We start from the raw sequence: 57,671 nt of genomic DNA on the forward strand, positions 1-57,671 counted from the left end.
ATTAGCACTTTCATTTCCATTTAAGTAACGCTCAACTGCTTGTAATTTATCTTCTACAGTATATTTAGCCATAGAAAAACTGCACCTCCAATTGTTAGATGTGTCTAACAATTGGGGTGCAGTTCAGCCATGACAATGTGGTTACGAGTTTTTTATTAATAGAAACTAAACACCCTATTTAGATTAACCAAACTCATAACGTGGGAGTGATTTCCGTTCCTGCTGGCCGCTTTGCCGCTGACGCTTCGCTTTCGCGCAGATAAAACATTTGTTGTTGCTGCCGTTACGCTTTCGCACAGAAAACATCCGCTTCGCTGCAGGGTCTCGGGCCAACATGGTGTTGGTCACGAAGGCGTCATCACAGGACGTGATGCTGTTAGCCCTCGTTCCGCTATTGCTGATCCCCAAGGAGTCGACCAGCCTCCACTCCAATCACCCAATCAATTTTTTGCAATTGTCTTTCTGCTTATATAAGCCTTAGTGCATCCACATTTAGGGCACGATGCTTAAATTATTTTTCAATACCAAAACATAGCATTTACTTGCTCTTTATTTTAAAGCGTATTATAATGAAATTGTAAGTGGGACATAATTTTAAATAGTGGGACGAAAAATAACCCACCGCTATTGAAAAGGGAGTAGATTAATATGTTATCTGTACCTGAGGCACAGCAAAGGCTACTTCCAGAAATGTATCCGCTTCTACAATCGAGATATCGTATTTTGCAAACAGTTCAGCTTATGCAGCCAATTGGGCGTCGTACACTTGCTGATTCACTTAAAATGACTGAACGAGAAATTCGTAAAGAAACGGATATTTTACGTGAGCAAGGGTTATTAGATTCTCAAAAGTCGGGTATGGTATGTACAGACGAAGGTGAACTAGTTATTGATAAGCTTCGAGCACTAGTCTACGAATGGTCTGGCCTTACACAGCTAGCTAAATTACTGAAAAACCATTTTGGCTTACAGCATGTAATTGTTGTTCCAGGTGATTTCAATGAAGACGATACGATATTAACATTGCTTGGAAAAGAGGCAGCACAACAATTTATGTCAACAAGTTTTGACGGTCAAATTGTCGCTGTTACTGGTGGCAAGTCGGTTGCATCACTGGCGCAATTTTTACATCCAGCTGATGCAAACAACATCACATTTGTTGCTGCTCGTGGAGGTATTGGGCATGAAATGCAAATGCAAGCCAATACACTTGTCTCAACATTTGCCATGCAGATGGATGCACAGTATCGCACATTATTTTTACCGGAGCATTTAAGTGAGCAGGCCTATCAAGCAATGTTAACAGAGCCAATGGTAACTGAAATGATGAGTTATTATGATCGTGCAGATTGTGTTATTCATGGTATTGGCTCAGCAGAAGAAATGGCTGTTCGTCGTAATTCATCGCCTGAGGATTTACGAATACTCGAAGAAAAGGGTGCAGTAAGTGAAGCATTTGGTTATTATTTCAATGCAGAAGGCGAAATTGTACATCGAATTCGAACAATCGGTATTCAGTTTGAGCAAGTGCAAAGAAGTAAGCAAGTCATTGCAGTAGCTGCTGGTAAACAAAAAGTGAAGGCAATGCTATCGTACTTTAAGGTAGCACCAAAGCAAACCATTTTTATAACGGATGAGGTAGCCGCAAAAGCTATCGCTGAAGGTTTACCTTCTTTATAAATTACTATGTCACTCAAATTTCAACGAGTGCTACAACACTCTATGAATGAGAATAAAGCCAATTGTGGATATTATAAATGTCCGAGGCAAAATTAATTATTTAAACAATATTGGAGGAATTGACAATGGCATTAAAATTAGCTATTAATGGATTTGGACGTATTGGACGATTAGTATTTCGTGAAGCTATGAAGCACGATGAATTTGAAGTGGTTGCAGTAAATGACCTGACAGATGCAGGTCAGCTTGCACACTTATTAACTTATGATTCAGTACATGGTATCTACGATGCTGATGTTCATGCAGACGGCGATTCTTTCGTAGTAAATGGAAAAAACATTAAAGTTTATGCTGAAAAAGATCCTGCTAATTTACCTTGGGGTGAACTTGGTGTTGATGTAGTACTTGAATGTACAGGTAGATTCCGCTCAATGGAAGAAGTAGGTAAGCATATTCAAGCAGGTGCTAAAAAAGCTATTCTTTCAGCGCCAGCGAAAGGTGAAATGCCAACGTTTGTTATGGGTGTTAACCATGAGGATTACAACCCTGAAACAGATGATGTTATTTCAAATGCTTCTTGTACAACGAACTGTCTAGCGCCAGTTGCAAAAATACTTGATGAAAAATTTGGTATTGAACGCGGTATGATGACGACAATTCACTCATATACAAACGATCAACGTATCCTTGACTTCCCGCACTCTGACCCACGTCGTGCACGTGCTGGTGCAGTGTCAATGATTCCAACAACAACAGGTGCAGCAGTAGCAGTTTCTAAAGTATTACCTCAATTAAAAGGTAAATTAGATGGCTTCTCTATGCGTGTACCGACACCGAACGTTTCATGTGTCGACTTAGTAGTGGAGCTAAAAGCAGAAGTAACGAAAGAATCTATTAATGCTGTATTAAAAGAAGCTTCAGAAAATGAGCTTAAAGGTATTTTAGGATACAACGAACTACCATTAGTTTCAATTGACTACAATGGTAACCATAACTCTTCAACTGTAGATGGTCTTTCTACAATGGTATTAGAAAATAGTATGGTAAAAGTTCTTGCATGGTATGATAACGAAATTGGTTACTCTACTCGTTTAATGGACTTAGCTTTATATATCGCAGAAAAAGGATTAAACACTAAATAAGTGTCATAATTCGATAACTTAAGTAAAAAGTGTGACATAATACTGCTTTTTGCGCACAAAAAGTATAGCCTTTATAATATCTAGAAGATATAATATACAAGGGTAATGGGAGTAAGGGAAATTTACCCTTACTCCTTTTTTATACGTAATATAAGGCGGTCATGTGACTGGTTATGTAATTGCAAGACATAGAACGTGACTTTTGCTACTATAAAAGCAAGTAAAAGGGTACTTCACCATAACGTGGGTTGATTTCCGCTCCGATTAGGTGCTGGATGATATTAGCTGAATAGGCTTGTTAAATAGAATCAATCCTATGTAATGATGGACCAACTATTTTTATCTAATACAGGTAAGTGAATGATGTGACGAGCCAAGATGGGTGAATCCAGGTAATTCACGACTAAAAAACTTTGAAGGGGGTTTCTTCATGTTAAATAAGAAGACGATGAAAGATATTGATGTAAAAGGTAAGCGCGTATTTGTACGTGTTGATTTTAATGTACCGATGGCAGATGGTGCGATTACTGACGAAACACGTATTCGAGCAGCAATTCCTACAATTGACTATTTAATGGAACAAGGTGCCAAAGTAATTTTAGCTTCTCACTTAGGACGTCCAAAGGGTGAAGTAAAAGAGGATATGCGCCTAACTGCAGTCGGTGTACGTTTAGCTGAATTAATGGATAAACCTGTTACCAAATTAGATCAGTCAATTGGTCAAGAGGTAGAAGAAGCGGTTGCAAATATGCAAAATGGTGACATTATTCTTCTTGAAAATGTTCGCTTCCACGCTGGCGAAGAGAAAAATGATCCAGCATTAGCAGAGCAATTTGCAAAATTAGCAGACGTTTATGTCAATGATGCATTTGGTGCAGCACACCGTGCACACGCGTCAACTGAAGGAATTGCTAAGTATGTACCAGCAGTATCTGGTTTCCTTATGCAAAAGGAATTAGATGTGCTAGGTAAAGCATTATCTAACCCAGAGCGTCCATTTACAGCAATTATCGGTGGTGCCAAAGTTAAAGACAAAATTGGTGTGATTGAAAGCTTATTAGAAAAAGTAGACCACCTAATTATCGGTGGTGGCTTATCATTCACATTCATTAAAGCGCAAGGCTATGATATCGGAAAATCTTTATTAGAAGAGGATAAAATCGATTTAGCAAAATCCTTTATTGAAAAAGCAAAGGCAAAAGGCGTGCAATTACATATGCCAATCGATGCCGTTGTCGCAAACGAATTTTCAAAAGATGCTGAAACACAAATTGTCGATGTAGAGGCTATTCCAGCGGACTGGATGGGCTTAGATATTGGTCCGAAAACAGCTGCTAAATATGCAGAAGTTATTAAAAATTCTAAATTAATCATTTGGAATGGACCAATGGGTGTCTTTGAAATGGATAAATTCGCGAATGGTACAAAAACTGTAGCTGACGCTATGGCAACAACAGCTGGTTATACAGTTATTGGTGGCGGGGATTCTGCAGCGGCAGTAGAAAAATTTGCAGTTGCCGATAAAATGGACCATATTTCTACAGGTGGCGGTGCATCACTTGAATTAATGGAAGGGAAAGAACTTCCTGGAATTGTGGCATTAAACGATAAATAAAACATTAACTTCTTTCAGTAGGTGTCTTAACACCCGCTGAAAGAAGTTAAAGCCTCCGGCGGATGTCACGGAATCGGAAAGGAGTTCTTAGGGGATGTTAGCCTAAAATCATCGCATCCATGCGATAACGGCTAACTGACCTGCATCGTGCAGGCCTAAGCACAAAGGCGATTCTGGACGCAATTATGCCGAGGCATAATTGATTTAATGAATAAAAAACATAGGAGGCAAGAATGATGCGTAAACCAATTATTGCAGGTAACTGGAAAATGTATAAAACATTTGAAGAGGCTATACAGTTTGTTGATGCGGTACAGGACAAACTTCCTTCAAATGATAAAGTAGACGCTGTTGTTTGTGCACCAGCACTTTACCTACCTACGCTTGTGCAAGTTGCTAGTGAATCTGAGTTAGCAATTGGTGCACAAACGATGCATTATGAAAACGAAGGTGCATTCACTGGAGAAATTAGTCCAGCTCAGCTAGCAAGTGTGGAAGTAGACTATGTTATTTTAGGACACTCTGAACGACGTGAATATTATAACGAAACAGATGAAGCCATCAATAAAAAGGTTGCTGCAGCACTGGCGCATAATATTGTACCAATTATTTGCTGTGGAGAAACGCTTGAGGAACGTGAAGCGGGGACTACTGAGCAAAAGGTTGCTCATCAAATTACAGCAGCACTTGCTGGATTTGGAGCACAAGAAGTAGAACATATGGTGATCGCCTATGAACCTATTTGGGCAATCGGTACAGGTAAAACAGCTACAGCAGAAGATGCTAACCAAGTATGTGGAGCAATTCGTGCAGTAGTGAAGGAATTATATAATGCTGAAACAGCCAATGCTGTACGTATTCAATACGGCGGTAGCGTAAAACCTGAGAACATTCAGGAATTATTATCAAAAGAGCATATCGATGGCGCTTTAGTCGGTGGAGCAAGTTTACAACCAGAATCATATTTACAATTATTGGAGGCGGCAGCAAATGCCTAAAAAGCCAGTAGCATTAATTATTCTAGATGGCTTTGCATTTCGCGACGAAACTTTCGGAAATGCAGTAGCCCAAGCAAACAAACCAAACTTCGATCGTTTTTGGAATGATTTCCCACATTCAACATTAACGGCAGCTGGTGAAGCGGTGGGGTTACCTGAAGGTCAAATGGGGAACTCTGAAGTAGGACACTTAAATATCGGTGCTGGACGTATTGTTTATCAAAGCTTAACACGCTTAAACAAATCTATTCGTGAAGGAGATTTCTTTACGAATAAAGCATTTTTGGATGCCATAGCACATGCTAAGGTTCATCAATCTAAGCTTCATATTATGGGCTTACTTTCAGATGGTGGCGTACATAGCCATTATGAGCATATGTTTGCACTATTAAAGCTTGCAAAACAACAAGGCTTAGACAAAGTCTTTGTACATGGTTTCTTAGATGGCCGTGATGTTGGACCATCAACAGCTTTAGGCTATATTGAAGAAACTGAAAAACAAATGAAGGACATTGGCGTAGGTCAATTCGCTTCTATTCATGGTCGTTATTATGCAATGGATCGTGATAAACGCTGGGATCGTGTAGCCCTTACGTACAATGTACTAGTAGATGGTGTTGGTCAAACAGCTACCAGCGCAGCAAGTGGCGTAGCTGAATCATATGAGCGTGATGTAACAGATGAGTTTGTTATTCCATTTAGCGTTCAAGAGCATGGAGAAGCAGTGGCAACAATTGACGATAATGACGCTGTTATTTTCTTCAACTTCCGCCCTGACCGTGCAATTCAACTGTCTAAAGTGTTTACAAATAGTGAATTTGATGGCTTCGCTTTATCAGCTAACCAGCCAAAAAATTTAAAATTTGTATCATTCACACATTACAGTGATGAAGTAAATGCTCAAGTTGCGTATGAAAACGATAACTTGAAAAATACGATTGGTGAAGTGTTAGCTTCTAATGGCAAAACACAGCTTCGTATTGCAGAAACAGAAAAGTATCCCCATGTTACATTCTTTATGAGTGGTGGTCGTGAGGAGAAATTTGAAGGGGAAGAGCGTATTTTAATTGCATCTCCAAAAGTTGCAACATACGATTTAAAACCCGAAATGAGTGCTTATGAAGTAACAGAAGCATTACTTGCAGAGATTGCGGCCGATAAATTTGATGGCATTATTCTTAATTTTGCTAACCCTGATATGGTTGGGCATAGCGGAATGTTAGAGCCAACAATCAAGGCCATTGAAACAGTCGATGAATGTCTTGGTAAAGTAGTAGATGCACTCCTAGCAAAAGGTGGCGCAGCTATTATTACAGCTGACCATGGTAACTCTGATGAAGTTCTTACTTTAGAAGGGGCTCCAATGACAGCTCATACAACAAATCCTGTTCCAGTAATTGTGACAAAACCAAATTTAATGTTAAGAAATGGTGGCATTTTAGCCGATTTGGCGCCAACCATGTTAGAATTATTAGAGGTGTCACAACCTTCTGAAATGACAGGTCAATCATTAATTGAAAAAGAGGAGAATTAATTATGCCATTTATTACACAAATTTATGCGCGCGAAGTTTTAGACTCACGTGGGAATCCAACGGTAGAAGTTGAAGTATTTACAGAATCAGGTGCTTTTGGACGCTCAATCGTACCATCAGGTGCATCAACAGGTGAATATGAGGCAGTAGAATTACGCGACGGTGACAAATCTCGTTACCTAGGTAAAGGTGTATTAAAAGCAGTTGAAAATGTAAACACAATTATTGCTCAAGAGCTAGAAGGTAACTACTCAGTTCTTGATCAAGTAGTCATCGACAAAGCTTTAATCGAGCTAGATGGCACAGAAAACAAAGGTAAACTAGGTGCCAACGCCATTCTAGGTGTATCAATGGCAGTTGCACATGCTGCGGCAGATTTCTTAGATGTACCTCTTTATCAATATCTTGGTGGATTTAACTCAAAACAACTACCAGTACCAATGATGAACATCATAAATGGTGGCGCTCACGCTGACAACAACGTAGACATTCAAGAATTCATGGTAATGCCTGTAGGTGCAGAATCATTCCGTCATGCATTACGTATGGGTGCTGAAATCTTCCACAGCTTAAAAGCAGTACTTAAAGCTAAAGGCTATAATACAGCTGTAGGTGACGAAGGTGGTTTCGCACCAAACCTTGGTTCTAACGAAGAAGCCATTACTGTAATTTTAGAAGCAATCGAACAAGCTGGCTATAAACCAGGTGAAGAAGTAAAACTTGCAATGGACGTTGCTTCATCTGAATTATTCAATAAAGAAGATGGCAAATATCACTTAGACGGTGAAGGTGTTGTCAAAACTTCTGAAGAAATGGTTGACTGGTACGAAGAGCTTACAAATAAATACCCAATCATCTCAATTGAAGATGGCTTAGACGAAAACGACTGGGCTGGACACAAATTATTAACAGATCGTATTGGCGCTCGCGTACAATTAGTAGGTGACGATCTATTTGTAACAAATACGAAAAAATTAACAGCTGGTATCGAGCAAGGTGTTGGTAATGCAATCCTTATCAAAGTAAACCAAATCGGTACGTTAACAGAAACATTTGAAGCAATCGAAATGGCAAAACGCGCTGGTTACACAGCAGTTATCTCTCACCGTTCTGGTGAATCTGAAGATGCAACAATTGCTGATATCGCAGTTGCTACAAACGCTGGTCAAATTAAAACAGGTGCTCCATCTCGTACAGACCGCGTAGCTAAATACAACCAACTTCTTCGCATCGAAGATCAACTTGGTTCAACAGCTGAGTACCTTGGTTTAAAATCATTCTATAACTTAAAATAAGCTATTACTAAGTAGCTTTACTAGTATCGCCTCAAAGGTATTTACATACTTTTGAGGCGATTTTTTTGTTGGTGGAACGGGTTTTGAGGGGCAGCTTTTGGCAAAGTGATTGGGTAACCCGGAAACTGCTCGGAAACTAAAAATAAAATACTTATTTTTCAATACATCAACCCCACTCTTCCATAATTTACTGCCTTTATAGATTATTATTCGACAAATATTGTAAAAAGACCTTGCCAAGTTTTAATGGAATAAATGCACTTGTTGAAAACTATGCAAGTGCAATGTTTAGTCCGTTATTATATATTTAATTCAAAACATAAATTACATATAGGGGAAACTAATACTGAAAGGAGAAATACGATGAAAATTTTTGAAACAGAACGACTTAGCCTTCGCTTGCAAACAACAGATGATGCGGATTTTATCCTAGAGCTAGTGAATGATCCTTCATGGTTGCGGTTCATTGGTGATCGCGGTGTGAGAACAGTGGAGGAGGCTTGTGAATATATAGTAAATGGACCAACTCGCATGTATGAGCAATTTGGTTTTTGTCTTTATTTAGTTGAAAGAAAAGAAGATCAAACCCCCATTGGAATTTGTGGTTTAGTTAAAAGAGAGTCGCTAGAAGATGTGGATATTGGCTTCGCTTTTCTGCCTAAGTATTGGGGAAAAGGATACGCCTATGAAGCAGCCTCAGCAACAATGGCATATGGTATAGATATGCTAGGGTTAAATCGTATTGTAGCTATCACAACTCAAGATAATGACGCTTCAGCCAAGCTACTCGAAAAAGTAGGTTTGAAGTTTGAAAGATTAATCCAATTTTCCGATGATGCTGATGAACTTAGACTGTTTTCATTTAACTCCTTTTAGCAAATGTCTTTTGTAACGAAAGCAACAACACACGACTTAGTGACCAACATCGTACTGTTGCCGCTGTCGCTGCGTTAGCACTTCGCTTTCGCGCAAAAAACATTATGGGCCTTAAAGCCTCCGGACGCAATTATGCCGAGGCATAATTGATTAGTCATTTAAAATTATTAAGAAAGCAAAGGTGAGCATGTGAATATTAGAGAAGCAAATGAATTAGATTACCCAGAATTAAGAATAATTTATCTGGAATCGCGGCGTAAAAATTTCCATTGGGCTGCTTTAGAAGAATTGACTTTAGACGATTTTGATAAAGATACTATAGGAGAACATATAATTGTAGCGGAAGAGGGCCATCATATACTTGGATTTGCTTCATTATACTTGCCAGATAACTTCATTCATAATTTATTTATTCATCCAGATTTCTTAGGTAAAGGTGTAGGGGGTCACTTACTAAATGCCTCCATTAAAAAAATGAATAAACCGTTAAGATTAAAATGTGTATCCGAAAATCACAAAGCTTTGAAATTTTATGAGAAGAATGGTTGGAAGAAGGTAAATGAAGAAGGGGATAAGGAAAAATATTGGGTCATGATATATGAATAACGGATAAAGAAGGTAAGGTCATTTGAAGGAGGGAGTAGCGTGAATTTTAATATGAATGAAGCTATTGAAATTCTGGAGCGTACACCGCAAACGTTGGCGTATTTTTTGACCGGATTATCAGATGGTGGCTACAATGCAATGAAGGGGAAGGAACTTGGAATGCACATGAAGTGATAAATCATCTGATTGAGGGAGAGAAGAACAATTGGATACCACGGTTAGCATTTATCCTTAAGGAAGGTGAAGGAAAGGCATTTCCCCCCTTTAATCGATACGCTCATTTACACAAAGAGAATGAAGGTTCTATTAAACAAGCATTATTGGAATTTAAAGAGATTAGAGCTTTAAATATAAACAAGCTTCAGGCTCTTCTTAATCCTGATGTGCATCTAGAATTGAAAGGGGTACCATCCTGATTTTGGTGTGGTGAAGGTAAGGGAATTGCTTTCTACGTGGGTTGTTCATGACTTAACACATATTTCTCAAATTGTTCGAGTAATGGCAGAACGATATACAACAGATGTTGGACCGTGGAATGAATACTTAGGAATATTAAAAAAGAATTGAGGAATGTGGAATTAAGGATACGTTTTTCATTGTTTTCCTTTCCAGGCTACTCACTTTCGCACAAAAACACATCTTATTGCAGTTTCTTTTATCACTATAGATTAGAATGAAACACCAGAAAAAACACGCAAAGAGAAATAGTTGATTGGAGTGGAGACTGGGCGACTCCTTGGGGATTAGCGTCACAGATGAGACCCTGCAGCGAAGCGAAGCGGCTCATCGGACGCCCCCAGGAAAGCGCCCTGTCGGAACGGAAATCAACCCACGTTTTGCCGAAGCCATACTTTAATGAATATATGACACCTTTATTTCATTGACACAATAGTCTTCGAAAATAAGTTCTAAACATTGCATTTGCCATCAAAGATAATCTACAAAAAAAGAGACAGTCTTCAGTGATTAACACTTTAGACTGTCCCTATTAGAACAATGCACTATTATTTCTGTGCCCAATATTTGTCTAGCTCTTGGTCTAGATAGACCCAGCCCTTCCATGCGATATGAATCGTATCCATAATGAAATAAGGATCATAGTCATGGCCAGAGAAATCAACAAATGGAACACCATTATCAGTCAATATCTTGTTCATTTTTTCGTAATATTTTTCACGACGATCAGCAGGATATTCAGTGTAGTCATACCAATGACCATTTACTGGAATAGAGACGAATAGAGGCTTTGCACCAGCATCTTTTAAAATATCAATGACAAGCTGTAAGTCCTCATATTCAGGTGAAGTCGTATAATCTTCGTTTTTGCGCATTCCTTCAAACTTTTTAATATTAGCATTTACAAGACGTTTATAAAATTTATTTTCAATCATTAAATCATTGGAAACACGTTTTTCGCCATATTTTTCGGCATTTTGTAGTTGTTGCTCAAACGTTTGGTCTACAACTAGTTTGTCATTGCTTTTTAACTTACTTCCCTCTCGAGGGAATAGCGAGTAAAACAAATCTTTTTTCTCTAAAAGTGCCTTTTGGACATGGCCGGCCATCATTGCAAGTCGCCCGAGGATTGGTTTTTCCTTACCACCAGATAATTTATATTCATAAATTGTTCTTAGCAGGTCATCGCGGTTGACAGTATCAAATTCAAGCAGCCGTTTCATACCTCGATTTCGAAGATCTTCGTCAATGTCTTTATTATATGCTAAATCATAAGCGTGCAACATCGAATAGTTAGGAGAGAAATGTAATTCATTCATGCCCTTTTTCGTAAACCATTGAGGGGAAATGATGAAAACAATTTTCTTATCCTTTAAATTCTTTTCCTGTGCAGCAAAATTTAAAAAGTGCGTAATAGACTGCATTCCACCACGTCCGACCATAAATGTCGTATACGGAGCATTTGTAGCTCGAGCATAATTATAAGGGTGGAAAGGATCAAAACGATTTAATTCTGAGGAGCCATATAAAGGCATAGCATTAGGCTCCTGTAACATTCGCTCCTGGAAATACATCCCTTGGAACACTAATGGAGACATACTTGTCTTTGCCTGCTCTACATCTTCATCTGAAATCCAAGCTTTTATCCATGAATTAGGGAAGAATATCAAGGCAGCAAAAAGAGCAAAAGCAATTAATAATGATAGAAAGCCTTTCTTAATCATTGTCTTTCAGCTAATTCCGCTGCAATACGATTTGGCGTGTTCCATTCCTCACGGTTGAAATCAGTAATTGGCACTGAGATATTAAAGCGGCTTTCAATTTCCACTAATAAATTAATTGTACCGAATGAATCAAGAAGTCCTTCTTCAAATAAATCAATATCTGGATTTTCTAAAATGATATCGTCCTCGCATAATTCTACTAACATTTCTAAAACTTGTTGTTTATCCATATTATAAATCTCCTTTATTGTTTAGGCTGCGTTATTCATAAAAATATGAACAGAGCCATTAATTAAAATAATGTTCCTGAAAAAATATAGAAACCAAAGCAAATGGCATTAAACGTAATAAATACGCCGATTGCATGAGTCCATTTATTTTTTGGCCAAATCTTACGCTTTTTATTCCAACGTTCAAATTTATCGAAGGATATAATTAACAAGGCATGGTAGAGACCGTAGACAACAAAGTGCAATTCTAATCCGTGCCAAATACCCATTAAAAAGAACAGTAAAAAGAAGCCAAGATAAGAAACTGTATATTTGTTTTTAATCCATTTTTTCTTAGTCATCCAAAGTACGAAGCGCATATAAACATAATCCCTGAACCAGAATGAAAGACTCATATGCCAACGGTTCCAGAAGTCTTTAATATTGCGACTCGTGAATGGACGGTTAAAGTTAATTGGCGTTTGAACACCCATAATGCGACTGACACCAACTGCAAAAGCACTATAACCTGCAAAATCGAAAAATAGATAAAAACTATACATATACATATACGCTATTTGCCCTTGAAAAGGTGTCAAATAGTTATAAGTTTGATTTGGTAAATAAATAAGTGTGTAATTGTATATTAAATAAGCCAAAATAAATTTATATAAAAAGCCTACAAAAATACAATTAATCCCACTTAACAGCAGCTTTTGATAGTCTTGACTAGATGGCACTGTGTGCAAATCTTTATAAAAGCGTCTCCAACGATCAATAGGTCCCGAAGTTATTGTTGGGAAGAACAGTAAGAAATAAGCAAGCTCAACTACTGAAATTTTATCCTTAATTAAGCCATCACGTGTTTCTAAAATCATTTGTACCGATTTAAAGGTAATATAGGATACCCCTAAAAATCCAAATAAATTATGAAGGCCAAGCATAGGCAGAACCTTCACAAGTACAAGTGGCAAAATGGACAGCAGTACAGCAATTACGAATACGGGCGTGCTATTCTTCTGTGAGCGATATTTTTGGTAAACGACAATTAATAATAACTGAAATACTGTAAATAGTATAAGAGAAATTGAGCCATGCGGGGAGTTACCAAAAATAATAGCTAACACGACAATCGAAATAAAGATATTATAGCGTTTAGCTGATATCCCACGTAGTCCTAAAATAATGGTTGGCACTAATAAAATACCAATGATGATGAAAAAAAATATATTTCCATAAGCCGTCATACTGTTTCCATAACCGCCAATCCTTTACGATCAACTTTACCGTTAGTATTTAAAGGTAAAGTGTCAATGTATTTGAACGTTTTCGGAATCATATAAGATGGTAAATACTCCGCTAACAATGTTTTAAGCTGCTTCGTCATTTTGAAGGCAGAGTCTGTCAATGGTTCTCGTAGAACAACAAATGCACTTAGTGAAACAATTTCATCATCTTTTGAAATAGGTATAACAACACAGCTAGAAACAAGTGGGAGATTGCCAATTTGCTTTTCAATTTCCTCGATTTCTAAACGATAACCGTGTAGTTTTACTTGGAAATCTTTTCGGCCAGAAAAGAATAGATAGCCATCTTTTTCATAACCAACGTCCCCGGTTTTATAAATACGCTGATCCCCTATTGTAGGAAACGCCTTAAGTGTTAAATCAGGTGCCCCAAGATAACCTGCACTTACAGTCGGTCCAGAAATAATAATCTCGCCATCTTCTTGCAAGGATAGATTAGGCTCAGATAGAGGAGCGATTGGTAATTGGTCAAATTGCTCTAAAAGCTCCTTTGTTACTTCTACATAAGATACGGCAACGGTTGTTTCTGTAGGACCGTATAAGTTAAAAATAGAAGCTTGTGGGAAGCGCTGCATTAATTCTTTCGATACGGATACTGGTAAAACCTCTCCGCAAAATAAAAACGTATTTAAAGAAGGCATTAACGCCTGATCCCATTCTTTGTTCATTAAACATATCTTCGCAAAGGAAGGTGTAGACGTCCAAACGCGAATATCAGATGAAGCTAATGACTCAAATAACGCTTTTGGATTAGCAATTTGCTCTTGCTTAATAGCGTAAAGTGTTTGCCCACTAACGAGTGCAGGATATAAATCCATCACAGATAAATCAAAGGAATAAGGCGCTTGATTTAGAAACACACCAGACTCCTGTAATGGGAAATGTTCATGCATCCAAGCAACAAAATGTGCTAAATTATCGGCTGTAATTTGAACACCTTTTGGCTTTCCAGTAGAACCAGATGTGTAAATAATATAATGAATTTCTTGATCTTTAACCCATGTTGAAGGCTCTGTCGAAATGCTAGTAGCTTGTGCCACTAAATCACTTACTTCCACTACAGGGACTGATTGATTTAAGCTTAATTCTTCAGTTTTTAGTAGTAAACAAGCCTGAGAAGCTTCTATTATAATTTGTAACCTTTCAGACGGTGTAGAAGAATCAACCGGTACATATGGATGACCTGCCTTTACAGCTCCTAAAAAGGCAACGATTTGTAAAGGGGACATATGCCCGTAGACGACGATCGGTTGTTGTCTTTTTAAATCAAGAGCCATTAAATATTGTGCTACACAATCAGAAAGATGCCAAAGCTCACCATACGTTAAGGAATCACTATTGGTTTGATATGCAGTTTTATGTGGATGCTGTTGTGCCACTTTTTGAATAGCCTCTAAAATACTTAACATAGTTTATATCTCCTTTTCTTAAAATTCCGTATATATAAATGGTCCTGCGTTCATATCATGGAAACCATGGATGAGAAACAAGAGCACTAAAATGATGAAGTAAAATAACGTAAAGCCTATAAAACGTAAAACCTCATTATTTTTAATGGATTGCATATGTCCACCTCCGATTAAAAATGAAAAAAGATTATAACTTTGTAAATATATAAATAAATAGATATTTTTTCAAGTTTTTTCTAAAAATTAATTTTACACCCTAATAATTTTTAACACTGTTTTGACGGATTGTAGATAAAAATGTTGCTAAATTCCTTGATATTCATAAAATCATAAGATTAATTTAAGGTAAAATTAAGGTTTCGGAAAACTTAACTAAAATGAAGGAAAGAAAATGACTTTATTTCACCCATAACTTGAATTTTACTAAAATTACAATCACCTTTATTATCGCTGTTTTTCCGCTTCATTGGTACTTAAAAAATCCTTAAATTTCGATATAGGGCATTCGAAACAATCCATTTTTTCGTTACATTAAGCATAATAAATGAAAGTAAAATCAAAGTAAATCCTACGGAAAATATTGGTATAAAATGTGGTTAGATGTAAAAGGAGATAACCCAAATGGAAGCTGCAAAAATGTTAAGCAGATGATGAAAGTGGTAATCTTTCGAGGACTGTTGCAAAAACAAATTTGAAAAAAGAAAAGTGCAACCATCAAGTTAAACATCTCAACTTATGATAGCACTCTTATTTTTATCCCACTTTAACGAATACAAGAAACCTACAGCAGTGATCCATAACTACTCGTAAAAGCCCTTATTTGATTACATTTAAAACTTTTTTAGAAACATAAAATTCAGTACCGTTGTAGACATTGATAGTGTCAAAGGTATGTGTTTTTGCTGTCTTGTCTTGTTCGTATATTAAAATGTTCTTATTAACTGGGATTGTTACGGTTACATTATTTTTCTGTGCTATAAATTTAGGATTTTCTTTATCAGCTAAGTCTATTTTAGATGTATATCCTTTTTCTGTAAACGCTTTTGTTGCTGGTATATATAAATCATCTGTCAGCTTATTTAAATCGAAGCCCATAAACTTTGCCATCGCATGTGCTAAATCTGTGTTTTCTACAAGACCTGTAATTTTAGATGGTCCGAATGAGTATAAGAACACATCATCACCAGTATGCCCACCGGTTGTAAAGCCAATATTAGCACGGTTGGCAAGCATTTTTACCATTTCTTCTCCGGGGTCTTTAGCTAATTGTAATGTTGCAAGCTCGTCCGCAGATAAATCATCTAATCCATAAAGTGCAGCGACTTCTACAATATTTGATTTATCTTCTTTTAATTGGCTTAGCGCACCTTCAACTGTCATTTTAGCTTTCTTTAGAGGATCGATATAGGCAGAAACAGGTGTGTTGGAATAAGTACTTGTCGTGTTAGCATTACCCATTGTAATCCCACTATTGCCGTGGTCTGTAACAGCTATGACCATAGTATTGCCATCTTCTTTTGCAAAATCAATCGCTTCCTTAACTGCAGCATCAAACGATAAAATATCGCTAATCATGCCAATTGTGTCATTGGCATGAGCCGCCCAATCCACTTTACTGCCTTCTACAAATAAGAAGAAACCATCATCATCCTTTTTGAGCGTATCAATAGCTTTACTAGTCATCTCAGCAAGAGTTGGCTCAGATGCTTTTGTTTTGGCACGATCAAAATCGTAGGCAAGAGCACTTGGAGCAAAGCTTCCCCAAATTTTTGACGATTTACTATTTAGAAGCTCATTTCGCGTTTTCACGATGTCATAATTTTTTTCTTTAAGGACATCCACTAAATTCTCGCCATCTTTTCGAGCATTTTTAGTTGTGCCGGGTGCCAAAGACTCAAAGCCACCACCTAATACGACATCAATGTTTTGATAAACTTGCTGCTCAGCGATGTTATCATATTGGCTTCTATTATTAACATGTGCAGAAAAGCCTGCTGGTGTGGCATGCTGAATTTCCGAAGTAGAAATCAGTCCAGTCGCCTTGCCCTTTTGTTTAGCTCCTTCTAAAACATTAGCTACAGGTCTAAAAGCATCCTCTTTGGCAATTTGCTTAAGCCCTGGTGAATTAATAACAGACGGTAACACACCCACAAATTTATCATTTGATTTATGGCCAGTTGCTAACGCAGTAGCGGCAGGAGCTGAATCAGTAATGGCCGAATCGGCAGAGTATGTACGCACGCCCCCTGATAAAATTTCATCCATCGCTAAACTTTGACCTTTATACCAACGAGAAAGTGTAACGGCATTATTACTACTACCATCCATCACGAGCATAATCACATTTGTTGGCTTCTTTACTTGAGCAGCTTGTACTTGCGGTTGAGCGATACTAATCGACGATAAAGCAATTGCACTTGCTAACAACAATGAACTCCATTTTTTTGAGTGTTTCATGACTTTCCTCCTTAAGATCAATTCACAAGTAAGTGTAAAGGAAGGTTGTAAAGCTACGATGAATTAATTGTTATGATATTGTGGGGATATTGTTAAATTTGGTGTATATAACCAATGTGTGGGGGTGATTTCCGTTCCGACTGGGCACTTTCCTCCAGGCTCATCTGTGAACCTAACCCCTAAAGAGTCGCCCAGCCTTCACGAAAACTAACAACTGAATGTGAAAATAGAATCTGACTTACTATCTAATGATTGATGGAAGCATTGGTTATAAATTTTGTGAATATTTTTCACCGTCAATGGTTTCGTATAACAAAACCCCTTTATCATCAATGAACAAGTTTAGAACCTCTTCCTCTAATAATACTTCTTCTGAGCCATCGTTTATAAATATTTTTGTTAAAAAGCCGGCATTATCATAATCACTGCAATAAATCGCATCTTCAGCAGCAGCCAGGTAATAGCAGGATGTTTCTGTAACTTGTCTATTTTGTTTTGTTGCTAAATCATAGGCGTATAACATGCTATCAGTCATGCTATTATAATAAATAACATTGCCAACAGTATCTGCGTACCACATATCATGCATAAAATCATACGCATTGCTTGTAGCCTCAAAATAGTTATCTTTTGCCCATATATGATCTTCACTTAGTTTCTCGTCATTCACTAAAAAATATGCGTAGGAAATAGCATATGGTTCATCAGGATTAACATCATTCCAAGTCGTATCAACATGATACCAATCACCATTAACACTTACTAAATTCCATGCATGAAGCTGATTATCACTATAGCCATATACATATTTAGCATCAAGACCGGCCGCCAAAAATAAACGGTAGGCTAATAGTGCATAAGCTTGGCAAACACCAGTTTCTTTACTAACTAATTCATAAACAGATTGACCTTCTGAAGCATCTTCACCAGAATAAGTGGCTAGTTGTACTACAAAGTCATTTACGGCTTTAGCACGATGAAAATCATCCATGTCATTTGTAATATACTTATTTGCAAAATTCTCTACATAAGCATCTACTTTCTTTTCCTTCTTGGCATCTGTTAAATATGTAAAATCAAACTCTACCTCGTAACCATTATCTATTTCCCATGCTTCCCAATTGTAATTTTTGACGTATCCTGCTGTATAAGGATTTACGAAATTAATTATGTTATAAATATCATTTAGTTGTTTTTCAAATGCATCCCAATCTAATTTTCCTTTATAAACTATAGTAAAGTTTGTATCAAATTTTGTTATTTGCTTCTCAACTTTTTTTGAAAATTGAAGCAAAGCAGGATCTTGCTTAAATATTGTCGTTGAAAAAAGGTCTTCCGCAGCAAATTCAACTGATTGAGCTTTACTAGTAGGCTCCTTAAGGTCCACAGAAGTCTCTTCTCCGGAATCAGGTTCCTCGGGTACTAATATTTCGACGGCCTTAATAGCAGCTGAGCAAGCGCTAAGCATGCTTAAAATAATAAGTAAAAAAATCAGCAATATACTCTTTTTCATAATTCCTCCCATTATCATTACATTTTTAACTCATCACTAAAACATGAGGTTGATTCAGAGCTTTCCTAGGGACGTTCGATAAGCCGCTTGGGACAACAGATGTCTTTTATGTAAAAGCGAATCGTCGGCAACAGATGTTTTTTTGTGTGTAAGCGTAGCGGCAGCATGGTGTTTTGTCTGTGCGAAAGCGAAGCAACAGCAGCAAATGTTTTCTGTGCGAAAGCATAGTGCAACGTAGCGGCAGCAGCAAATGTTTTCTGCGCGAAAGCGTAGTGCAACTTAGCGGCAGCAGCAGGATGTTAGTTACGAAAGTGTTATCACAGGACGTGATGCTCTTAACCTTCGTTCCTCTTTCAGCAGGGTGTTTTCTGTGTCGCTAATCCCCAAGGAGTAATCTAACCTCCACGCCAATCAACTCATGCGAATGGCATTTTTTTGAAATTTTAGTGATGACTATACTTTTAACTATTATAGGATAATGTGATAGCAAGATGGTATGCTGATTTTTTAGAAAAACTAACTAACGGAGGGAGAAAGAGGATATTTATTAATCTCAGTTTGTCAAGAGAACCTTTTTTTGTTATAATATATTATGTTGTGATGTTCGAAGTTCGGGAGGTGCAGTGAATGCATACAGTAGTATTAGTTTCATTAGTTATCGTTTCAGTAGCGTTGATCGTTGTAGTATTACTTCAATCTAGTAAAAGTGCAGGCTTGTCAGGTGCCATCTCGGGTGGAGCTGAACAACTATTTGGAAAGCAAAAAGCACGCGGAATGGATTTAATCCTTCACCGTGCAACAATTGTGTTAGCAATATTATTCTTTATTTTAGCACTCGCTATTACAAAAATCTAATAGTTGAAGATATATCGCCTAACCTTTATTGGTTGGGCGTTTTCTTTTATGGTACTAATTATTTGGATGCCAATACATAGTTAGTTCAGAAGTGAATACCTGCGGAAGGCAGTGAGATACCCGCGAAAGCGGAGTGAATACCCGGGGAAGGCAGGTAAATACTCGCGGAAGCGAAGCGAATATCCGCGGAAGGCAGGTAAATACTCGCGGAAGCGGAGTGAATACCCGAGGAAGGCAGAGAAATACTCGCGAAAGCGGAGTGAATACACGCGCCGGGATAGTGAAATGCACGCGCGGGATAGTGAAATACTCGCGGAAGAGAAGCGAATACCCGGGGAAGGCAGGGAAATACCCGCGGAAGCGGAATGAATACCCGCGGAAGGTAGTGAAATATCCGCGGAAGCGAAGCGATACCCGCGGAAGGCAGAGAAATACTCGTGAAAGCGGAGTGAATACCCGCGCCGGGATAGTGAAATATTCGCGGAAGCAGAGTGAATACCCGCGCGGGACAGTGAAATACTCGCGGAAGCGAAGCGAATACCCGCGGAAGACAGTGGAATACCCGCGGAAGGTAGTGAAATACCCGCGGAAGCGAAGCGAATACCCGCGGAAGGTAGTGAAATATCCGCGGAAGCGAAGCGATACCCGCGGAAGGCAGAGAAATACTCGCGAAAGCGGAGTGAATACACGCGCCGGGATAGTGAAATATTCGCGGAAGCGGAGTGAATACACGTGCCGGGATAGTGAAATATTCGCGGAAGCAGAGTGAATACACGCGCGCGGGACAGTGAAATACTCGCGGAAGCGAAGCGAATACCCGCGGAAGGCAGAGAAATACCCGCGGAAGCGAAGTGAATACCTGCGGAAGGCAGTGAGATACCCGCGAAAGCGGAGTGAATACCCGGGGAAGGCAGGTAAATACTCGCGGAAGCGAAGCGAATACCCGCGAATCGCAAAATGACGGGTGGAAAAGGTAAAGTGGTGGATAGAATCCTTAAATTCGTGGGTAGAAGAGCCAAAATGATGGATAGAATCCCCGAATTCGTGGATAGAAGAGCCAAAATGCCGGATAGAATCTAAAATTGCCAGAAAGACCATCAAAATGCTGAAAAAAACTATCAAATTAACCGATAAAACCTCATAAAAGATGTAACAATCGCCAAAACTTTTGAGGAAGCTTCAGTATGGCTATAATGGTTATAGTATATGTATTTGGATGAAGGAGAGCTCGCAATGAAAAAATCGTTATCACAGCCTTTTTTCTTTCAGGCAGGACCTAGAGCAGTTTTGTTATTGCATGGGTTTACGGGAAGCTCGGCGGATGTGCGGATGCTTGGTAGATTTTTAGAGAAAAAAGGGTATACTACATTAGCACCTCATTATAAAGGTCACGGTGTGGAACCTGAGGAACTTATTACAACAGGTCCTGCTGATTGGTGGCAGGATGTCGTAGCCGCGTACAAACAGCTGCAGGATGCGGGCTATGAGGAGATTGCTGTTGCTGGCTTGTCATTGGGTGGTGTGATGGCTTTAAATGTTGCGCTGAATAACCCAGTGAAAGGTATTGTGACAATGTGTTCTCCTATGACGATGCGTACAACAGATGTTATGTTTCAAGGTGTTCTAAAATATGCGAGGGACTATAAAAAGTTCCAAGGTAAAGACGAGGAGCAAATTGAGGCTGAGGTTGCGTTGATTGCTGAAAAGGGCATGCCATCTCTACAGGAGTTGCGAGAGTTTATTGCTCGGACACGTCAAGAGATTGACATGATTTATGCACCAATTTTTGTCGTGCAGGCGACAAATGATGAGGTAATTGAGACAGAATCTGCCAACATTATATATAATCAAACTGAGTCACTTGAAAAACAGATCAAGTGGTATGAAAACTCAAAACATGTTATTACATTAGATCAAGAAAAAGATCAGTTACATGAAGATATTTATCGCTTTTTAGAAAGCTTAAATTGGGCACAATAAAAATATAATTAGGATTTTCTCATGAAGGAGGGAAATTATGAAAGACCAGAAAGATACACTACAAAGTCGTTTACTCGATTTTTTCGGTGAAGAAGAATATAAACCATTAACCGTTGGCGAAATCGAGGATGTATTTGGTTTTAAAGATGCTGACGAATTTAAAGAATTAGTGAAAACGTTAGTGCGTATGGAGGGGCAAGGCTTAGTTGTGCGTTCTCGCTCCAATCGTTATGGCCTGCCAGAGCGCATGAATTTACTTCGAGGTAAATTTATTGGGCATGCGAAAGGCTTTGGCTTTGTGGCACCTGATATTGAGGGGATGGATGATGTTTTCATTCCACCGCATGAAATAAATGGTGCGATTAACGGCGATATCGTTTTGATACGTGTTTTAAAGGAATCATTCGGTGATCGTCGTGAAGGTACGGTGACAAAGGTAGTAGAGCGTGGACAAACGAGCTTTGTTGGGACGTTCCAAGCAAATCGAGGCTTTGGCTTTGTTGTGTTAGATGATAAAAAACTTCCGATGGACATTTTCATTGCTAAGGGAGATACGCTAGGAGCAGTCGACGGACACAAGGTTGTCGTTGAGGTCGCTACTTGGCCAGAGGATTTAAAATCTGCAACAGGCTATATTACAAAAATTTTAGGGCACAAAAATGATCCAGGTGTGGATATTCTCTCTATTTTATATAAGCATGACATTCCACCTGAATTCCCGGAAGAAGTAGTTGCTGCTGCGCAACGAGTGCCAGATGAAATTACAGAGGCAGATTTAGAGGGCCGCCGTGATTTACGCCACGAAACGATTGTGACAATCGATGGAGCTGACGCAAAGGATTTGGATGATGCTGTAACCGTAACAAAAAATGTAGACGGTACTTATAAACTTGGCGTACATATTGCAGATGTTAGTTATTATGTAACACAAGGCTCTGTAATAGATATTGAAGCTTATGATCGTGCGACGAGTGTATATTTAACAGACCGCGTTATTCCAATGATTCCGCATCGATTATCGAACGGTATCTGTTCATTAAATCCACAGGTTGACCGTCTAGTACTGTCTTGTGAAATGATTATTGATGCAAATGGTAATGTGATTTCACATGAAATATTCCAAAGTGTCATTAAAACAACTGAGCGTATGACATATAGAGACGTTTACAAAATTTTAGAGGGGCAAGACGAAGCACTAATTGCCCGCTATGAACCACTAGTACCAATGTTTAAACATATGGCTGAGCTGTCTAACATTTTACGTACTAAACGTGAAATGCGTGGTGCAATTGACTTTGACTTTAAAGAATCTAAAGTGATTGTGGACGAAGATGGTTGGCCAGTAGATATTGAATTACGTGAACGTACAGTAGCTGAGAAATTAATTGAAGATTTCATGCTAGCTGCCAACGAAACAGTAGCAGAGCATTTCCATTGGATGAATGTATCGTTCCTTTACCGTATTCACGAAGATCCAAAGCCAGAAAAACTGCAACGCTTCTTTGAATTTGTCACGAATTTCGGTATTTTAATCAAAGGTACAGGAAACACAGTACACCCTAAAGCGTTACAGGATGTATTAAAGGCCATTGAAGGCATGCCAGAGGAACCTGTTATTTCAACAATGCTTCTACGCTCCATGCAGCAGGCAAAATATTACCCTGAAAGCTTAGGTCACTTTGGTTTATCAACAGACTTCTATACACACTTTACGTCACCAATTCGACGTTATCCGGACTTAATTGTCCATCGTTTAATTCGTACGTATTTAATTAATAAAGATACATCAAAAGAAACAGTTGCACTGTGGGGTATGGCGATGGATGAAATTGCTGACCATACGTCAGAGCGTGAACGCCGTGCTGTCGATGCAGAACGTGATACAGACGCACTGAAAAAAGCACAATATATGTCCGATAAAATTGGTGAAGAGTTTGAAGGTATCGTCTCATCCATTACAAACTTCGGGATTTTCGTGGAGCTGCCAAATACGATTGAAGGACTTGTCCATATTAGCAATATGACAGATGACTACTACCGCTTTGACGATCGTCAAATGATGATGATTGGTGAACGTACAAATCGTCAATTCCGTATTGGTGATGAAGTTACAGTACGTGTAGCAAATGTTATTATTGAGGAGTCATCGATTGACTTTGAAATCGTCGGAATGGTAACGTCTTATGGACGAACTCGAAAAGCAGCACCTACTGTTATTCACGCACGCAAAAATTATAGCGACAACAAAGATGGTCGTAATGGCCGCAAAGGTGGTCGCAACGGGGAAGAGCGAGGTGGACGTAGCAGTCGCAATGGTCGCAACGAAGAAGAACGAGGCGGACGTGGCAGTCGCAGTGGCCGCAACGAAGAAGAACGGGGCGGACGTGGCAGTCGCAGTGGTCGTAACGAAGAAGGACGAGGCGGACAAGGAGAACGACGTGAAAACGACCGTGATCCACGAGGACGCCGCAAAGATAGCTCAAGCCCAGGCCCTAAAAAAGGCGTGAAGCAAAAGCAAAAGTTCTACGAGGGCGTCGCCAAGAAAAACAAAAAGAAAAAACCAAAACGTAAATAACGTAAAAATATAGGTGAAGGCACCAATTAGCGCTTTAAAGCAATTTGAAGCGGGTGCTTTCACTTTATCAATAAGAGCAGGTTGACCCTGCTATCCTTTAAGTAGAGGGTGAATAAAATGGCAAAAGGTACTGGAAAAGTATTAGCACAAAACAAAAAAGCCGGGCACGACTACTTCATTGAAGAAACAATCGAAGCGGGCATGGTGCTCACAGGCACAGAAATTAAATCCATCCGTGCAGGAAGGGTTCAACTAAAAGAATCCTATGTACAAATCCGCAGCGGTGAAGCATGGATCAACAATATGCATGTCAGCTCATTCGAACAAGGCAACCGCTTTAACCACGACCCACTGCGCGCCCGCAAGCTACTGCTTCACAAAAAGCAAATCGGCGAGCTAGTCGGTGCTGTAAAACGTGATGGCTACACAATCGTCCCACTAAAAATGTATATCAAAGACGGCTACGCCAAGCTCTTAATCGGCGTCGGCAAAGGTAAAAAGGATTACGACAAACGTAACGATATGCGCAAAAAAGAAGCAAAACGCGACATGGAACGTGCCTTCAAAGCAAAGAATCAAGATTAATAGATTGTTTGAAAGCTCACTGTTTTTGGATGGTGAGCTTTTTGTATTTGGGCGGATAGAATTCACAGGGCGAGTTCTAAAGGACATATAATAAAGAACTTATCTGCATATATAGGAGGAAAGCATTCTTACAATAGGACGAAAATTTATGTTTATGAACATAGAGAGCATTTATTTTCGAGGAACGTAATAATGTCAGCAAAAGAAGCTAGTTTGCTACCATCAAACAAAACGATCTGCGTAATTGCTCAAAAGTCAAAACAAACAGTAAATCATACTACAGCAAGATGAATAACCCTAATAGAAAGCGATTATAATCATTGTGAGCTAGCCAATTTTTTCTATCATTGCGGGACACTTGAACTATAGCTAGTTTTGTTTTATAATAAGTATTACTGAATGCCAGATTACATGGAAGCGTACTTTTAGCTCCCACCGTACTAGAAGAAATTCTAGCTCCTTTGCTTGAACGAGGCTACGTGCTTCGATTCATATTCAAGGGGACGTTACGGATTCGACAGGGATGGTTCAAGCTTTGGTCGCGCGTCGGAGGTCTCGGCTCCGTCATCAACGGAAGTTATATAATAACTGGCAAACAACAAAACTTAGCTTTCGCAGCGTAAGCTCGTAAGCGCTCTGCCTCTCTATCGCCCATGTAGAGAACGTGGGGCCCAACTTTAGTGGGATACGGTCGATGGTGCCACCTGAGTCACCGACAAGAGATTTCCAGGTTAGCGTACAAGACGCCTGTTTGTCGGCATAATGTTACGTGAATCGTAAATAGGCAAACTACACGCGTAGAAGCTGAAGTATTGGAGTTTCTGGACGCGGGTTCGACTCCCGCCGTCTCCATAATACGATTTCATTGAGTTTCAATGAACGTCAAAACCCTTGTATATCAAGGGTTTTTTATTTTGTCTATGTCATATAGTTTCATTGAGTATCAAACGAACGTAGTCAAAAACGTAGTCAAAGCGTAGTCGCTCAACTACATTTCAATGTAGCTGGCAAACTTCTGTATAGCTTCTTCTTTCGCTTTCTTCGAAACGTGTGCATAGATGTACATTGTCGTTTGTACATCACTATGACCTAAGCGATCTTGTACTTCTTTTATGCTAGCACCCGCTTCAAATAACAATGAGCAATGAGTATGTCGTAAGCCGTGCGTTGTAATTGTACCGAGGTTGTATTTCTTCTGTACATGTAATATCCATTTACGAGTTTTCGTTGGCTGTAAATATTCATTTTGTTCATTACTAAACACAAGCTGCTTAGGTTGCATTGTATTGAAGCCTAGTATTAAATAATCCTGCTTCTGCTTTTTCTTCCACTCTTTTAGTATTGCCATTGTTTTATCGTCCATTTTAATAGTACGAGCAACACCTGTTTTTGTAGACTTTACATATAGCTGATTATCTTTTCCTCTTGAAAGGGCCTTATTAATGCGTAGCTCGTTTGTTGTGAAGATTAAGTCATTCCATGTCAGTGCCAATGCTTCACCTTTACGCATACCGCTAAACGCTAGTAAACGGAATAGGGCAAACGCTTTGTAGTTACTCTCTTGCTCTAAGCATGTAAGGAATTGAATAAGCTGTTCACGTGTATAGAAGTTTTCATCTTCATCATCATTGGTAACGCTAGCTTTCTTGGTTAGATTAGTAGGCATTTCTACAAGTGCAAAAGGGTTAGTTTGAATAAATCCACGCTTCATAGCAAAATCTAATACTTTAGCTGCGTATGATTTGACTATACGGAACTTCTTCAATTTTCCCGCCCACTCATTGATATGCTTTTGACATATGTCCACCGTGAGCTTTTCAATTTTGTACTTCCCCATTGCAGGCAAAATATGATTTTTAAAAATGCCAGTCGTTTTTACGAATGTACTTTCCTCAACCGTATTTTCATACTGAACAACCCACAAGTCGTAAACCTCTTGATATGTTTCAACACGTTCTTTTTTGTACGTACCATTTGCTACATCAAGCTTTAAACGTGCAAGTGCTAATTCAGCTTCTTTACGTGTTTTAAAGCCACGTTTCATTGTGCGCTTCTGTTTACCGGTTAATGGATCAATCCCTAAATAGGCTGGGAACTCATATCGTGTTTCACCGTTTTTCAGCTTATAGCTTTTGATTGGTGATACTTTCTTTTTCGTCATAGTATTTCCTCCTGAATCAGTTGCGGGGGCAAATGATTAAAAAGAGGATTTACCTCATGATTATTATAACGAATCACAAGATAAATCCCACTATTAATTAAAAGCTATGTTCTTGAAAGAAGCGGTCAATCTCCTTACGTGATATACGCTTAATCCCTTCAATCTCACATACTTGTAAGCCGTACTGACGATACTTTAATAGCGTGTTATACGATACACCAGCGTATTTAGCTCCTTCCTTTAATGAAAGCCACCCACTATCAACAAATTCATGCTGTGCGGCTTGTAATGCCTTTTGTACGGCTTTTATAATTATTTCTTCAATATCAGTAGTAGTTAAATTTACATTCATTTTTACATGCTCCTCTTTCATTTAATCCCCGCAATTTAATTGCTGTTATGGATTTATACGAGGTAAAAAGGGCATTGTTAAATACAATTTGATGCTTGTTTTTAAATCATAGCCTATAAGAATATCCTATTTTTTCTTTTAATTAAGTAAGATTTTAAAAATAGAGGATAGAATATGTTAAAATTATCTAAACGATACACACTTGAAATTAGGCAAGAAGTGCTCGTGTATTTCAAAATACATAAAAGAGTATTTTCGATGAAAGATGTAAAGACAGGACACGTAATTTCTCTTGGTAATGATCTAATAATTGAATCCTCCTAAAATTATCGTAAATGGGTCTGGGCGCTTACGAGTGATTGTAAACTGCGTAAAAGTATTTATGCCTTTGTCAGAGGTAAATTCGGAGGTGTTTCTACAGTAAATTACCCTGGTTATGCTGCTTGTATTTGTCCCATTGTAAGCAAGGTAAGTAAATTGTAGCTGATACAAACATTGACGCTAATCAAAAGAATTACATTAAAACAGTCCTAGCCGATAAGAGCATTTTTGCTATCTAGGAGGATTTATATTGAAAAAGCATGGTGAAGTCCGTAATACTTATGAACGTGAGTATCTCGTGAAGAACGAAACGCCTGATAAAACAGCAAAGGTGATTGAACTATCAAGATTAGAAACATACATAGTGAAGGAAATTTACTGTGGTAAATGTGAAGAATGGATGGAAACAGATAGTCGTGACATTGTAACTGATTATCTGTGTCCTAATTGTTGTATTAATTGGGAATGATATTACCCCCCACTTTAAATCAAAAAGCACTCAAAATGATAATACATATACACGCAATTATAAAATGACAACAGCTCAAAGCAGTTACTAGAACATTTATATGTTTTAGTAGCTGCTTTTAGTTTTGTCCTGATGAATTGAAAAAACTTTTAAAAATGATTTAACTCTGCTAAACAGTCCTCGTATAAGGCATATGTGGGCGGATTAGACAGTTTTATTAGTTAGTAACTATATAAGTAATTTAACTTTGCTAAATGGTTCTCGTATAAGTCATATGTGAGCGAATATAACGACTTTATATAGTGAATTTACAAAACGATTTAACTATGTAATTTAGCTTGCGTATAAGGAAATGAAGGAGATGAACCAGCATGGAAATTTACAACTAGAAAGTATTATTCAAATACGCTGTAATCTTCATTTAAATTATGTTTGATAAAAACTTTAAAAATAATTTAACTCTGCTAAATAGTCCTCGTATAAGTCATTAACGGAGGTGAAGCAGCATGGAAGTTTACAACTAGAAAAGTAATATCGACTAGATAAGAGTAACCTTTCAATGGAAATGAATTGTTATAGCTTGTCAAATCAAATTCAATCACTGAACGAATAAAAAGTAACGTTTTAATAGGAATCTTCTAAATACCCCCCAGTGCCTACTAAATCAAGTATTAGAGTGGGATTTGGCGGGAGCTACGTGATACCTATGAGAAATTTTTCGTGAAGGGTGGTGCGGATTAATTAATGAAAGAGGACATTTTCTTATTATATATATACGTAAATGTCCTCTTTGTAGGAGGAAAAGAAATGGAAGTAAATATAGAGGAATTAGCGGCTTTTATTGAATACGTATATGAAGGACTAACAGTGTATCCATTTCAAGCTTTTATTGATGATAAGGGAAGTAAGGATTCTAGTAGTGGGACGAGCTATTGGGATTCGCTTAATAAATTGAATGTTTATGAGGGATTACCTGCGTTTGTTAATCGTTGTGAGTTAGAAAAAAGAGCATTATGCTTTTATATGAACGGTTCAATGTATAAACAAGGAATTAAAAAAATTCGTTTTCACTTTGTTGATATTGATAGCGATGGAGGTTCAAAAGAAGAGCAACTTGAACGAATCATGAACGCTCCATTAAAGCCAACAGTAGTTTATGAGGGGCGGGCAGGATATAAGGTATTATATGAAGTTATTGATGCTTATTGGGATAATACAACTGAACAAGCATTAAATGATTCGACTTATGTATTTGAAAAAATTCAATTTCAACTAATTGGTTATTTTCAAGCAGACATAAGGAGGAGAAAACCTAATGATTGCTTTAGATTGCCTTATGTCAATAACTATAAAGAATGGAGTAGTAATGGAAAGGTTTATCAAGAAAAGATTTTAGAGTGGGATCGTAAGAATGTGTACACTCAACAGCAATTAGCAGACGCATTTCCACCAGGAGAAGAGCCGAAGAAAAGTAAAAAAACGAAAATGTATGATGTTTCAAGTAAGGACGTTGTAGAAGTTATCGACGCATTTACGGATAATTTGGATATGGCAGGATTAGATTATTGGAACTATGGAAATAAAATTTCCTACCAATGTCCCGTACATGGTGATAGTAAACCTTCTGCATATATCTTTTTCGAGAGATTAATATGCCATTGTTCTAACGGAGAAAATGGTGAATGTGAGATTGGACAAGGTAAGCCATTAAGCTGGTTAGCAGAACATCAAGGGTGGGAAGATTTATATGAATTAGCTTACAAGCTTGAGGCAAAGCCAGCAGAGAAATATGAAAAAATCACATTAGAGCAATTACAGGAGCATACTTTGACACCGCTTCTGCCAAAAGAAACACAGTGGGACCCAGTTGTAAAAAATGTAGTAGCTGAGATTACAGCCACGATGCAGCACCGTAAGATAATCGTTGATGAAAGCAGCCAGTTAATTTATTTGAATTTAGTGACTGCAATGAATAATATCGCTACTAATCTTAGTGTTTGGCCTTTGGAGCCTGGTGGGGGGAAAAGTACAACATTTGTGAGTTATTTGAAATATATGCTTGAGCACCATATAGAGCAAGCAGGTACGATTGTAGTTGTTGAACGAAATGAAACAGCACTAGCACTAGCTAAGGAATTAGGACAGTATCCAGTATGCTTTGAAGCAACAGAACATACAGCATTCGATGCAGATTATTGTCTATATCCCGCTGCTGCTTATGTGATGCAGAGTGCTTATACATATAAAAAGTGTAAAAAAAACCTAACCTCATATGAACATAATGTTTGTGGGAGGTGTAGCTTTAAAAAGTCCTGTGTTTTACCAAAGAAGCATGACATACAAAAGAATTTCCCTATTGTCATTATGACCCATGCACGGTTCCAAATGGAGGGGGCGCAACTAAAGAATTATGCTAAATGGATAGCAAAGGATGGTAAGGAGTATGGACGTAAAAGAGTGGTCATTGATGAAAAGCCTCCGATTATTAATGTTATCAAAATAAGTACAATAGATTTAGAGACGTTAATATATGATTTAAAGAACATGGAGTTAGAAATCGGACGTGAAAATATGATTTCTGCTATCAAGGTAATTAACGAGTTGAAAATGGTGATGCTATCTAGTGAGCGAGGTGTTCAGATGCCCCCTTTAGATGCTTCCTTCAAATTTATCTTTGAAGCGGAATGGTATAAGCATTATAACGGTTCAAATGTAGCTTTATTAAAGCATGTAGAAGCAGCTATAACACAAGAGAGCGTTGTTAATGAATATAATAAAAAGATTACTATAACCACGGCGCAAAAGGTGATTTATGACTTATCAAGTTACAATACAGTCATTTTAGACGGTACTGCTAAATATGATTTGGAGTATCAATATCTTAATAATATTCAAATGATGGACGTACCAACTTTGAAAAGTTATGATCATTTAACGCTAAATTATGATATTACAATTCCTTCTAATAAGAAGCGATTATTAGAGGATAAAGATCTTGTAATAAAGCTGGCGCAATACGCAAGTGAAAAGTCTCTAGAAGAACCTGTATTACTACTATGCTATAAATTTATGAAAGGGACATTGGAAAGTTTGCTAGCTAATGAAATCAAGGCTAAAAGAATAGCTATTAACCACTTCGGTAACATTAAGGGATCGAATAGCTACTCGCAATACTCTTGTCTAATTGTTGTAGGCATTATAAATAAAGGGGATGCTTATTATTTGAGCAAGTCAGGAGCCATTTTTTCAGAAGAAAAAGACTTAGAATTGACTACTATAAAGAAAAATAGGCGTTTCAATAGTGTCGATATTGAAAAGTATAAGCTAAGTGATCAAGTAGTTGGGAGCATTCAAGATATTTTGAGAACGAGCATTAGGAGTAATGGGAATAGTAAAAAGGCAAATGTCTATATTTTTTCAAGAGATATAGTATTACTGAAATTATTGTATGCTTATTTTAATGGAAGTAAGGTTGTGCAATGGAACCTGTTGGATAGTAATCCTGATTGGTTTGAAGGGGTATGTGAGCTATTCAGCAGTGTAGAAGTTGGCAGTAAAATAGCTAAAGCAACTATACGTAAAGTATTAAATTTAGAAGGGGAGGCGGGGAAGAAACAATTACAACGTATAATGCAGTCTGACGAATTTACTAATTTATTATCACAGTATAATGTAGTTAAACATAATACGAGAGCATTCGTAAAGTTAGAAGTAGTAGAACAAGCCAGTTCTTAAATATGTAAAAGCATGTGCATTAGGTTACTAATAAAAGCACATGCTTTTTATGATTGGAATTATAGTAGATTTCTACGATAAGTTTAGTATGTTTATCTAATAACATTCGTAGCTTACATGAATAATTCAATAGAAATGTAATGAATGCAACTAGGTTTCTTTCTCTGAAAGCCTTAAAAAGGCTGGTGCGTGGTGCGTTTCTCTACAATGCATGAGCATCATACTGCAACAAATTGAGTTAAAGTCATCTTATTGCACATCTATCTATTATCCTTCCATTGTAGCAAGGATTCGATAACTGACAATACTTTTTGTTGATCCGCTTTAGAACGGCCTTCAAGTAATGCAATAATTTGTTCGATTTCTATACTTAGCATTTTGGGGATAACATTAGGACCTTGAAAAAACTCAGCTAGTGAAATATCCAGAGCCGAACATACTTTAGCTAGACTTTCAACAGTTACATTTTTCTCTCCACGTTCTAATTGTCCGATGTAGGTATTGTGAAGGGCAGCTTTAAACGCTAATTCTTCCTGACTAAGCTTGCGTTCTTTTCTATAGTAACGGATTTTTTCTCCGATATGGTTTGTTAAATCAGACATTACATCACCTCTACTCTATAGGATTGATGAAATGAAGGGTTTAATCCATATACTAGAGATATATTTATTTATTTGTATATACTATTGATATTATTCGAGTATCAAGTTATGATAAATATATCTGGAATATATTGCTAGGGGGAATAATCGTGACAGATGAACAAAGGTTATTAATGCAACTTACAGGCTATGATGACGATATGCATTTAATGAACTGTATAGCGGAGATGGGATTGAAGATGGAAGAATTAAAAAGAGGTTATTATCAAAAACACTTCCGAAAAGATTTAAAGCGTGCATGGGGATTTAATTGTTACCATTGTGGTGAAAGAGTCCAAAGTGATAAGGACGAATCATACTATATTGTTACAGTGGTTTGGAAAGATCCAGATAAAATAGGTAAACGTTTTTGTTCTAAAGAATGTGCGGATGTGTTTTACAATGAATCGATGGAATGGTTGTTGAAGAAGCAGCAAGAATATGAAATTGAAAGAGCACAATTACGTATGGCTGGTAAATAAAATATCTAGGTAAGGAACACGCAATGTCATTTGATGTTGCGTGTTTTGAATTTTTATGAATATAATTATTATGTTTAAAATTGGTATTATTGTAATGGGGAGGTTGTTCTGTGGTCTCTAACGAAATAATTGATTCGATAATTAATTTAGTAGATGAAAGAGGCGGAGATAGTGCAACAGATGGTTTTGAATTTCAAATGTCTACTGCAATCTACCTTCTATTCGATGAAATGTTAATTAATAGTAAAAACAATACAAATGAAAGTGTTTTAATATATGAAAAAGTAGAAGATTTCATAATATTTAATGACCGCATTAACCTGTATCAAGCCAAAAGTACGAGTAGAAGTCTAACGCCTAATTTGTTGTATTCTCCTACGAGAAAGACTGAAGCAGACGATTCAGGGCTATCTATTATTGAAAAAATGAATGTAAATTATTTAAAAATAAAAGATAAGGCCTCAGATGCAACTGTACTTACCACTTTAATTGTTTGTGAGAATCAAAAGTTTTCAAAAAAACTGTCAAATAGTATTGAGGGAATAGAGGATTTAAGAGAAATTAACTTCAATGATTTAAGTGAAACGGCAAAAATAGAAATCATTGATAAAACTCAGTTTGATGAATATGATTGGACAAATATCAATGCTCGCCGAATTATTCCTAAAAGTAGGCACGAAGAAGTTACCAGAGTGTATATAGAAGATGTGGTATCAGAAATACTTGGTGAGAATAAAATAAATAGTGCTGCTTTATATACTAGCTTGACATACGAGTTGAAAAAAATACGAAGAAATAAGACAAAGTTATCCAGTAACTTTTTAAAATCAAAAATTACTCAATTTAGTGAAATAGAAAGCACTATAAAATTTAATGACTATGTTTATTTATTAAATGAACAGGATAGACGTAATATTAAAATAGCAAAAAGTTTTACTCAAATTCAAAATAATCTAATGATAAAAAATCATCCTGTTCAAAATGATTATAAGGCCGTTAAGAATATATTTATAAACAATGATTTTGAAGCATTTGATGAGGTAGTTTATACAATTGAAAACGCATCAGAATTAAAGCTAATGCGACTTAGGTTACCTGATTATGAAAGAAAAGCATTAGCCTTAATTGTAATGGTGAAAGAGGTGATAATGTGAATTTAATAATTAATAAATTTTCAATCTTATCTGCTGAAAAAGAGAAAGCATTTAGTGAAACTTTTACTTCAGGCATTAATTTAATTGTAGGAGAAAAAGATACCGGGAAAACAACATTGTCACGATCAATTTTATATACGTTTGGGTGTGATGTTAAAGACATATCAATAGTTAATAATACATCTAACATTTATGTTATAGAATTTAGTATTAATAATGAAGAGTATATTTTGGTTAGACAAAAGTTAAAGCAAGGTAGAGGAAAGAATTGTTTTAAATTAGTAGAGTACAATAGAAATGAAATTAATACATACTATGACACTAAAACCTTTAAAGAGAAGTTAAATGAAATATTAAATATAAAATTAGTAACTCTTGATAAGGGAGGGTCTGAAACTAAACTATATCCTAATCATATTTTCCTTCCTTTTTATACAGATCAGGACAATAGTTGGCAATCGTATTTAACTGATACTTTTACTGGTATTAATTTTATTCAAGATTATAAAAAAATAATTTTAGAATATTTCACTGGTGCAAGAAGTAATGAATATTATGAATTAAAGTTACAAAAAGATAATCTTCAACAAAAATTGCAAAGAACTAATGCAACAATTAGAAGTAAGGAAATGATAATTGAAGAAAACGTTAAGAATATAAAAATTTTAGAAGATATTGATATTGAGAACTTTAAAAAAAATTATGAACTTGTATTAAATATGTTCAATACAATAATAGAAAGTGAACATAATTTAAAAAATCAATTAAATCAAAAAATATTTGAAAAAAATATATTAGAGGAAATGGAGGGGACACTTAACAATTCAATTGACGAAATTGTAGAAGAAAATCTAAATAAAGAATGTCCTACATGTCACCAAAATATTATTAATAATTTTGAAGAAAATTATAGTTTGTTATTAGTGAGGCAGAATTTGATTAAGGAACGAGAAAAAATCAGATTGGAATTAAACGACGTACAAAATAATATTAATGAATTGTATAGTAAACTAGATCAAACTGTAAACATTGGTGAGGAATATAAGGAGAAATTACAAGCTGATGCTAATGTGATTTCATTAGGCGAGAGGGCGGATAGCTATGCACTTTCAAGAGTGAATATTAGATTGGAAGAAGAGTTGAAAAGAGAAAAGTCAGAAAAGATTTCTATTGAAAATCAACTTACAAATATAGAAGAAAGCCTTAGAAAATTAAATTCGGTAGATGTAACAAGTAAATATCAAAAATTAATGATATCGGCATTTAAAGATTTAAATATTCAATTCGCTTATAAAAATTACTATAAGTCTAATTTAGAATCTGTAAATATAACTCTCTCAGGTGCATCTAAAGTACAAGCTTTTATAGCCCAATACTTAACTATATATAAAATGAGTATTGAAAATGAAAATACAATTCATATCCCTATGTTTATTGATACTTTTTTAAAGGATGATTTTAATAATGTTGAAATCGATAAAACAGCTAAATTTATTTTCTCATCCTTAGAGGATACAACTCAATCATTTGTATTTATTGCTGACAATGAACAGACTTTGAAATCAATTGAAGATTATTCATGTACTCAATTGGATTTAAAAGATCCATTTAATATATTTAATAAGGAATATGGAGACGTATATCAACATTATAAGGGGTGGATTGAATAAATTAAGCAAACAGATTGAATTAGAATGTTTATTAATAAAAATATCAGGAGATAAATTTATGATAAGAGTTTATCAAGGTAAGGAGTTCAAATCTTTTTTTAAGGATTGGATGGAATCTGAAGAAAAAGAAAAAAATGATAAATTAAGGGAATTATTCTTAAATAATTTTAAAAATAAATGTGCTTTTTGTGAGACACCTTTAGATATAAATAACATGGTCATTGAACATTATAGGCCAATTGGTGGCGCATTAAATACTTATAATGGTCAATTTTCTTATAAACATTACAATTGGCTAGTGAATGAATGGTCGAATTATTTAGTTATATGCCCTGAATGTAATAGAAATAAGAGTAATAGATTCCCAATCGATGGAGATTTCTGTTCTGTCTATAGCGATAGTGTAGAATTAAACCAAGAAAAACGTTTATTAATAAATCCAACTCGAGATTTTCCGGAGAAACATTTCACTTATGATGAAGATTACATGATAATTCCAAGAACACTCAAAGGTGAAATAACTATTGCTTTATTAAATTTAAATCGTCATTCATTACTTGATCAAAGGCATAAGGAGATGTATATATTCAATGAATTATGCAACATTTTCAAAGGGAACAATGAAAATAAGGAATTACTTAAAAGTATAACTGAGCAAATTAGCCCCCAATCCCCATTCGCAGGCATCAAAAGATATTATTTATTAAAAATGATTGAAGATAATCTTATTCCTTACTTTTCTGAGTTTGATAGATTTCTTCCAAGTAGCGGTGAGATAATTGATAAAGTGGAATCAATTAAATTATTGAAATCTAATTATTTAAGGAATATAGAATACGAAAATACTTATAGTATAGAAAATGAGTTAGACTTACCGAAATATTTATCTAGACAAAGATATATTGAATCAATTGAAATACAAAATTTTAAAGGTATAAGGAATATTAAAATTGATCTTAGTCTGAGTAAAAGTAAAGATGCGCCCTGGTTAATGATATTAGGAGAAAATGGTGCAGGGAAAAGTTCAATTTTACAAGCAATATCTATTGCGCTTATGGGACATGAAAAACGTGAAGAAATAATTAAAAAAGGTGCTAATTATTTCCTTAATAACAAAGCGAGTCATGGATTTGTTAGGGTGCAACTATCAGGGATGATTGAGCCAATACAAATTGAATTAGATAGAGAAAATGATAAATTTATAGGGATTAATCATACGGATCCAAAAGTTTTAATATTAGCATATGGTTCTACGAGATTATTACCAAATGAAGATAGATTAGATGATTTTTATCCTTCTTGGGCGAGGGTGGAAAATCTTTTTGATCCTTTTCAACCATTAGTCGATGTAGAAAGTTATTTAACTTGGTTAAAGTATGGAGACTTTATAAAGGTAAAGAAAGCAATAGAAAATTTATTCTTTGAAAAGGTAGAGGTTATTAGAACAGAGGTTAATAAAGAAATAAAATTTGAATTTCCAAATTCTACAGTTAAATTAGATGATTTAAGCGATGGTTATAAAACAATTATTGCACTTGCTACTGATATTATGATGGTTATGAAAAATAGATGGAGAAGTTATGATGCTGAGGGTGTAGTGTTAATAGATGAGTTAGATGCTCATCTTCATCCAAGATGGAATATAGAAATTGTAAAAAGGTTAAGGAAGGCATTCCCTAAAATACAATTTATCGTTACAAGTCATAACCCATTAACCTTACGAGGACTATTAGATAATGAAATTGCAGTAATTACTGAAGATAACAACAGAGAAAATATTGTTATTCAGGATTTACCAGCACAAAAAGGAATGAAAGTTGAGGAAATTCTAACTTCTAAATATTTTGGATTATACGATACGCTTCCAGAATTAAATATTATTTTTCAAGAATACTATAGTTTATTAATCCATCCATTTCCTAACGATGACCAACAAAAAAGGATTAACGAATTAGAGGAAGCGTTAGCCGATTATAAAAAATTAGGGTTAACGAAGAGAGATCAATTATTTTACAAAGCAATTGATATATATTTAGCTAAAGAAAAAGAAGAAAATAGTCAGGCAAATATAGAATCTTTATATCTAGATATAGAAAATATAGTTGGATCTTTACAAAAGGTGTATGAAAAATGATTTATATAAAAAGGGTAGAATGTCCAAAAGTATTAGATTTAAGTAGCGTTGATTCAGCAGCTTCTAAAGAATATAAAGAAGTTATCAAATATTTTAAAAAAAATGATCGTGATTTTAAATTTAAGGCTTATAGTAAAGATAATGTTAAGAAAGTTCTTTTGAAAATGTTTAATAATAAATGTGCATACTGTGAGAGTAAAGTAGACCCAGTTTCATATGGTGATATAGAGCATTTTAGACCAAAGGGAGCTTATCGTGCTAAAGATGGGGATGAATTAATATATCCAGGATATTACTGGTTAGCTATGGACTGGAATAATTTACTTTTTGCTTGTGACGTTTGTAATCGAACTTTCAAAAAAAATAAATTTCCACTTGTGAATGAAGCTTTAAGAAAAAAACGACATGATCACTATGTTATAGAAGAACCGTTGCTAATAGATCCTTGTAATCAAGATGAGAGCCCTCAAGATTATATTTGTTTTACTAACGATGGATTAATACAATATATAGATGGAGAGGGGAATAAAGGTCAGACTTCAATTGAGGTATATGGCCTGTATAGACCTAATTTAACAGATGCTAGAAAAATTCTTGCAAAAGAAATAGAAGATAAAAAAACACAAGTCTTAGGATATTTAAAAACAATATCTGATTTAACAAATTCACCAAACCCAGAATTATTTAAAGATACTATTCAAATTATTTTTAGAGACTTAGAGTCAGTTTATGAAGCTTTAAAAAATTTGAATTTACCATCTTCACCATATCTAGGAATGGTGAGGGATTTGACTTCAGAGTTTATGTCAAATTATGGGGTGCATATTGAATCTTTAGTAGATACATATAAACAGTTAACGAGTAAACAAAGTATCGGTGTATAATTTAAGGAATGAATTATGTAATCTATTATAGCAATCATTAAGTGCTAACGTATTCAAAAATGTAGTCAAGCTATTGATATATCTGTATTTTGAGACGGTTGGTTCACTCGTTGTAGTTGTACCTGGCCCATATTTGTTCTAACATATAAAATCCCTTTATAGTAGCATGTACAGCTAGTTATAGTATTGTACATGCTTTTTTTCTACGGTAAATACCGTAGAGATATACGGTAAATACAATAGAAATCTACGGTAAATACCGTAGAGATATACAGTAAATACAATAGAAATCTACGGTAAATACCGTAGAGATATACAGTAAATACAATAGATTTCTACTATAAAATATAGAGTAGTTTTATGGAATGAATTGTGTAATGTACCGATATTAAAAAAAGTGACAAAGATGAAGTGTATTACTTTTTATTTGGAAAAATACTAATGCAGCAGGTCACCGCTTCTATTCAAAGGATTGTTCGGATGTTTATCTCCATGAGTATTGAGGAAAGGAGAAAGATGAGGGAGGTTTATGAAGAAGCGGAACGGGAGTTTATAGCTAAAAGGAGAAAAGTTAAATAAGGCTAATAGAAGCACGCAGTATCTAAAAAGGATGCTGCGTGTTTTATATAGGCAATTTTATAATTAGGGATTCAGGAGTTTATTGTATACCTCGTGAAGTGATTCCCTTGATAGTTAGCCTTTTATTAATGCCGGATGATATACTAAAGGAGCATGGTTTAACATAAACATTATACGTCTATGCTAAGGCTTCAGGCGGAATGGGATTTGCTGTTCAAGAGTATTTGAAAGAATTGGAATCGATGGATAACTAAGAGTTCTTTGCCCAAAAAATCAGTGATGAATAGTGCAATTTGTAAGGTGGTATTTTAATCAATTGCGAAGATAAAAAACATCCGATAGGGCAATGTACTTTTGAATATAGGTAAAAATTGATTACATAATCTTGAATCCTCTATATGCTATGGCTTGGAAATCGTATCAAAAGCCAATTTTATCTGAGCATGCGAATTTTAAATGAGCTGGAAATAAAGTCACCAAGCAATTAGATCAATAATAGAAAAAGTGAGGAACACAACATGGCTGATTTAAACTCGAAATTATTTAGTGCTGCAGACAACTTGCGAAGTAAAATGGATGCATCAGAATACAAAAACTACTTATTAGGGTTGATCTTTTACAAGTACTTATCAGATAAGTTGTTAGAACAAGTAGTTGAAATAGCTGATGAATCGCTAGAAGAAAACAACACACAAGAAAAACAAACGCAATTGTATCGGGATTTATTAGAAGATGAAGAGATAAAAAATGACTTGATAGAAACGTTAGTGGACACATTGGGATATGAAATTGCACCAGGGTATTTATTCAATGCCTTAACCGATCAAGCAAAACAAAACACGTTTCAGCTGATTGACTTGAAAAATGCCTTTATTGATTTGTCTACAAAATATAATCAATTCAATGGATTGTTTGATGATGTAGATTTGAATTCGAAAAAACTGGGATCAGATAATCAACAACGAAACATTACCATTACAGAAGTACTGAAGAAACTAAATGATATCGATGTGTTAGGACATAATGGCGATGTCATTGGGGATGCATATGAGTTCTTGATTGGTCAATTTGCCTCAGAAGCTGGTAAGAAAGCTGGAGAATTTTATACACCTCATGAAGTATCTAAAATGATGGCTCGTATTGCTGCAATTGGCCAAGAAGACAAAAAATTGTTTAGCGTATTTGACCCAACCATGGGATCAGGTTCCTTAATGTTGAATATTAGAAACTATATTAACCATCCAGAAAGTGTAAAGTATCATGGACAAGAACTAAATACAACTACCTATAATCTAGCGAAGATGAATTTAATCTTGCATGGTGTGAATAAAGAAGATATGCGTTTACGTAATGGAGATACATTGAATAAAGATTGGCCGACAGATGAGCCTTATACCTTTGATTCTGTCCTTATGAATCCACCTTATTCAGCTAATTGGTCTTCAGATGATACGTTTTTAGATGATTCTCGTTTCAATCGTTATGGGAAGTTAGCACCAAAATCAAAAGCAGACTTTGCTTTTCTTTTACATGGGTTCTATCATTTGAAAGATTCGGGGACAATGGCAATCGTCTTACCACATGGGGTACTGTTCCGTGGAGCTGCAGAAGGTGTGATTCGTAAGAAATTATTAGAAGATGGCAGTATTGATGCCGTAATTGGCATGCCAGCAAACTTATTCTTTGGAACTTCAATAACAACAACCGTCATCATCTTGAAGAAAAATCGTACTACTCGTGATGTGTTATTTATTGATGCAAGTAATGAGTTTACGAAAGGAAAGAACCAAAATAAACTATCCAAAGAACATATTGATAAGATTGTTGAAACGTATAAGAAGCGAGAACCTGTAAAGAAATATGCTCACGTTGCTACATTTGAGGAAATTAAAGAAAATGATTTCAATTTGAATATTCCTCGATACGTAGATACCTTTGAAGAAGAAGCGCCTGTTGATATGGCATCAATTGGCTCAACAATCAAAGACATTCGAAAAGAAAAAGCCCAACTAGAATCTAGCTTATATGAAATGATTTCTTCTCTCCAATTTGAAGAAGAAAATGCAGAATGGATGAGGGGTGCATTAGAGGTGTTTAATCGTGAAAAATAACCATACACCAGAAATTCGATTTCCAGGGTTTACTGGGGATTGGGAACAACGAAAGTTAGGGGATCTTGTAATTGATGTTAGTAGGCCCCTAAAGATGGTTGATGATGATATCTATCAACTTGTCACTGTAAAAAGGCGTAATGGTGGCATTGTATCTAGGGGGATTTATAAAGGCTCTGAAGTTTTAGTTAAATCACAATTCATTATAAAAACGGGTGATTATCTTATCTCTAAAAGACAAGTAGTTCATGGAGCTAATGGAATAGTACCTGAATACCTTGATGGATCAATAGTTTCTAACGAATATCTTGTTTTACACGGAACTAAGGACTTAAATATCGAATTCTTTTCTCTAATCTCAGAATTGCCAAGTATGTATAAAAATTATTTCTTAAGTTCGTATGGTATTGATATAGAGAAATTAGTATTTAATGTACCTGATTGGAAGAAGAGAAGAATATCTATTCCTTCAATTCCAGAGCAAGACCAAATTACTTCTTTTATTAAAGTCATGAATAATGCTATAGCTCTTCAGCAGCAAGAACTAATCACCCTCGAACAAACAAAACAGGGATTCTTGCAAAAAATGTTTCCAACAGAAGAAGAGTCTGTGCCAAAAGTTCGTTTCCCAGGTTTTACAGGAGATTGGGAACAGTGTAGGTTAAAAGATTTAGGTGAAATAAAGACAGGTTCAACACCATCAACAGTTGATGCTGATAACTATTCAGGAGATGGAATGATCTGGGTAACTCCGTCAGATATTGTTAATAGAGTAACAACAGTTACTGCTAAAAAGTTGTCTAAAAAAGGCCAGCTTAAGGCTAGAATCGTAGAACCAGGTACTATTCTTGTAACTTCAATTGCGAGTATAGGTAAAAATACTATGGTCGAAGAATTTGCTAGTTTTAATCAACAAATCAATTCTTTGACACCTAGTAATGAAAATGATTCATACTTTTTATTAACGCAGTCTGATTTCTGGTCTAGAAAAATGAAAAACATTGCAGCATCTGGAACAATGCAAATAGTTAATAAGAATGATTTCTCCAATATTTCTGTTTTGGTTCCAAAAAAAGAAGAGCAAATTAAAATTGGTAACTTTTTTAAACAGTTTGACAATTCTATAGCTCTTCAGCATCTTGAATTAAATGCCTTAAAAGAAACGAAAAAAGCATTCCTACAAAAGATGTTTGCCTAAGTGAATAGAAGAGAGGGAGAAACATGACAAAGATACCACATAACGATGAAGCTGAAGTAGAACGTCGACTGATTGAAGTACTAGGCGAAGGGCATAATCAGTGGAATTATCGTCCAGATTTGAAATCAGAAGAAGACCTATGGATGAACTTGCGTCAAAAAATTACTCAAAATAACTTATCAGAAATTGGAGAATATCCAATTTCCGATAAAGAATTTGACAATATTAAAACAGAATTACTATTGAAAACACAGACACCCTTTGATGCTGCTAGATGGCTCAAAGGGGAGAATGGAATTTCTTGGATTACTATTGAACGGGAAGATGTTTCCCTAGGTACAATGTCGTTGGTGTTGTATTCCAATCAAGACATTGGTGGCGGAATCTCTACTTACGAAGTCGTTCATCAGATTGCGAAACAAAAGGCAGGTGTTGATGGTCGTGATCGCCGATTTGATGTGACACTTTTAATCAATGGGTTGCCAATTGTTCAAATTGAATTGAAACAGGTTAGTGCCAAAGACGGTGTATTCCAAGCATATAACCAAATCAAGAAATACGCAGAAGAAGGGATGTTTAGAAATAATATTTTTTCCACTCTTCAGTTATTTGTCATATCTAACGAACAAACAACTCGCTATTTTGCCAATGCGATGCCGAAAGACATGCATAAGAAATTTGTCTTTAGCTGGCGGACAACGGACAATCGAAAAGTAGAAAATCTCTATGAATTTGTGAAACAGGTTTTGAATATACCAGATGCTCATCGCTTGATTGCCAATTATACAATTGTCAGTGAGGAACAGGATAATAAAGCATTAATGGTACTGCATCCGTATCAAATTCATGCAATTGAAGCTTTGTTTACGTCTGCTATGAAACATAAATCCGGATATGTTTGGCATGCGACTGGTTCAGGAAAAACGTTGACAAGTTTTGTTTCTACGAAGTTATTAGCTCGTAAACCAGGCGTAGATCGTACCATTATGCTCATTGATCGAAAAGACTTAGATAATCAGACTACGACAGAATTTACGAAATTTGCTTCCGAGTTTAATACGGGTATTTCGTCTGGTAAAGCCAAGTCTAATAGTTTGATTGTTGGAACCGAAAGTGCGAAAGAATTAAGTAATACACTACTATCTGATACCAATTCTAATACAGTGATTATCACAACTCGTCAAAAATTAGAAGCTGCCTTGCGCTATGCCCAGAAACAAGAGGAACAAAAAGGTACCCAGCGCTTTAAGAAACTAGTAGGGCAACATATTGTCTTTGTTGTGGATGAATGCCATCGAGCGTTAAGTGCGGAAGGGATGGAAGATATTAAGAAGTTTTTCCCTAATTCTACATGGTTTGGATTTACAGGTACACCTATATTTAATGAAAATAAGAAACAAGCTAAAGGTCAATTAGCTCGTACCACTCACGATCAATATGGCGAACGTTTACACACCTATACCATTAAGAATGCGTTAGATGATGGGGCTGTTTTAGGTTTCCAAGTAGAGCATGAAGATACGATTGATGAGATAACATTAATTAATCATATTTTTACTCAACTGCGTCAAAATGAAAAATACGCTCATTGTAGTGATGATGAAATTAACAAGATTATCGATCAAATGGATGGTATGGAAAAGGAAGCATATCTTGAACCATCTTCATTCGAACATGATGGACATATTCAAAAAGTCATTCATAAGATTTTCCGACCCGATAATGCCTATATTAAATTTGATTTCCAAAACGGTCGCCCTCAAAAGTCTGCCATTTTAACAACGAGTTCTATTGATATGGCGAAACGCTACTATCAGGCAATCAAGGAAATGGTCAAAGCTCCGGATTGGTTAACTAAAGAATTTGTTGGGCATCCGATTCGAAAAGGGCGTACAATTGAAGATCTGGATTTCCCACGTATTGCCATCACCTATTCAATACAAGAAAATGAAGATAATTCGAAAAAAATTCAAGATGAAATGAAAGACATTATCAAGGATTATAATGATTATTACCACACTGCTTGGTCGATAGAAGATATTGAACGATATAATGGCGATATCAACAATCGCTTAGCTCGTAAGAAAGCTGAGTTCAAAGAATTTGGAAAACAAATTGACTTAGTCATTGTTGTAGATCGTTTATTAACTGGATTCGATGCACCGACGATTCAAACATTATTTGTGGATCGTAATTTGAGTTATGCCAATTTGATACAGGCATTTTCTCGAACAAATCGTACGTATCCAGGAAAAACAAAAGGGTTGATTGTAACATTCCGAAAGCCTTCAACAATGGAACAAAATGTTAAAGATGCCACGAAGTTATACTCTGAAGCACAAGAGGAAACGAATCTTGTTTATCCGACTTATGATGAATCGAAAAAACGCTTTAAAAAGGCTCATAAAGTGTTAACAACGTTAGTTCCAAATCCAACTGACATTGACGAGCACTCATCTCTAGAAACCCGGATAGAATTCGTTAAAGCTTTCCAAGAGCTTAACAATGCCTATGAAGCTTTAGTTACGTACGATGATTACAACAATGAGATGGAGAAATCAACTGCACTTCAAGAACAGGTGAAAACCTTAGAAGAATACATTGGCGTATACAACACGGTTAAAGGTTCACTAGTAGAAGAGGGGGGCAAAGATGGACCAGAGCCAGATTTCTCAGGAATTGAATTTTATGGAGAGAATGCGATTAAGATCTATGATATTGACTCAACCTATATTGATCAACTATTAGGAACGTACTCAGCCAATAATCAGAATATCCGTGACGAGATCGAAAAAGCACTACAAAAACTGAAGAAATCAGAAGTAGTTAAAGAAGTGTACCATGCGATTTTAAACGCTATTGATGCGAAAGAAATAGAAGCAGAGGAAGATATTCTTGTAGTAAAAAGACGCTTCTTTACTAATTCACGTAACAAGGTGATTAAAGAATTTGCGAATACTTGGTTTGTGGGAGAGGATGAGTTGCATTTATCTACAATTCAATATGTGATAGGTGCAGACCCTATTCCGAATATTGGGGGCATCATCAACAGTAAGCAATTTGATCAGTATAAAGCCGTACATCCAGATGCAAAGCCGTTGAAATATGGACCAGAGATGAAGCGCCAGTGGAGAAAGACATTAGATGAAGTCATTGTACCTTTAGATGATGAATTGCGTTAGATGTGATATTTTAGACGAAATTGATGGACGACCATTAGATGATTATTGGGAGCTGCATTATGAACAAAGAAGATCAAGAAAAGTTGGATATTAGTAATAGTTCAAAGAATATACATATTGTTGGAAACTGCATTATGAACCAAGAAGGTCAAGATATTAATAATAATTCAAAGAATATAGTTATTGTTGGAAACGGATTTGATATGAGTCTTGGTCTCAAGAGTTCATATCAGGATTTTATTGAGTATATTAAGAGTAGGAAAAAGTTTGATGAAGATTACGAATTATACAAATATAATAGACTTTTTTTAAGGAAATATGAAAATTTTCGTTTGAATTGGTCTGATTTTGAAAGTTTATATGAAGAAACTGTAAGAAGAATAAATGATCGATCTCAGAAAAATGAAGAACCGCAGGATATTTTTGATATATCGTCGGTAAATGATTCTATTAAAAGATTAGAGGAAGATTTTTTTGAATATCTTTTAGAAGAATACTCAAAGTGGATTGAACAAAAGACGATTTTGGATGGTGATTACAAAAGATTTACAGAAAAAGTTAACCCTTTTTATAAAAAACTAATTAAAGATAAAAACACATTCTTTATTAATTTTAATTATACGAACATAATTAAAGACTTATGTGAAAGTGTACTTTATGACACTGATAAAATACAGCAAACTAATTCAGAAATAAGGGAAGCGAAAAAAAGAGTTTTTCATATACATGGAAGTCTAGAAAAAGAAAACATTTTATTCGGAGGTGGTTTTACTGATAGTGAGGATATTAATAAGATTCATTATTCTCAGTCTTTAAAAAATGATAAGTTGTTTAGAATTAAGGAAAATGGGATATTAAATTCAACAAGAGAAAAGATAATGTCTACTATTGATTTGAATAGTGAAGATATGAATATTGATTTATTTATTATGGGACATTCTCTTCAAGGAAGTGATTTTCCATTCTTATCAAAATTAATTCAAAAAGCAAACAAGGTATTTATATTTTATTATGAAGATGATTACATTTTTAAAATGGAAGAAATTCTGAGGAAATTTGGTTCTTCTGTTGCCGAAAAAATTGTGTTGGTTCCTTTCATAGAAATATTATTGCAGGATAGATTGATCGTATCTAATTATAAGGATTATCAGGCTATAGAGTCTTTTTTGCCAAATAAATTTCCAAGTGAAGAAATATTACCTGAATTCTCTTTAACTATAGCCCATTTTACTTTTCGCAATATAAATGAATTGAGAATAAACCCAGATAATATTGAGAATGTACTTCTTATTGCAAGTAATTTAGTACACAATAAAAATGCTTCTAGGATCTCTCAGGTTTATTTTGAAGAAACAATAGATTACGATGCCTTTATTAGCCATAGCAATTATAAGGATTTTCTAATGTTGCTGAAATGGGTGAATAAGGTTGTTTTTTCTAATACGGAAATAGATAGCGGTTTTTTTAACCAACTTTTGAAAAGTGGTATTAATTTGGATTATATTAAAATGGAAAATTGTACACTAGTGAATGGACACGTGAGTGCAGATATATCTGTATGTGAGTCATTGAGAAGGCTTGAAATAATAGACTGCTCCTTCACATCTAATCCATTAGATACAAGAAAAAATATTTTCTACATTGAATCAGTTGCGCAGAATAATATAGAAAAATTAACAATATTAAGGAATACAAATCTTGTAATTGAGAAAAGTGTCTTAGAAAAATCAACAAATTTAATAGAACTTAATATCTCAATAACCAATGAAAATGTTTACCAAGAAGAGATTCACTTAAGAGATTTAGAAATTTTAAAAATTGATCATTCCTCGGGTTTAGTTCCTAACCTAACAGTAGGGAACAAGATTGAGGAAATAATTATAATTGGGTATTCTGATGAGTTTTTTAAACTCTCATCGATTTTGAGTAGTAATGAAGAAGTAGGATTCCCTAAGCTTAGACTCTTTCATTTGAAAACCCCAGATCAAATGACTTCATGTCATGAAATCATTGTTGATGTTATTTTAGATGTTATTTCAAATGATACTAAATTTATTGTAGATAAAGATATTAAATCAATTAAACAATATTATTCGGAGTATAGAGAGCCCCATATCCAAAACTTTAATTACTTCGAAGGATTAATAGATAATAATATCTTAATAAAATTTAAAAACTTGTTTTTAGAAATATCGAATTTAACAAATCAATCAACTATTGAAGAACTTTTAGAAAAAATGAGTACTAAACTAGAGATAGAAATTCAAACTATCAAGCAGATGGGTCTAGATATAGAACAAAAAGATGTAAATGGTTCAAATCAAAATAACGAATATGATTCGTGGAGAAAATCTGTTACTAATAAAAATGATGTTATATATACAACAATTGATAGTTTGTTGTATGAATACGCAACAGGAAATGTATCTGCACATGAAGAACTTTTTAATGCTTTACAGCAACAGGATAAAGCTGAAATTATAATGGGAATTTATCGTGAAATTACGAATCAGATTAGTCAAATAAAATTAAATTCAAAAGAAGATGTACTAGAGCTGAAACATAAATTTTTTACACAGGCTTTAAATAAAGTCATTAAAGATTTTTCTGAGGAGTGGTTTGTTTCGGAAGATGAACTCAATCTATCGGCTATGCAGTATGTTGCAGGTGCTGATAACATTCCGAATATTGGTAGGGTTATTAAAAGCAAAGATTATGAGAGCTTCAAAGTTAAACATCCAGAAGCCACCTCATTTAAGTATGTCAAAGCAATGAAACAGGATTGGCAAAAAGAGTTGGATGAAAAAGTGGTGTGGTTGAATGATGAATTGAGAAGAGTTGAAAAGCAAATAAAGTTCGAGGTTAAAGACTCTAAGCGTCAAATAGTCCCAACCTACTAAATGGCTGGGGATTATTTTAAGAAAAACTCATGCTAATTTTTATCAAGCGTAGTCAAAAACGTAGTCAAAAAAAGTAACTGCCCCCGCAAGTATTGATATTATAATACTTTGAGACGGTTGATTCGACTCCCGCCGTCTCCATACTGTGTTTTTCTAGAGTTGTCTAGAGTGGTCAAAACCCTTGTATATCAAGGGTTTTTTCTTTTTTAGTTGTACTGAGTTTTCTGGGCTTTTTAGCGGAAACTGGCTAAAAATCTGGCTACTTTTGGGTCAAATTTATGAGTTTAAGTACGTCACAAATTTATTAATTGTTTCGTTTTTTGCACGCTTTGATAGGTGCGTATAAATATTGAGTGTTGTTTGCACATCTGTGTGACCTAATCGTTCTTGTACTTCTTTGACACTTGCACCCGCTTCGAAAAGCAAAGAGCAGTGGACATGTCGAAAAGAGTGGACATGTGTGTAAGGTAAGCTGTATTTATCGATAATTTTCATAAGCCATCTTCTAGGGATTGTTTGCTGCAATAAACCATTTTGTTCGTTTGTAAACATTAATTGGCTTTTGTCACTCACATTTGGAAATTTACCTTGCTGAATCTTTTTCCATTCTGATAAGATGCGGCATGTTTCATCATCGATTAAAAGCTGGCGTGAAGTATCGGTTTTCGTTGATTTAATATAGAGCTTGTTATTTTTACCTCTTGAAAGAGCTTTTGTAATGAGCAGTTCCTTTGTATCGAAATTTAAATCCGCCCAGGTTAATGCAAGTGCCTCACCTTTACGGATACCTGAAAAAGCAAGCAGATAGAAAAAAGCGGTGATTTGAGCGTTACTATATTGCTTTAAGCATTGAAGAAAGTAAACTAGCTGCTCCTTTGAATAGTAGTTGACCTCGGTATCTAATACAGTAGAAGCTTTAATTTTTGGGAGATCCACTAGCTTGAATGGATTAGAACTGATGTACTCACGCTTAATTGCAAAATCAATTACCTTAGATGCATACGTTTTAACGGTACGGAATTTTTTCAATTTTAATGAGCATTCATCAACAAAGTTTTGGCAAATCGGTACGTTTAATTTTTCGATTCGATAATGCCCAATTGCAGGTAGAATATGATTCCTGAAAATGCCAAGGGTTTTGACAAAGGTGCTTTCTTCGACAGTTCTTTCGTAGTGCTGAATCCAGACATTGAATATGTCCTCATACGTTTCAGTTTTAGGTTTCTTATATTCCCCTTTACTAACTTCGACTCTTAATTGAGCTAAAGAGAGATTAGCCTCTTTTTTTGTTAGAAAGCCACGTCTAGTAACGTGAATTTGTTTACCTGTTTCGCTATCCATTCCTAAATAAAGCTTAAACATATAGTAGGTCTTGCCATCTTTTTTTGTATATGATTTAATATTGTCTTTCATTGAAATGCCTCCTAGAACCATACAGGGAAACTAGGGGTACAGTTAATTTTGCTATTAACTGTATTGTTAGTATAGCTTATAAAAAACGTTTTCCCAATAAATAAACTTCCTTTATTTTGGTAGCATTTAGTGTTGAAATAATGATGGATAGATAAAAAGGCTATTCGAAATTATTAGTCGAATATTTGCAAATTACTATATTACAGTACACAATTGAAACAAACTGTGCATTAAGGATGTGATTATTTTGAGTACACAAAAAATAAATCTCTATGTTGATGATTTAAGAGATTGTACTATCGCAAGAAATATTGAAAAAGCGATTTATTATCTTGAAAATCATAAAGTACACATCCTCTCACTTGACCACGACTTAGGTGAAGATATAAATGGTGTATTACTTCCTACTGATTATGATTTAGTAAAATATATGTGCCAAAATGGTTTGTATGCTGACAAAATTTATCTACATACTGATAATGGTGTGGGTAGAGAAAATATGTATCAAACACTTAAAGCTTCTCAAAGGAGAGGTTTTATTAGTGGTGAAATTGAAATTTATCATTATCCGATTACTAAGAATACGTATTCTGGTTAGTTGTAAAACATTTGCACACATTCTATCGAAATTATTGAGTGCTCCATACAATCAAATAAAATATTTCATTACTTATTGCTAATACCTTCTTAAAGATAGAGAAAGGCGGAGCGTCTGATTTATGCGGATTTACAACGTTAAGCAACAAAAATGTTCCCAAATACGATTTTGGGAACGGGAATGCACTATAATTAAATAAAGGGGGATATTATTGAATTTATTAATTGAAAGAGGCAAAGTATCGTAACTTTTTTACAAATAGCGTGACTTTATTTTAAAGCCACAGTGGTTCACTTGATTGTAGAAAAATAAAACTTAGGGGCGGGTGGGATGACAAAATAAATGGAATCCGATTAGATAATTAGAACAGTGGAATTATATGGGCGAAAATAACAGAGGGCTAGTCTTCGATAATAAATATTAATTGAAGAATCGGGATAAATGGAAATCTAGAATTATACTTAGGAGGTAACTTATATGTTTAATTTAAAAATTACAGATAATATAAAATTATCACTTGAAGTATCTGAAGACTATCTAAAAAATATAATTGAAGAACCTGGGAATGTTAAGAATTACAAAATGTTAATTCTTAATTTACATAATTCGCTAGAGTTAACGTTTAAATTTATGTTGCAATCGAGAAATGATTTTATGATTTATGATATGCAGGATAGTAGTTCTTACCGCAAAGTTATTGACACTTATAAAAGTTTACATAAACAAAGAAAATTTTCTACAGGAAAAATACTGTCAGAAAAGGGATTACCTACGGTTTCATTTACTAAGGCTTATGAGATACTAGCATACCTTTATAATGTAGAAGAATTTGATGAGAAATTTATTTTTAAATTAAAGAGAATTAATACATTACGCAATGGATTGACCCATTTTGAAGCCAGAGTGGAACACACTGACATAATAGTTCTATATAATCTTTTCGAAGAATGTGTCAATTTATATAATTCTGAAATAAAAAGCGACAGAAATGCATTTTTGAACTTAATTAATGATGGTAATGATGAATTTATACCGAATCCAGATATGGCATTTGAATTTTCAAATGCCATAGAAAATATCAAAATGGAACTGTTGGATAAACCTATTATCAGAGAACTTATTAGTTTTTTGATAGTAGAAATAAACAGTGTAAATGATATAGATTTAAATGATTATGAAAAAATATGCGAATTTTTCCTTGAAAAACCCCTAAAGCTTACTCCGAAACTTGATCGAAAAGAAATTTCAAAAGAAATTGGTGCAGATTCATTCGTGTGGGAACTTTTAGAGCAACGCAAAAATCGAGAGGAAGAAAATAAAAAACTAATAGGAAGAATAAATACGCTACATAAGGAATCTGATAAAAAACGAGCTAATTCTAAAGAATTTCTTTTGGAGTTTATTTTTCTGATGTTAGAATCAGATTTCATGGATGAAAGGGTCTACTACGATAGTTTTGAGATTGATATAATGAGTGGAATAAGTTTAACAAAAAGTTGCAAGAAACTTATTCTAAAAAAATGGCATAGTAAGAATGAGATTTGTGAAGCATTTAAACTATTTCCAAATGAATACGAAGACTTATTGAAGTTCGATCCAGATCATGATCATTCTGATAACTCGTTTGATGACATATTTGATTGTAGAGTATAGTACTCTTCTAAAAGGAAAATCTATTTAATTGATGTTTTGACGATTCATGGTTATATGGAAATTTTGTTCCCTAAAGGTCTTTTAGGGACAGATACATTTGTACGTAAAATGACGGATGTAGTTACGATTCCAGAAGAAGATTGGACGAATGTTGAGATAGTAGGTTGGTTATATCAGTACTATATTTCTGAGGAAAATGAACGTGTTATTCAAGGGAAGAAAAAATACAAAAAAGAAGAAATTCCATATGCAACACAGCTATTTACACCTGAGTGGATTGTGCGATACATGGTACAAAATGCATTAGGGCGTTATTGGATAGAATCACATCCCGAACATCGAGATTTAATTAAAAACTGGGAATATTATATTGAAAATCAGAATCTAGTATCCGATTTTGAAGAAAAATTAGCACTATATACAAATAAAGTGCTAAATGTAGAAGATATTAAGTGTTTTGATCCGGCAATGGGAAGTGGACATATACTTGCTTATATGTTCGATGTACTTTACGAAATTTATAGTAAATGTGGATATATGGAACGTGAAATTCCACGTTTAATTATTGAAAAAAATTTGTATGGTCTAGATATTGATAAAAGGGCTTATCAATTAGCTTGTTTTACAGTATTTATGAAAGCTCAGCAGTACAATCATCGTTTTTTACGTAGTGTTGAAAGAGAGGAAATAGAATTAAATCTCGCTACTATAATTGAGACGAATAAAATTACAAATGATGAAATTATTTATATAGCTGGAGAAACAGAGGGTACGTATTTTAATACAGTTCAACAATTTATAGGTTTATTCAAAGATGCTCAGTCAATAGGGTCACTTGTAAAATTAGAAGCTGTAAATATAATTGAATTAAATAGTCGTATAAAGCAATTAGAGATCAAAGATGGAGATTTATTTGAATTAGAGTTTAAGGAAATTATAGTTCCTCTTTTAAAACAATTAATTAAACAATATAAAATATTGACAACATCATATAATATTTTAGTTACAAATCCTCCTTATATGGGAGGAAGATATATGCCAGAGATATTAAAAGACTATATTAATATAAACTATTCAGATTCAAAATCGGATATTTTTTCCTCATTTTTAGAGATGTGTTTCAATAAAATCAATTCAAATGGTATTTTAAGTTTTTTAACACCTTTTGTTTGGATGTATATATCAGATTATGAGAAATTGCGAAAGAGAATTTTAAGCGAATTTACAATAAACTCTTTAATAGAATTAGAATATAATGCTTTTCCAGAAGCATGTGTACCAGTGTGTACCTTTAATTTAAGAAAGAATAAAATTAAAATACTTTCACAATTTATTAAATTAGCGGAGTTCCCAGGTGCTGATATTCAGTCTGAAAAAGTACTAGAAGCAATTAATAATACCAATTGTTCTTACAAGTATGTGATTGATACGAGTCTTTTTAATCAAACTCCAGAAAGCACATTCACATATGTACTGACTAGAAGAATGAATGAATTATTTAATGAAGGTATTAGCATAGAAACTTTAAGTGATTTTACGGGTTCTCAAAATATAACAGCAAATAATAAAAAATATTTAAGGAAATGGTGGGAGGTTAATCCATTAACTTTAAATACACGATGGCGTTTTTATGCTAAGGGAGGCAAATTTAGAAGACATTATGGGAATCTTAATAATGTAGTAGATTGGTCAGCAGAAGCAAGAGCTTTTTATAAAAATAATAAAACATCGAATCTTTTAGATGAAAAATATTGGTATGTTGAAGGGATAACGTATACAGATATTACAACTACAAGGGCATCAACATTTAGATATTTACCAAAGGGCTGCGTATTTGATAAATCTGGACCTTCAATAAATAATGTCCAATATCTATATTATGTTTTAGCATTTTTTAATACAAATATTGTGAAACGGTATTTAGAAGCTTTAAATCCAACAATGCATGTACAAGTAAAAGACGTAAAGAATTTACCAATTATTATAGATGAATCTATGGTCGACGAGATTACGTTTTTACAAAAAGAAAATATAGAATTAACAAAAAAGGATTGGGATTCTAATGAATCTTCTCACGAATTTAAATTGTTTAGACCTTTGACTTTTAAAGATAATAATTTAAAGAAAACTTTTGAAGTGTTTCAGCTAAAAGTAAATGAAGATTATAATAAATTAAAATGTAATGAAGAAAAAATAAATAAGTTATTTTTAGAGATTTATGGTTTGATAAATGAACTAGATTTTCAAGTAAAAGAAGAGGATATTAGTATTACAAAATATAATTTAGAAAATCAAGTGAAAAATTTATTATCTTATGTTATTGGCTTAGGATTTGGAAGGTTTAAATTATCTGATATTGAAAATATAAATTTTGAAGTAGATAAATATAAGAAGTTTAATGATTTGATAAAAAATGTGAAATTTATAGAACTTCCTAAAAGGTCGAAATCAACTAAAATTGAAGCTTTAGATGTTTTAATTGAATTCTTAGAACTTATATTCGATGAGAATAGTCTTGAAGAAAATTTAATTTTCATTTCAGAAGTACTTGGAAAGAAAAATAATGAAACTGCTAGAGAAACCATTAGAAGATATTACTTTAGTGAGTTTAATAAACATCATCTCCAAATTTATCAAAAAACCCCAGTGTATTGGAATTTAGTTTCTGGTAAAGAAAAGGCATTCAATGGACTGATATCTATGCATAATTATGATAAAGCTATGTTTTCTCTTATCCGTACAGATTATGTACATGAAGTCCAAAATCGTATAGATGCCGAAAAAAGTGATTTATTAACTATTATCAATAGTGATTCAACTGTTAAAGAAATTACTACTGCGAAGAACGAACTAAAATCATTGGAGAAAAAGATTGATGAACTGAAAAAATATGATGAGCTATTACACCATATAGCAGATCAACAAATTGAAATCGATTTAGATGATGGTGTGAAGCATAATTATGAGCTATTTAAAGGACTAGTAGCGAAGATTTAATTATAGAAAGAGAAGCAGTTGTTATGAACTAGCTTCTCTTTTGTTTACTATAGTGAATGCAAATGCATAGAGGGGGAAAGAAAAATGTATATTTCAAAACTCAATATTTCAGGATATAAAAATGCGAAAGTAAATTCAGAAATTGAATTTAGTAAGGGCTTAAATATATTAGTTGGTGAAAATGGAGCAGGTAAGACAACAACTATTAATGCCTTAAGGTTAGTACTTAAAGAAAATGAATTTTCTTATATGAATATATGTGAAGATGATTTTTATGTTGCATTAGACAAATCATACATAGCCCCCAAAATTTCTATTGATTTAACATTTGAGGAATTGAATCAGGATGAACAAATAACTTTCCTAACTTGGTGTGATGAGAAATTTAAAGCACGGCTGCATTTAGAAGTGAATTCATCTCCAAATAGGAAGGGGTACTATAAAAAGGATATTTGGGGTGGAGCATCTAAAGCTAGTATTTTTGAAGAAGAAACGTATGAATACATTGATTGTATTTACTTGCCACCTCTAAGAGATGCAGAGGAAAAATTAATTAATGGAAGAAAATCGCGATTGGCTCAATTGTTAAAAAAGCAATATGATGATAATAAAGATACATTGGTGGAAAAAGTTTCAGCTTTTAATGAGCAAATCACAACAAATATAAATGGTGATTATAATGAAATGGAATCTGCTAAAAACAGTATAAACAGAAAGTTAGAAGAAGCTTTAGGAAATAGGCTTGGTCAGAGCATTAATTTACAATTTGCAGAAACTAACTTCAATCGAATTGTAGAAAGTATAAAAATGGTCTTCTTTCCAGGCATTAAGCAAACAAATCAAGAATTTTTTAGAGACATATCAGTAAATAGCTTAGGCTACAATAATCTACTTTATATAGCAACTGTATTTGCGGAACTTGAATTATTAAAATCTACAAATCTGATGACGGTCTTATTAATTGAAGAGCCAGAAGCACATTTACATCCACAATTACAAATTAAATTTATTAAATATTTAGAAAGTATAACGAGTGAATTAAACAATATTCAAGTTATTGTTACAACGCACTCACCAGTATTAGCGGCATCTGTAGATTTAGATCATTTAAGTCACATTACATATCTAGATGAAAAAATAGTTGCTTCATCGTTAAAAAATATTGATTTAGGTAAGAGTAAAAATTATCTCAATCGTTGGCTAGATATTACAAAATCTACTTTATTATTTTCGAAAGGAATTATTTTAGTTGAGGGTATAAGTGAAGCAATGCTTATTCCAACTTTAGCTAGAATTGTTCTAGCGGAGTATAACTCAAAAAATTATGAGGATCAATTGCCAAGTTCTTTAGAAGAAGCAGGAGTGTCAGTAATCAATATCTATGGAATTAACTTTACACATTTCATGAAACTATTTGCAAACTTTGAGGATGCAACAGGAGTTCAGAAATTACCGATTTTTTGTGCAGGTATTACAGATAATGATCCAGCAAAACAAAAGGTAGAAATTTATGATGATGATGGTGAATTAGTAATGAAGGGTGGCAACCCAGCGACGGAATTAAAAGAAGTTTATCCAACTGAACAGGTCTTAGGAGCTAATAGTGCATTGAAATTAAAAGAGGACATTAATAAAAGCGATTGGGCTAGATTATATAGTTCACCACTAAAAACTTTTGAATACGATTTATTGATGGAAGGCAATATTGTAATAATGACGGAGGTTCTTAAAGGTTTGTGGCCGTCTGAAGCAGGAAGTGTATTTAAAACATGTAAGGAAATTGTTGAACGAGATAATATTTATTCTGATATAAGTTTAAAGGCACAGGATGCAATATTTACATTTACGCATATTGATGATGAGAAGGTTGGCAAAGGGATGTATGCTCAGTCTTTGACATCTTATCTTGAGGCGGAAATATGTGGGATAAATAAATTAAATTTAGAAACAAATGAAAAGTTACATAAAATACAAAAACTTTTTAAAGTACCTACTTATATTAAGCAAGCGATCATTTGGGCATGTAAAGGGGATGAATGGTGCGAATGAATAAACGGGAAATGGAACAAGAGATTGTAAAAGTTTTAGTAAGTAATCCAAATATTTCGGACGAATTTAAAGATTTTATTTTTGAAAAAGTACCAGAAAAAACTGAAGAACAATTACAGTATATTTTATCGCCTATTAATCAGAATGTATTTTTAGAAGCTTGTGCAGGAAG

The 57,671-nt window shown here is 34.9% G+C and carries 42 protein-coding genes, 1 other RNA gene and 1 pseudogene (1 of these 44 running past the window's edge); 33 read left to right on the top strand and 11 right to left on the bottom strand.

Annotated elements, in window-relative coordinates:
- Positions 1-231 precede the first annotated feature (231 nt).
- The 10 genes and pseudogenes from ACYQ73_RS26280 (at position 232) to ACYQ73_RS26325 (ending at position 10,313) form a co-directional block, all read left to right on the top strand.
- The gene (locus ACYQ73_RS26280; RefSeq protein ID WP_460015157.1) at positions 232-474 is read left to right on the top strand and encodes a hypothetical protein; all 243 of its coding nucleotides are present in this window, start codon (positions 232-234) and stop codon (positions 472-474) included.
- Positions 475-648: 174 nt separating this feature from the next.
- Positions 649-1,680, top strand: coding sequence for a sugar-binding transcriptional regulator (locus ACYQ73_RS26285; RefSeq protein WP_460015158.1), 1,032 nt, complete (start codon positions 649-651; stop codon positions 1,678-1,680).
- A 125-nt stretch (positions 1,681-1,805) separates the two neighbouring features.
- On the top strand, positions 1,806-2,822 hold the full coding sequence (gap, locus tag ACYQ73_RS26290) for a type I glyceraldehyde-3-phosphate dehydrogenase (RefSeq protein WP_460015159.1): 1,017 nt from the start codon (positions 1,806-1,808) through the stop codon (positions 2,820-2,822).
- A gap of 430 nt (positions 2,823-3,252) precedes the next feature.
- Complete coding sequence (locus ACYQ73_RS26295; RefSeq protein ID WP_460015160.1) at positions 3,253-4,437, top strand: phosphoglycerate kinase; 1,185 nt, start codon at positions 3,253-3,255, stop codon at positions 4,435-4,437.
- A 236-nt stretch (positions 4,438-4,673) separates the two neighbouring features.
- Complete coding sequence (gene tpiA, locus ACYQ73_RS26300) at positions 4,674-5,435, top strand: triose-phosphate isomerase (protein WP_460015161.1); 762 nt, start codon at positions 4,674-4,676, stop codon at positions 5,433-5,435.
- Positions 5,428-6,969, top strand: coding sequence for a 2,3-bisphosphoglycerate-independent phosphoglycerate mutase (gpmI, locus tag ACYQ73_RS26305; protein WP_460015162.1), 1,542 nt, complete (start codon positions 5,428-5,430; stop codon positions 6,967-6,969). The genes tpiA and gpmI overlap by 8 nt, the downstream gene beginning before the upstream one ends.
- A gap of 2 nt (positions 6,970-6,971) precedes the next feature.
- Complete coding sequence (gene eno / locus ACYQ73_RS26310) at positions 6,972-8,264, top strand: phosphopyruvate hydratase (protein WP_460015163.1); 1,293 nt, start codon at positions 6,972-6,974, stop codon at positions 8,262-8,264.
- Between the two features lie 363 nt (positions 8,265-8,627).
- Positions 8,628-9,140, top strand: coding sequence for a GNAT family N-acetyltransferase (locus tag ACYQ73_RS26315; RefSeq protein ID WP_460015164.1), 513 nt, complete (start codon positions 8,628-8,630; stop codon positions 9,138-9,140).
- A 189-nt stretch (positions 9,141-9,329) separates the two neighbouring features.
- On the top strand, positions 9,330-9,746 hold the full coding sequence (locus tag ACYQ73_RS26320) for an N-acetyltransferase family protein (protein WP_460015165.1): 417 nt from the start codon (positions 9,330-9,332) through the stop codon (positions 9,744-9,746).
- Positions 9,747-9,785: 39 nt separating this feature from the next.
- Positions 9,786-10,313 (top strand): annotated as a pseudogene (locus tag ACYQ73_RS26325) (DinB family protein).
- Between the two features lie 437 nt (positions 10,314-10,750).
- Here ACYQ73_RS26325 and dltD read toward each other — a convergent pair.
- From dltD to ACYQ73_RS26360, 7 genes are all read right to left on the bottom strand, one after another.
- The gene (dltD, locus tag ACYQ73_RS26330) at positions 10,751-11,926 is read right to left on the bottom strand and encodes a D-alanyl-lipoteichoic acid biosynthesis protein DltD (RefSeq protein ID WP_460015166.1); all 1,176 of its coding nucleotides are present in this window, start codon (positions 11,924-11,926) and stop codon (positions 10,751-10,753) included.
- On the bottom strand, positions 11,923-12,156 hold the full coding sequence (gene dltC / locus ACYQ73_RS26335) for a D-alanine--poly(phosphoribitol) ligase subunit 2 (RefSeq protein WP_053485840.1): 234 nt from the start codon (positions 12,154-12,156) through the stop codon (positions 11,923-11,925). Before dltC ends, dltD begins: the two co-directional genes overlap by 4 nt.
- 62 nt (positions 12,157-12,218) lie before the next feature.
- Positions 12,219-13,382, bottom strand: a complete 1,164-nt coding sequence (gene dltB / locus ACYQ73_RS26340; RefSeq protein WP_460015167.1) for a D-alanyl-lipoteichoic acid biosynthesis protein DltB — start codon at positions 13,380-13,382, stop codon at positions 12,219-12,221.
- Positions 13,379-14,851: a D-alanine--poly(phosphoribitol) ligase subunit DltA gene (gene dltA / locus ACYQ73_RS26345; RefSeq protein WP_460015168.1), complete on the bottom strand. Its 1,473-nt coding sequence runs from the start codon at positions 14,849-14,851 to the stop codon at positions 13,379-13,381. The genes dltB and dltA overlap by 4 nt, the downstream gene beginning before the upstream one ends.
- Positions 14,852-14,869: 18 nt before the next feature.
- A complete protein-coding gene (locus ACYQ73_RS26350) occupies positions 14,870-15,007 on the bottom strand; it encodes a teichoic acid D-Ala incorporation-associated protein DltX (protein WP_049669007.1) in 138 nt (45 codons plus the stop codon).
- A 660-nt stretch (positions 15,008-15,667) separates the two neighbouring features.
- Positions 15,668-17,308, bottom strand: a complete 1,641-nt coding sequence (locus ACYQ73_RS26355) for an alkaline phosphatase (RefSeq protein ID WP_460015169.1) — start codon at positions 17,306-17,308, stop codon at positions 15,668-15,670.
- Between the two features lie 268 nt (positions 17,309-17,576).
- A complete protein-coding gene (locus ACYQ73_RS26360; protein ID WP_460015170.1) occupies positions 17,577-18,821 on the bottom strand; it encodes a transglutaminase domain-containing protein in 1,245 nt (414 codons plus the stop codon).
- A 627-nt stretch (positions 18,822-19,448) separates the two neighbouring features.
- Here ACYQ73_RS26360 and secG point away from each other — a divergent pair.
- The 7 genes from secG to ssrA all read left to right on the top strand — a co-directional run bounded on the left by secG (position 19,449) and on the right by ssrA (position 25,671).
- Complete coding sequence (secG, locus tag ACYQ73_RS26365) at positions 19,449-19,676, top strand: preprotein translocase subunit SecG (protein ID WP_460015171.1); 228 nt, start codon at positions 19,449-19,451, stop codon at positions 19,674-19,676.
- A gap of 301 nt (positions 19,677-19,977) precedes the next feature.
- Positions 19,978-20,445, top strand: a complete 468-nt coding sequence (locus ACYQ73_RS26370; protein ID WP_460015172.1) for a hypothetical protein — start codon at positions 19,978-19,980, stop codon at positions 20,443-20,445.
- A gap of 18 nt (positions 20,446-20,463) precedes the next feature.
- Positions 20,464-20,637 carry a hypothetical protein gene (locus ACYQ73_RS26375; RefSeq protein WP_460015173.1) on the top strand — a complete coding sequence of 58 codons (174 nt, stop codon included), beginning with the start codon at positions 20,464-20,466 and terminating at the stop codon, positions 20,635-20,637.
- 272 nt (positions 20,638-20,909) lie between these two features.
- Entirely contained in the window at positions 20,910-21,656 is a 747-nt protein-coding gene (locus ACYQ73_RS26380; protein ID WP_134022635.1) for an alpha/beta hydrolase, read from the top strand.
- Between the two features lie 37 nt (positions 21,657-21,693).
- A complete protein-coding gene (gene rnr, locus ACYQ73_RS26385) occupies positions 21,694-24,231 on the top strand; it encodes a ribonuclease R (protein WP_460015174.1) in 2,538 nt (845 codons plus the stop codon).
- Between the two features lie 117 nt (positions 24,232-24,348).
- Complete coding sequence (gene smpB / locus ACYQ73_RS26390) at positions 24,349-24,816, top strand: SsrA-binding protein SmpB (RefSeq protein ID WP_049669013.1); 468 nt, start codon at positions 24,349-24,351, stop codon at positions 24,814-24,816.
- Between the two features lie 499 nt (positions 24,817-25,315).
- Positions 25,316-25,671, top strand: a transfer-messenger RNA (tmRNA) gene (gene ssrA, locus ACYQ73_RS26395).
- Between the two features lie 133 nt (positions 25,672-25,804).
- On the opposite strand, the gene ACYQ73_RS26400 is transcribed toward ssrA, so the two are convergent.
- A complete protein-coding gene (locus ACYQ73_RS26400; protein WP_460015175.1) occupies positions 25,805-26,977 on the bottom strand; it encodes a site-specific integrase in 1,173 nt (390 codons plus the stop codon).
- Positions 26,978-27,074: 97 nt separating this feature from the next.
- Positions 27,075-27,329: a helix-turn-helix domain-containing protein gene (locus ACYQ73_RS26405; RefSeq protein ID WP_460015176.1), complete on the bottom strand. Its 255-nt coding sequence runs from the start codon at positions 27,327-27,329 to the stop codon at positions 27,075-27,077.
- 571 nt (positions 27,330-27,900) lie between these two features.
- Between ACYQ73_RS26405 and ACYQ73_RS26410 the strand changes: the two genes are divergently transcribed.
- Positions 27,901-28,119: a hypothetical protein gene (locus tag ACYQ73_RS26410; RefSeq protein WP_460015177.1), complete on the top strand. Its 219-nt coding sequence runs from the start codon at positions 27,901-27,903 to the stop codon at positions 28,117-28,119.
- Positions 28,120-28,926: 807 nt separating this feature from the next.
- Positions 28,927-31,854, top strand: a complete 2,928-nt coding sequence (locus ACYQ73_RS26415; RefSeq protein WP_460015178.1) for a hypothetical protein — start codon at positions 28,927-28,929, stop codon at positions 31,852-31,854.
- 260 nt (positions 31,855-32,114) lie between these two features.
- Here the strand turns inward: ACYQ73_RS26415 and ACYQ73_RS26420 are convergent, their stop codons facing one another.
- Positions 32,115-32,456, bottom strand: coding sequence for a helix-turn-helix domain-containing protein (locus ACYQ73_RS26420; protein ID WP_460015179.1), 342 nt, complete (start codon positions 32,454-32,456; stop codon positions 32,115-32,117).
- A gap of 149 nt (positions 32,457-32,605) precedes the next feature.
- Between ACYQ73_RS26420 and ACYQ73_RS26425 the strand changes: the two genes are divergently transcribed.
- The 9 genes from ACYQ73_RS26425 to ACYQ73_RS26465 all read left to right on the top strand — a co-directional run bounded on the left by ACYQ73_RS26425 (position 32,606) and on the right by ACYQ73_RS26465 (position 48,789).
- A complete protein-coding gene (locus ACYQ73_RS26425) occupies positions 32,606-32,977 on the top strand; it encodes a hypothetical protein (RefSeq protein WP_460015180.1) in 372 nt (123 codons plus the stop codon).
- Positions 32,978-33,087: 110 nt separating this feature from the next.
- The gene (locus ACYQ73_RS26430) at positions 33,088-34,131 is read left to right on the top strand and encodes a hypothetical protein (protein WP_460015181.1); all 1,044 of its coding nucleotides are present in this window, start codon (positions 33,088-33,090) and stop codon (positions 34,129-34,131) included.
- Positions 34,128-35,801 (top strand): hypothetical protein, encoded by a 1,674-nt coding sequence (locus ACYQ73_RS26435; RefSeq protein ID WP_460015182.1) that lies wholly within the window; start codon positions 34,128-34,130, stop codon positions 35,799-35,801. Before ACYQ73_RS26430 ends, ACYQ73_RS26435 begins: the two co-directional genes overlap by 4 nt.
- Complete coding sequence (locus ACYQ73_RS26440) at positions 35,794-37,935, top strand: AAA family ATPase (RefSeq protein WP_460015183.1); 2,142 nt, start codon at positions 35,794-35,796, stop codon at positions 37,933-37,935. The genes ACYQ73_RS26435 and ACYQ73_RS26440 overlap by 8 nt, the downstream gene beginning before the upstream one ends.
- Positions 37,932-38,819: an HNH endonuclease family protein gene (locus ACYQ73_RS26445; protein ID WP_460015184.1), complete on the top strand. Its 888-nt coding sequence runs from the start codon at positions 37,932-37,934 to the stop codon at positions 38,817-38,819. Before ACYQ73_RS26440 ends, ACYQ73_RS26445 begins: the two co-directional genes overlap by 4 nt.
- 1,097 nt (positions 38,820-39,916) lie before the next feature.
- The gene (locus ACYQ73_RS26450; protein WP_460015185.1) at positions 39,917-41,509 is read left to right on the top strand and encodes a type I restriction-modification system subunit M; all 1,593 of its coding nucleotides are present in this window, start codon (positions 39,917-39,919) and stop codon (positions 41,507-41,509) included.
- Positions 41,499-42,707 carry a restriction endonuclease subunit S gene (locus tag ACYQ73_RS26455; RefSeq protein ID WP_460015186.1) on the top strand — a complete coding sequence of 403 codons (1,209 nt, stop codon included), beginning with the start codon at positions 41,499-41,501 and terminating at the stop codon, positions 42,705-42,707. Before ACYQ73_RS26450 ends, ACYQ73_RS26455 begins: the two co-directional genes overlap by 11 nt.
- Positions 42,708-42,730: 23 nt before the next feature.
- Positions 42,731-45,889, top strand: coding sequence for a type I restriction endonuclease subunit R (locus ACYQ73_RS26460; RefSeq protein WP_460015187.1), 3,159 nt, complete (start codon positions 42,731-42,733; stop codon positions 45,887-45,889).
- Between the two features lie 59 nt (positions 45,890-45,948).
- Positions 45,949-48,789, top strand: a complete 2,841-nt coding sequence (locus ACYQ73_RS26465; RefSeq protein ID WP_460015188.1) for an AbiH family protein — start codon at positions 45,949-45,951, stop codon at positions 48,787-48,789.
- A 276-nt stretch (positions 48,790-49,065) separates the two neighbouring features.
- Here ACYQ73_RS26465 and ACYQ73_RS26470 read toward each other — a convergent pair whose 3' ends face one another.
- The gene (locus ACYQ73_RS26470) at positions 49,066-50,202 is read right to left on the bottom strand and encodes a site-specific integrase (protein WP_460015189.1); all 1,137 of its coding nucleotides are present in this window, start codon (positions 50,200-50,202) and stop codon (positions 49,066-49,068) included.
- A gap of 247 nt (positions 50,203-50,449) precedes the next feature.
- On the opposite strand from ACYQ73_RS26470, the gene ACYQ73_RS26475 reads away from it, so the two are divergent.
- The 5 genes from ACYQ73_RS26475 to ACYQ73_RS26495 all read left to right on the top strand — a co-directional run.
- The gene (locus ACYQ73_RS26475) at positions 50,450-50,800 is read left to right on the top strand and encodes a cyclic-phosphate processing receiver domain-containing protein (RefSeq protein WP_460015190.1); all 351 of its coding nucleotides are present in this window, start codon (positions 50,450-50,452) and stop codon (positions 50,798-50,800) included.
- 477 nt (positions 50,801-51,277) lie between these two features.
- Positions 51,278-52,453, top strand: a complete 1,176-nt coding sequence (locus ACYQ73_RS26480; RefSeq protein ID WP_460015191.1) for a hypothetical protein — start codon at positions 51,278-51,280, stop codon at positions 52,451-52,453.
- A 36-nt stretch (positions 52,454-52,489) separates the two neighbouring features.
- Positions 52,490-55,450: a BREX-1 system adenine-specific DNA-methyltransferase PglX gene (gene pglX, locus ACYQ73_RS26485; RefSeq protein WP_460015192.1), complete on the top strand. Its 2,961-nt coding sequence runs from the start codon at positions 52,490-52,492 to the stop codon at positions 55,448-55,450.
- Positions 55,451-55,534: 84 nt separating this feature from the next.
- Positions 55,535-57,499, top strand: coding sequence for an ATP-dependent nuclease (locus tag ACYQ73_RS26490; protein ID WP_460015193.1), 1,965 nt, complete (start codon positions 55,535-55,537; stop codon positions 57,497-57,499).
- On the top strand, positions 57,496-57,671 hold the 5' portion of the coding sequence (locus tag ACYQ73_RS26495) for a UvrD-helicase domain-containing protein (protein WP_460015194.1). The gene runs 1,765 nt beyond the window's last position; only the first 176 of its 1,941 coding nucleotides appear in the window; its start codon is at positions 57,496-57,498; its stop codon lies off the right edge, out of view. Before ACYQ73_RS26490 ends, ACYQ73_RS26495 begins: the two co-directional genes overlap by 4 nt.

Source organism: Lysinibacillus sp. CTST325 (assembly GCF_054665055.1).

What these genes read in the sequence shown, in the direction of transcription:
- ACYQ73_RS26315 (WP_460015164.1), top strand. Translation starts at nt 8,628, where the DNA reads ATGAAAATTTTTGAAACAGAACGACTTAGCCTTCGCTTGCAAACAACA.
- ACYQ73_RS26380 (WP_134022635.1), top strand. Translation starts at nt 20,910, where the DNA reads ATGAAAAAATCGTTATCACAGCCTTTTTTCTTTCAGGCAGGACCTAGA.
- ACYQ73_RS26490 (WP_460015193.1), top strand. Translation starts at nt 55,535, where the DNA reads ATGTATATTTCAAAACTCAATATTTCAGGATATAAAAATGCGAAAGTA.
- dltA (WP_460015168.1), bottom strand. Translation starts at nt 14,851, where the DNA reads ATGTTAAGTATTTTAGAGGCTATTCAAAAAGTGGCACAACAGCATCCA.
- ACYQ73_RS26480 (WP_460015191.1), top strand. Translation starts at nt 51,278, where the DNA reads ATGTTTAATTTAAAAATTACAGATAATATAAAATTATCACTTGAAGTA.
- ACYQ73_RS26400 (WP_460015175.1), bottom strand. Translation starts at nt 26,977, where the DNA reads ATGACGAAAAAGAAAGTATCACCAATCAAAAGCTATAAGCTGAAAAAC.
- ACYQ73_RS26460 (WP_460015187.1), top strand. Translation starts at nt 42,731, where the DNA reads ATGACAAAGATACCACATAACGATGAAGCTGAAGTAGAACGTCGACTG.
- dltD (WP_460015166.1), bottom strand. Translation starts at nt 11,926, where the DNA reads ATGATTAAGAAAGGCTTTCTATCATTATTAATTGCTTTTGCTCTTTTT.
- ACYQ73_RS26355 (WP_460015169.1), bottom strand. Translation starts at nt 17,308, where the DNA reads ATGAAACACTCAAAAAAATGGAGTTCATTGTTGTTAGCAAGTGCAATT.
- gap (WP_460015159.1), top strand. Translation starts at nt 1,806, where the DNA reads ATGGCATTAAAATTAGCTATTAATGGATTTGGACGTATTGGACGATTA.
- dltC (WP_053485840.1), bottom strand. Translation starts at nt 12,156, where the DNA reads ATGGATAAACAACAAGTTTTAGAAATGTTAGTAGAATTATGCGAGGAC.
- secG (WP_460015171.1), top strand. Translation starts at nt 19,449, where the DNA reads ATGCATACAGTAGTATTAGTTTCATTAGTTATCGTTTCAGTAGCGTTG.
- rnr (WP_460015174.1), top strand. Translation starts at nt 21,694, where the DNA reads ATGAAAGACCAGAAAGATACACTACAAAGTCGTTTACTCGATTTTTTC.
- ACYQ73_RS26295 (WP_460015160.1), top strand. Translation starts at nt 3,253, where the DNA reads ATGTTAAATAAGAAGACGATGAAAGATATTGATGTAAAAGGTAAGCGC.
- ACYQ73_RS26470 (WP_460015189.1), bottom strand. Translation starts at nt 50,202, where the DNA reads ATGAAAGACAATATTAAATCATATACAAAAAAAGATGGCAAGACCTAC.
- gpmI (WP_460015162.1), top strand. Translation starts at nt 5,428, where the DNA reads ATGCCTAAAAAGCCAGTAGCATTAATTATTCTAGATGGCTTTGCATTT.
- ACYQ73_RS26420 (WP_460015179.1), bottom strand. Translation starts at nt 32,456, where the DNA reads ATGTCTGATTTAACAAACCATATCGGAGAAAAAATCCGTTACTATAGA.
- ACYQ73_RS26285 (WP_460015158.1), top strand. Translation starts at nt 649, where the DNA reads ATGTTATCTGTACCTGAGGCACAGCAAAGGCTACTTCCAGAAATGTAT.
- ACYQ73_RS26450 (WP_460015185.1), top strand. Translation starts at nt 39,917, where the DNA reads ATGGCTGATTTAAACTCGAAATTATTTAGTGCTGCAGACAACTTGCGA.
- eno (WP_460015163.1), top strand. Translation starts at nt 6,972, where the DNA reads ATGCCATTTATTACACAAATTTATGCGCGCGAAGTTTTAGACTCACGT.
- ACYQ73_RS26445 (WP_460015184.1), top strand. Translation starts at nt 37,932, where the DNA reads ATGATTTATATAAAAAGGGTAGAATGTCCAAAAGTATTAGATTTAAGT.
- smpB (WP_049669013.1), top strand. Translation starts at nt 24,349, where the DNA reads ATGGCAAAAGGTACTGGAAAAGTATTAGCACAAAACAAAAAAGCCGGG.
- dltB (WP_460015167.1), bottom strand. Translation starts at nt 13,382, where the DNA reads ATGACGGCTTATGGAAATATATTTTTTTTCATCATCATTGGTATTTTA.
- ACYQ73_RS26350 (WP_049669007.1), bottom strand. Translation starts at nt 15,007, where the DNA reads ATGCAATCCATTAAAAATAATGAGGTTTTACGTTTTATAGGCTTTACG.
- tpiA (WP_460015161.1), top strand. Translation starts at nt 4,674, where the DNA reads ATGCGTAAACCAATTATTGCAGGTAACTGGAAAATGTATAAAACATTT.
- ACYQ73_RS26405 (WP_460015176.1), bottom strand. Translation starts at nt 27,329, where the DNA reads ATGAATGTAAATTTAACTACTACTGATATTGAAGAAATAATTATAAAA.
- ACYQ73_RS26415 (WP_460015178.1), top strand. Translation starts at nt 28,927, where the DNA reads ATGGAAGTAAATATAGAGGAATTAGCGGCTTTTATTGAATACGTATAT.
- ACYQ73_RS26360 (WP_460015170.1), bottom strand. Translation starts at nt 18,821, where the DNA reads ATGAAAAAGAGTATATTGCTGATTTTTTTACTTATTATTTTAAGCATG.
- ACYQ73_RS26465 (WP_460015188.1), top strand. Translation starts at nt 45,949, where the DNA reads ATGAACAAAGAAGATCAAGAAAAGTTGGATATTAGTAATAGTTCAAAG.